The 56,311-nt window shown below is 62.4% G+C and carries 56 protein-coding genes (2 of these 56 only partly in view); 45 read left to right on the top strand and 11 right to left on the bottom strand.

Annotation, left to right across the window (positions count from 1 at the left end; all coding sequences use genetic code 11):
- A protein-coding gene (locus tag JHL16_RS30405) for an ImuA family protein (RefSeq protein ID WP_200188621.1) crosses the window boundary here: on the bottom strand, nt 1–70 show its beginning. Its footprint begins 653 nt before the window's first position; only the first 70 of its 723 coding nucleotides appear in the window; its start codon is at nt 68–70; the stop codon falls past the left edge of the window.
- A 167-nt stretch (nt 71–237) separates the two neighbouring features.
- Nucleotides 238–1,182, bottom strand: a complete 945-nt coding sequence (locus JHL16_RS30400) for a MurR/RpiR family transcriptional regulator (RefSeq protein WP_200188620.1) — start codon at nt 1,180–1,182, stop codon at nt 238–240.
- Between the two features lie 238 nt (nt 1,183–1,420).
- Here JHL16_RS30400 and JHL16_RS30395 point away from each other — a divergent pair, with 238 nt between their 5' ends.
- From JHL16_RS30395 to JHL16_RS30360, 8 genes are all read left to right on the top strand, one after another.
- Nucleotides 1,421–2,233, top strand: coding sequence for an ABC transporter ATP-binding protein (locus JHL16_RS30395; protein WP_246771213.1), 813 nt, complete (start codon nt 1,421–1,423; stop codon nt 2,231–2,233).
- A 36-nt stretch (nt 2,234–2,269) separates the two neighbouring features.
- Complete coding sequence (locus JHL16_RS30390; RefSeq protein ID WP_200188619.1) at nt 2,270–3,127, top strand: ABC transporter permease; 858 nt, start codon at nt 2,270–2,272, stop codon at nt 3,125–3,127.
- Between the two features lie 98 nt (nt 3,128–3,225).
- The gene (locus JHL16_RS30385) at nt 3,226–4,347 is read left to right on the top strand and encodes an ABC transporter substrate-binding protein (RefSeq protein WP_200188618.1); all 1,122 of its coding nucleotides are present in this window, start codon (nt 3,226–3,228) and stop codon (nt 4,345–4,347) included.
- Nucleotides 4,348–4,419: 72 nt separating this feature from the next.
- On the top strand, nt 4,420–4,755 hold the full coding sequence (locus JHL16_RS30380; protein WP_200188617.1) for a hypothetical protein: 336 nt from the start codon (nt 4,420–4,422) through the stop codon (nt 4,753–4,755).
- A gap of 34 nt (nt 4,756–4,789) precedes the next feature.
- Nucleotides 4,790–5,977: a hypothetical protein gene (locus JHL16_RS30375; RefSeq protein WP_200188616.1), complete on the top strand. Its 1,188-nt coding sequence runs from the start codon at nt 4,790–4,792 to the stop codon at nt 5,975–5,977.
- Entirely contained in the window at nt 5,974–6,759 is a 786-nt protein-coding gene (locus JHL16_RS30370; protein WP_200188615.1) for an SDR family oxidoreductase, read from the top strand. Before JHL16_RS30375 ends, JHL16_RS30370 begins: the two co-directional genes overlap by 4 nt.
- A 68-nt stretch (nt 6,760–6,827) precedes the next feature.
- Complete coding sequence (locus JHL16_RS30365; RefSeq protein WP_200188614.1) at nt 6,828–7,835, top strand: Gfo/Idh/MocA family protein; 1,008 nt, start codon at nt 6,828–6,830, stop codon at nt 7,833–7,835.
- 2 nt (nt 7,836–7,837) lie between these two features.
- Nucleotides 7,838–8,881, top strand: a complete 1,044-nt coding sequence (locus JHL16_RS30360; RefSeq protein WP_200188613.1) for a Gfo/Idh/MocA family protein — start codon at nt 7,838–7,840, stop codon at nt 8,879–8,881.
- 5 nt (nt 8,882–8,886) lie between these two features.
- On the opposite strand, the gene mocR is transcribed toward JHL16_RS30360, so the two are convergent.
- Nucleotides 8,887–10,365, bottom strand: coding sequence for a rhizopine catabolism transcriptional regulator MocR (mocR, locus tag JHL16_RS30355; RefSeq protein ID WP_200188612.1), 1,479 nt, complete (start codon nt 10,363–10,365; stop codon nt 8,887–8,889).
- 72 nt (nt 10,366–10,437) lie between these two features.
- Here mocR and JHL16_RS30350 point away from each other — a divergent pair, with 72 nt between their 5' ends.
- From JHL16_RS30350 to JHL16_RS30330, 5 genes are all read left to right on the top strand, one after another.
- A complete protein-coding gene (locus JHL16_RS30350; protein WP_200188611.1) occupies nt 10,438–11,802 on the top strand; it encodes an aminotransferase family protein in 1,365 nt (454 codons plus the stop codon).
- Nucleotides 11,802–13,292 (top strand): amidase, encoded by a 1,491-nt coding sequence (locus JHL16_RS30345; RefSeq protein WP_200188610.1) that lies wholly within the window; start codon nt 11,802–11,804, stop codon nt 13,290–13,292. Before JHL16_RS30350 ends, JHL16_RS30345 begins: the two co-directional genes overlap by 1 nt.
- 48 nt (nt 13,293–13,340) lie before the next feature.
- Complete coding sequence (locus tag JHL16_RS30340) at nt 13,341–14,555, top strand: ABC transporter substrate-binding protein (RefSeq protein ID WP_200188609.1); 1,215 nt, start codon at nt 13,341–13,343, stop codon at nt 14,553–14,555.
- 68 nt (nt 14,556–14,623) lie between these two features.
- Nucleotides 14,624–15,493, top strand: a complete 870-nt coding sequence (locus JHL16_RS30335; protein ID WP_200188608.1) for a carbohydrate ABC transporter permease — start codon at nt 14,624–14,626, stop codon at nt 15,491–15,493.
- A 2-nt stretch (nt 15,494–15,495) separates the two neighbouring features.
- The gene (locus JHL16_RS30330) at nt 15,496–16,338 is read left to right on the top strand and encodes a carbohydrate ABC transporter permease (protein WP_200188607.1); all 843 of its coding nucleotides are present in this window, start codon (nt 15,496–15,498) and stop codon (nt 16,336–16,338) included.
- Nucleotides 16,339–16,344: 6 nt separating this feature from the next.
- Here JHL16_RS30330 and corA read toward each other — a convergent pair whose 3' ends face one another.
- Nucleotides 16,345–17,355 (bottom strand): magnesium/cobalt transporter CorA, encoded by a 1,011-nt coding sequence (gene corA, locus JHL16_RS30325; protein WP_200188606.1) that lies wholly within the window; start codon nt 17,353–17,355, stop codon nt 16,345–16,347.
- 37 nt (nt 17,356–17,392) lie between these two features.
- Nucleotides 17,393–18,328 (bottom strand): GntR family transcriptional regulator, encoded by a 936-nt coding sequence (locus tag JHL16_RS30320; protein WP_200188605.1) that lies wholly within the window; start codon nt 18,326–18,328, stop codon nt 17,393–17,395.
- 100 nt (nt 18,329–18,428) lie between these two features.
- Here JHL16_RS30320 and JHL16_RS30315 point away from each other — a divergent pair, with 100 nt between their 5' ends.
- The 7 genes from JHL16_RS30315 to JHL16_RS30285 all read left to right on the top strand — a co-directional run bounded on the left by JHL16_RS30315 (nt 18,429) and on the right by JHL16_RS30285 (nt 26,689).
- Nucleotides 18,429–19,544 carry an ABC transporter ATP-binding protein gene (locus JHL16_RS30315; protein WP_200188604.1) on the top strand — a complete coding sequence of 372 codons (1,116 nt, stop codon included), beginning with the start codon at nt 18,429–18,431 and terminating at the stop codon, nt 19,542–19,544.
- Nucleotides 19,544–20,467 carry an ABC transporter permease gene (locus JHL16_RS30310; RefSeq protein WP_200188603.1) on the top strand — a complete coding sequence of 308 codons (924 nt, stop codon included), beginning with the start codon at nt 19,544–19,546 and terminating at the stop codon, nt 20,465–20,467. Before JHL16_RS30315 ends, JHL16_RS30310 begins: the two co-directional genes overlap by 1 nt.
- A complete protein-coding gene (locus JHL16_RS30305; protein WP_200188602.1) occupies nt 20,460–21,296 on the top strand; it encodes an ABC transporter permease in 837 nt (278 codons plus the stop codon). The genes JHL16_RS30310 and JHL16_RS30305 overlap by 8 nt, the downstream gene beginning before the upstream one ends.
- A 19-nt stretch (nt 21,297–21,315) precedes the next feature.
- A complete protein-coding gene (locus JHL16_RS30300; protein ID WP_200188601.1) occupies nt 21,316–22,353 on the top strand; it encodes an ABC transporter substrate-binding protein in 1,038 nt (345 codons plus the stop codon).
- Nucleotides 22,354–22,590: 237 nt separating this feature from the next.
- Nucleotides 22,591–23,949 carry an aminotransferase gene (locus tag JHL16_RS30295; RefSeq protein WP_200188600.1) on the top strand — a complete coding sequence of 453 codons (1,359 nt, stop codon included), beginning with the start codon at nt 22,591–22,593 and terminating at the stop codon, nt 23,947–23,949.
- Nucleotides 23,950–24,165: 216 nt separating this feature from the next.
- Nucleotides 24,166–24,495, top strand: a complete 330-nt coding sequence (locus JHL16_RS30290; RefSeq protein WP_200188599.1) for a N,N-dimethylformamidase alpha subunit family protein — start codon at nt 24,166–24,168, stop codon at nt 24,493–24,495.
- 4 nt (nt 24,496–24,499) lie between these two features.
- Nucleotides 24,500–26,689 carry a N,N-dimethylformamidase beta subunit family domain-containing protein gene (locus JHL16_RS30285; protein ID WP_200188598.1) on the top strand — a complete coding sequence of 730 codons (2,190 nt, stop codon included), beginning with the start codon at nt 24,500–24,502 and terminating at the stop codon, nt 26,687–26,689.
- On the opposite strand, the gene JHL16_RS30280 is transcribed toward JHL16_RS30285, so the two are convergent.
- Nucleotides 26,686–27,459, bottom strand: a complete 774-nt coding sequence (locus JHL16_RS30280) for an IclR family transcriptional regulator (protein WP_200188597.1) — start codon at nt 27,457–27,459, stop codon at nt 26,686–26,688. The genes JHL16_RS30285 and JHL16_RS30280 overlap by 4 nt on opposite strands.
- A 125-nt stretch (nt 27,460–27,584) precedes the next feature.
- Between JHL16_RS30280 and prpB the strand changes: the two genes are divergently transcribed.
- From prpB to JHL16_RS30195, 17 genes are all read left to right on the top strand, one after another.
- Nucleotides 27,585–28,493 carry a methylisocitrate lyase gene (gene prpB, locus JHL16_RS30275; protein ID WP_348647300.1) on the top strand — a complete coding sequence of 303 codons (909 nt, stop codon included), beginning with the start codon at nt 27,585–27,587 and terminating at the stop codon, nt 28,491–28,493.
- A gap of 29 nt (nt 28,494–28,522) precedes the next feature.
- Complete coding sequence (locus JHL16_RS30270; protein ID WP_200188595.1) at nt 28,523–29,497, top strand: Bug family tripartite tricarboxylate transporter substrate binding protein; 975 nt, start codon at nt 28,523–28,525, stop codon at nt 29,495–29,497.
- 72 nt (nt 29,498–29,569) lie between these two features.
- Nucleotides 29,570–29,968 (top strand): 5-carboxymethyl-2-hydroxymuconate Delta-isomerase, encoded by a 399-nt coding sequence (locus JHL16_RS30265; RefSeq protein WP_200188594.1) that lies wholly within the window; start codon nt 29,570–29,572, stop codon nt 29,966–29,968.
- Between the two features lie 33 nt (nt 29,969–30,001).
- Complete coding sequence (locus JHL16_RS30260; protein ID WP_200188593.1) at nt 30,002–30,442, top strand: tripartite tricarboxylate transporter TctB family protein; 441 nt, start codon at nt 30,002–30,004, stop codon at nt 30,440–30,442.
- The gene (locus JHL16_RS30255) at nt 30,442–31,941 is read left to right on the top strand and encodes a tripartite tricarboxylate transporter permease (RefSeq protein WP_200188592.1); all 1,500 of its coding nucleotides are present in this window, start codon (nt 30,442–30,444) and stop codon (nt 31,939–31,941) included. The genes JHL16_RS30260 and JHL16_RS30255 overlap by 1 nt, the downstream gene beginning before the upstream one ends.
- A gap of 29 nt (nt 31,942–31,970) precedes the next feature.
- The gene (locus JHL16_RS30250; RefSeq protein ID WP_200188591.1) at nt 31,971–32,828 is read left to right on the top strand and encodes a fumarylacetoacetate hydrolase family protein; all 858 of its coding nucleotides are present in this window, start codon (nt 31,971–31,973) and stop codon (nt 32,826–32,828) included.
- Nucleotides 32,829–32,840: 12 nt separating this feature from the next.
- Nucleotides 32,841–33,644, top strand: coding sequence for a 2-oxo-hept-4-ene-1,7-dioate hydratase (gene hpaH, locus JHL16_RS30245; RefSeq protein WP_200188590.1), 804 nt, complete (start codon nt 32,841–32,843; stop codon nt 33,642–33,644).
- A gap of 8 nt (nt 33,645–33,652) precedes the next feature.
- On the top strand, nt 33,653–34,417 hold the full coding sequence (hpaI, locus tag JHL16_RS30240) for a 4-hydroxy-2-oxoheptanedioate aldolase (RefSeq protein WP_200188589.1): 765 nt from the start codon (nt 33,653–33,655) through the stop codon (nt 34,415–34,417).
- A 49-nt stretch (nt 34,418–34,466) separates the two neighbouring features.
- The gene (locus JHL16_RS30235; protein ID WP_348647299.1) at nt 34,467–35,075 is read left to right on the top strand and encodes a LysE family translocator; all 609 of its coding nucleotides are present in this window, start codon (nt 34,467–34,469) and stop codon (nt 35,073–35,075) included.
- A 119-nt stretch (nt 35,076–35,194) separates the two neighbouring features.
- Nucleotides 35,195–35,674: a hypothetical protein gene (locus JHL16_RS30230; RefSeq protein ID WP_200188588.1), complete on the top strand. Its 480-nt coding sequence runs from the start codon at nt 35,195–35,197 to the stop codon at nt 35,672–35,674.
- A 215-nt stretch (nt 35,675–35,889) separates the two neighbouring features.
- Complete coding sequence (locus JHL16_RS30225; protein ID WP_200188587.1) at nt 35,890–37,260, top strand: extracellular solute-binding protein; 1,371 nt, start codon at nt 35,890–35,892, stop codon at nt 37,258–37,260.
- 77 nt (nt 37,261–37,337) lie between these two features.
- Nucleotides 37,338–38,207, top strand: coding sequence for a carbohydrate ABC transporter permease (locus tag JHL16_RS30220; RefSeq protein ID WP_200188586.1), 870 nt, complete (start codon nt 37,338–37,340; stop codon nt 38,205–38,207).
- On the top strand, nt 38,204–39,034 hold the full coding sequence (locus JHL16_RS30215; protein ID WP_200188585.1) for a carbohydrate ABC transporter permease: 831 nt from the start codon (nt 38,204–38,206) through the stop codon (nt 39,032–39,034). Before JHL16_RS30220 ends, JHL16_RS30215 begins: the two co-directional genes overlap by 4 nt.
- A gap of 11 nt (nt 39,035–39,045) precedes the next feature.
- Nucleotides 39,046–39,813: an SDR family NAD(P)-dependent oxidoreductase gene (locus tag JHL16_RS30210; protein WP_200188584.1), complete on the top strand. Its 768-nt coding sequence runs from the start codon at nt 39,046–39,048 to the stop codon at nt 39,811–39,813.
- 5 nt (nt 39,814–39,818) lie between these two features.
- On the top strand, nt 39,819–40,121 hold the full coding sequence (locus JHL16_RS30205; protein WP_200188583.1) for a N,N-dimethylformamidase alpha subunit family protein: 303 nt from the start codon (nt 39,819–39,821) through the stop codon (nt 40,119–40,121).
- The gene (locus tag JHL16_RS30200; protein ID WP_200188582.1) at nt 40,122–42,293 is read left to right on the top strand and encodes a N,N-dimethylformamidase beta subunit family domain-containing protein; all 2,172 of its coding nucleotides are present in this window, start codon (nt 40,122–40,124) and stop codon (nt 42,291–42,293) included.
- Between the two features lie 12 nt (nt 42,294–42,305).
- Nucleotides 42,306–43,373 carry an ABC transporter ATP-binding protein gene (locus JHL16_RS30195; RefSeq protein ID WP_200188581.1) on the top strand — a complete coding sequence of 356 codons (1,068 nt, stop codon included), beginning with the start codon at nt 42,306–42,308 and terminating at the stop codon, nt 43,371–43,373.
- Here the strand turns inward: JHL16_RS30195 and JHL16_RS30190 are convergent.
- Complete coding sequence (locus JHL16_RS30190) at nt 43,361–44,992, bottom strand: 5-guanidino-2-oxopentanoate decarboxylase (RefSeq protein WP_200188580.1); 1,632 nt, start codon at nt 44,990–44,992, stop codon at nt 43,361–43,363. The two genes, JHL16_RS30195 and JHL16_RS30190, sit on opposite strands and share 13 nt — an antisense overlap.
- Before the next feature lie 91 nt (nt 44,993–45,083).
- Between JHL16_RS30190 and JHL16_RS30185 the strand changes: the two genes are divergently transcribed.
- Nucleotides 45,084–46,463, top strand: coding sequence for an FAD-binding oxidoreductase (locus JHL16_RS30185; RefSeq protein WP_200188579.1), 1,380 nt, complete (start codon nt 45,084–45,086; stop codon nt 46,461–46,463).
- Here JHL16_RS30185 and JHL16_RS30180 read toward each other — a convergent pair whose 3' ends face one another.
- The 3 genes from JHL16_RS30180 to JHL16_RS30170 all read right to left on the bottom strand — a co-directional run bounded on the left by JHL16_RS30180 (nt 46,464) and on the right by JHL16_RS30170 (nt 48,832).
- Entirely contained in the window at nt 46,464–46,973 is a 510-nt protein-coding gene (locus JHL16_RS30180) for a DinB family protein (RefSeq protein WP_200188578.1), read from the bottom strand.
- A 33-nt stretch (nt 46,974–47,006) separates the two neighbouring features.
- Nucleotides 47,007–47,963 (bottom strand): agmatinase, encoded by a 957-nt coding sequence (gene speB, locus JHL16_RS30175; protein ID WP_200188577.1) that lies wholly within the window; start codon nt 47,961–47,963, stop codon nt 47,007–47,009.
- Between the two features lie 89 nt (nt 47,964–48,052).
- A complete protein-coding gene (locus tag JHL16_RS30170) occupies nt 48,053–48,832 on the bottom strand; it encodes an IclR family transcriptional regulator (protein WP_200188576.1) in 780 nt (259 codons plus the stop codon).
- A gap of 204 nt (nt 48,833–49,036) precedes the next feature.
- Between JHL16_RS30170 and JHL16_RS30165 the strand changes: the two genes are divergently transcribed.
- The 7 genes from JHL16_RS30165 (at nt 49,037) to JHL16_RS30135 (ending at nt 56,303) form a co-directional block, all read left to right on the top strand.
- The gene (locus JHL16_RS30165; RefSeq protein WP_200188575.1) at nt 49,037–50,101 is read left to right on the top strand and encodes an ABC transporter substrate-binding protein; all 1,065 of its coding nucleotides are present in this window, start codon (nt 49,037–49,039) and stop codon (nt 50,099–50,101) included.
- A 64-nt stretch (nt 50,102–50,165) separates the two neighbouring features.
- Nucleotides 50,166–51,257 carry an ABC transporter ATP-binding protein gene (locus JHL16_RS30160; RefSeq protein WP_200188574.1) on the top strand — a complete coding sequence of 364 codons (1,092 nt, stop codon included), beginning with the start codon at nt 50,166–50,168 and terminating at the stop codon, nt 51,255–51,257.
- Nucleotides 51,258–52,520, top strand: coding sequence for an ABC transporter permease (locus JHL16_RS30155; RefSeq protein WP_246771212.1), 1,263 nt, complete (start codon nt 51,258–51,260; stop codon nt 52,518–52,520).
- A gap of 6 nt (nt 52,521–52,526) precedes the next feature.
- Nucleotides 52,527–53,387 (top strand): ABC transporter permease, encoded by an 861-nt coding sequence (locus JHL16_RS30150; RefSeq protein ID WP_200188573.1) that lies wholly within the window; start codon nt 52,527–52,529, stop codon nt 53,385–53,387.
- A gap of 2 nt (nt 53,388–53,389) precedes the next feature.
- A complete protein-coding gene (locus JHL16_RS30145; protein WP_200188572.1) occupies nt 53,390–54,601 on the top strand; it encodes a M20 family metallopeptidase in 1,212 nt (403 codons plus the stop codon).
- A gap of 13 nt (nt 54,602–54,614) precedes the next feature.
- Entirely contained in the window at nt 54,615–55,922 is a 1,308-nt protein-coding gene (locus JHL16_RS30140) for an aminotransferase class III-fold pyridoxal phosphate-dependent enzyme (protein ID WP_200188571.1), read from the top strand.
- Nucleotides 55,923–55,937: 15 nt separating this feature from the next.
- Nucleotides 55,938–56,303 (top strand): nuclear transport factor 2 family protein, encoded by a 366-nt coding sequence (locus JHL16_RS30135; protein ID WP_246771211.1) that lies wholly within the window; start codon nt 55,938–55,940, stop codon nt 56,301–56,303.
- Here JHL16_RS30135 and JHL16_RS30130 read toward each other — a convergent pair.
- Nucleotides 56,300–56,311 carry the end of an Lrp/AsnC family transcriptional regulator gene (locus tag JHL16_RS30130; RefSeq protein ID WP_200188569.1) on the bottom strand. 468 nt of this gene lie beyond the right edge of the window, so the window shows 12 of its 480 coding nt (coding positions 469–480); the start codon falls outside the window, past its right edge — the gene reads right to left on this strand; its stop codon occupies nt 56,300–56,302. The genes JHL16_RS30135 and JHL16_RS30130 overlap by 4 nt on opposite strands.

Below are 56,311 nucleotides of genomic sequence, written 5' to 3'. Positions count from 1 at the left end.
GCGGAAGCCCGAAGGAGAAGAACCGGCTCTTGCCTGTGCGGGGAAGAGGCGGGGCCAGAAACCGGCGCAATTCCTCCAGGCTGGCAGGCTTTGCAGGCCGCCGGCGGGCAGGGGAAGGGGGCGCCGAGATAGGGATCATCAGGAAAGACTAGAACAAAAAAAGAACATAAACAATACAGAAGGAGGCTGACGTTGGGGTCAGTTTATCTCTCTGGAATCGTTCACTTTTGTTCTTGGCTATTCCTGCGGACCACGGGCCTGCATCAAGGGCGTGGGATCTGTCGCCGGTGTCGGGATGGCGATGCCGATCCGGGCGAGGGTATAGCGCACCCGGCGGAGTGCTTCCCGCGCCTTGGCGCCGAGCTTCACCGCGACTCCGGCGGCGAGCGTGTCGATCACCGCCAGATGCGCGTAACGCGACGGCGTCGGCACCAGCACATTGTCGCCCTCGGCGATGGTGATGGCGATGACGATATCGGCGACTTGGGCGAGCGGCGTTCCCGGCCGGGTCAGCACGATGGTGCGGGCGCCGAACGATCGCGCGATCTCGATCGCCTCGATCACCGGCTTCGAGCGGCCGCTATTGGAAATCGCGAAAGCGGTGTCGCCGGGCTTCAAGGTCGCCGCCGACATGCGCTGCTGATGGCCGTCGCTATAGGCGGAGACCGGAATCCCGAGCCGGAACAGACGCAGTTTCGCATCCTCGATCATGGCGGCCGATCCGCCGCCTTGCCCATAGAGATCGATCCGCCGGCTTTCGGCCAGGGCATCGATCGCCAGGCCGATCGTCTTGGTGTCGAGCTGGTCGAGACATTCGCGCACCGCGCCTGCCGCCCGCATCATGATCGTCTGGGCGAGCTGGCCGATATCGTCATCGAAAGCGCGGTCCGATTTGAGATAGGCCGAGGCGACGGTGAGCGTGGTGGCGAGCCTTATCTTGAATTCGGCGAAGGAACCGCAGCCGACCGATCGGCAGAAGCGGGTGACGGTCGGCTGGCTGACCTTCGCTTTCTTGGCGAGATCGGCGATGGTCAGGCGGGTGGCCGCCTCATAATCGCGCCCCACAATGACCGCGACGCGCCGCTCGGAGGGCGACAATTCGCTTTCGATACGCTCGATGCGCGAGACGATATCGATCGCCGGAGGCTGTTCCGATGCCTTTTCGCCGCGCCGCTGCACCATGATCCCGTCCTGTGGTTGCGGGCCCCCGTCTCGTAATTAAATTACAGGCTTTTGACGGTTGGGCAAGTGCGAGATGCTTGTGCGCCGCAACTTTCTTCATTTGCCGCCATTTGAATGTCGAATGTTTTCGACATGGCTATTGCGAACTCTGAAATTTTGTAACATGATTTGAGAAAATAACGATAAGCGGCGAGTCAATCCTCGCCGCAGGCCAGGAAACATGATGGATGCGACGCCCATGCGCAATGTAGCCGGCGCTTCGGACAAGAAGGCGCCCAAGATGGTCATTGCGGGCGCCACCAAATATTATCAGACTCGCACCGGCTCGGTGCATGCGCTCGACAATGTGTCGCTCGATGTGCGGGACGGCGAGTTCCTCTGCATATTGGGGCCGTCGGGCTGCGGAAAATCGACCTTGCTCTGGTCGATGGGCGGACTGCACGGTCTGACCGATGGTGAGATCAGGCTCGGCGCGGAAAAGATCATCAAGCCGCATCCTGAGATCGCGATGATCTTCCAGGATGCCAATCTTCTCCCCTGGCGCAATCTCGCCGCCAATATCGCGCTGCCATTCGAGCTCAAGCGCAAGCCGGTCGATCAGCAGCGCATCGACATGCTGCTGAAGCGCGTCAATCTCTGGGGCTTCGAATCGAAATTCCCGCGCGAATTGTCAGGCGGCATGCAGCAGCGCGCCTCGATCGTGCGCAGCCTGTCGGTCAACCCGTCGCTGCTCCTGATGGACGAGCCTTTCGGTGCGCTCGATGCCTTTACCCGCGATGAGATGAACCTGCTCATCCAGGAAATCTGGATGGAGACCGGCAAGACCATCGTCTTCATCACGCATTCCATCTCCGAGGCGATCTTCCTCGCCGACCGCGTCGTCGTGATGTCGGCGCGTCCGGGGCGCATCGCCTCTGTCTTCGACATCGACATACCGCGTCCGCGCCCGGTCGACATCCAGACGCGGCCTGATTTCATCGAACGTGTTTTGCATATCAAGGCGAGCATCGATCACGGCCGCAGCCCCAGCGACGGGCTGGCGATTACTTAAGCCGCGGGCAGGATCGGGACATCGCTCAAGGGAGGAATGGAAGTGGATAAGGCGCTGGGCGACAAAATTCCGGAATTCAACCGGAAGAAGGCCGGCGGAGGCGGCGACGGTGTCGGCCTGTCCGGCACGTCACTGGGGCTCGGCGATCACCGCACCAAGCTCGAGACGCTCGCCATTATTCTGGTCGCGGTGGTGATCATCGGCGGCGCCGAATTGCTGCTCAAATGGTTCAATGTGCCGCAATATGTGCTCCCGACCCCGAGCCTGATCATCATGGCGCTGTTCACCGAATGGGGCTTCATCTGGCCGCATCTTCTCGTCACGCTGAAGGAATTGTTGCTGGGCTTCGCCATCGGCGCCTCGATCGGCTTCGTTCTCGCCGCCGTCATCACCCAGTTTCCCTTCGTCGAAAAGATCGTCACCCCCTATATCCTGCTGCTCGTCACCACGCCGATGCTGGCGCTGGTGCCGCTCCTCATCCTCAAGCTCGGCTTCGGCAGTGAGCCGCGCATCATCGCGGTGGCGCTGGCCTCGGGCCCGATGGTGATGATCAATTCGGCGACCGGTTTCCGGCGCGTCGATCTCGCCAAGATCGCGCTCGCTCGCTCCTTCGGCGCCTCGACCTTCCAGATCTTCACCAAGATCCGCATCCCGATGGCGATGCCGATGATCATCGTCGGCCTGATGGTCGGCTCGATCTTCGGGCTTCTGACCACGGTCGGCGCCGAGATGGTGGGCGGCGCCGAGGGCCTCGGCAACCGGCTCACCTATTATTCAGCCTTGATCCGCATGCCGCAATTCTTCGCCATCATTCTCATCCTCGCCATTATCGGCATCTCGATCTATGTGCTCTTTTATTGGATCGGCAAGAAATGGGCGAGTTGGGAGACATGACGCATCAGCCCGAAAAGTGCGAAGCGGTTTTCGGACAAGCTGATGCGCAGAATAAAGTGCGTGACTGAACAACTGCACATAAGAGGAGGAAACCAGACATGACTCAGATGATGATTGGACGGCGCCGCCTGTTGAGCTTGACCGCCGCGGGCGTATCGGTCGCGGCCTTGGGCGGCCTCGGCTCCCGCAAGGCCTATGCGGCCGACACGGTGCGCTGGGTATCGCCGCGTGGCACCGTCGAGGTGCTTGACGACTATCCCTATTGGGTCGGCAAGAAGTTCGGCTATTTCGGCGACATCGAGACGACGCTCGAACCTGGCCCGTCCGATGCGACGGCCTGCGTCAAGCTCGTCGACCAGAACCAGGCCGATATGGGTTATCCCTCGCCGGGTGTCTTCTCGCTGGGCCTTGCCCAGGGCATCCCGCTCGTTTCAGTCTTCCAGATGGGCGGCGCCGATGTGTTCGACTTCGCCTTCCGCAAGGGCGAGAAGCCGGCCGACATCAAGGGTCTCGAAGGCAAGACAATCGTGCTGGGCTCGGCCGGTTGGCAGTCGATCTGCGATCCGATGCTGAAGGCGGCGGGCGTCGACATCACCAAGGTGAAATATGTCGATGGCGGCTGGCCCGCCTGGGGCACCGTGCTCTCGCAGGGCAATGGCGATGCCGCTCTGTCGTGGGAAGGCTGGCGCGCCCAGTGGAAGGGCCAGGGCCTCGATTTCGATTATTTCCTCGGCCGTGATTTCTCCAAGCTGCCCGCCAACAGCTTCGTCATCCGCAAGGCGGATTTCGAGGACGCGGCGAAGAAGGATGTCTATGCCCGTTATCTGAAGGGCTGGGCCGCCGGTCTCGAATTCGGCCGCATCAATCCGCGCGCCGCGACGCAGATCGTGATGGAGCAGTTCCCGGGTCTGTCCTCGCAGATGAACCCGGCGGTGGCGACCGAATCCATGATGCAGCTTGCCAATGTCTTTGGCGGCCGCTGGGAAGAGCGCAAGAAATGGGGCTACCACATTCCGGAAAGCTGGCAGCTCTTCTTCGACACCGCCAAGGGGATCGGCCAGATCTCGGGCGACTTCAAGGTCGACGAAGTGGTGAAGAACGATCTTGTCGATGCCGCCAACGGCTTCGACGCCGCCAAGGTCAAGGCCGATGCCGATGGCTTCGCCCTCTCCGACGACTACAAGAAAGTGAATGTCGAAGAGATCTCGAAGGCCATCTGACCTGAATCGATAAAGCGGCGGCGGCTAAAATAGGCCGCCGCCAACCTCATCTGTCCATCCGGAGAGAGGCCCATGTTCGTCTTCGACCATGTCGGCATCACCACCACTTTGCCCCAGCCCGACGAGAATTGGGTGGAGCAGAGCCGCGTGTGGGTGACCAATCCGCGCAATCACCCCGAGCAGATCGAGTTTTTGCGTTACGCCGAAGGCACGACCGTGCCCGATGCCGTCCGCAACAATCCGCATATCGCCTTCCGCGTCGACGACCTCGCACCGCATATAGAAGGGCAGGAGATTCTGATCCCGCCTTTCATCGTCGGTGATTTCCTGGAAGTCGTCTTCATCCGCAAGCACAACACCGTCTTCGAATATATGCATTATCTGAAGGAAGGCTGGTTCGGGAACTGAACCGGCCGTCTCTCTCATCCGGACAATCCGCCCCATGAGCTATCGCGCCATCTACACCTATGCCTGGGATCTGGCCGAAGCGGGCGTCGGCCGGGCCATGGATCAATTCCTGAGGCTCGGCCTCGATACGGTAACCTATGCCGGAAGCTATCACGCCGGAAAGTTTCTGAGACCACATGGGCGGACGGGCAAGGTCTACTTCCCGCAAGACGGCACGGTCTATTTCCATGCCGATCATGCGCGTTACGGCGCGATCAAGCCGGTCGCGAACTACCTGCTCAAGGAATGCGACATCCTGCGCGAGCTGACGGATGACAAACGTCTGGCGGTCAATGTGTGGCTGGTCCTGCTGCACAACACGCTGCTCGGCAGCGCACATCCCGATTCCGCCGTCACCAACGCTTTCGGTGACAAATACATCTATAACTTATGCCCCTCGGCGCCGGCGGCGCGCGCCTATGCGGTGGGCCTCTGCAAGGATGTGACCGAAAGCTACGATGTCTCAGGCATCTCGCTGGAGACGCCGGGCTTTCTCCCTTACGCGCATGGCTATCACCATGAATTCGCGCTCAACACGCCCAATCGCTGGCTCGACGGGATGCTGGGCCTGTGTTTCTGCGACCATTGCGTGAAAGGGGCAAGCAAGGCCGGCATCGACGCGGCGCGCCTGAAGGCGGAAGTCGCGCGCGATGTGAGCGATTATCTTGGAAGCGATGTCGATTATCCCGCCGACATGGCGGAAGCCTTCTGGCATGCCGACATGCTGGACGACAACGGTCTCGGCGCCTTCCTGCGCTGGCGGATGAGCGTCGTCACGTCGCTCATCGCCGAAATCCGCGCAGGCGTGCGCCAGGATATCAATGTCGCCGTCATTCCCTCGGTGGCGCGTCCAACCAGCGGCGCCTGGTATGAAGGCAGTGACCTGAAAGGCCAGGCCGAGGCGGCCGGCATCATCGAGGCCTGCTTCTATGAGCCAGGCGCTCAGCGGGTGAAGGCCGATCTCTTCGACATCAAGCGACGGTTACGCGGCAAAGGTAAACTGCGCGGCATCCTGCGGCCGGCCTATCCCGATTTCACCGGCGAAGCCGAATTCCTCACCGCGATCGAAGCGCTGGCTTCCGGCGGCGTCAACGAATTTGCTTTCTACAATTGGGGCCATTTGCGTGAGGCCAATGTCGGCCGGATCGCCAAGGCCATGAAAATTCTGGATGGGTATGCATGAGCTTCAAGGGAAAAGTTGTCGCTGTCACCGGTGCCGCGGGTGGCATCGGCCAAGCGGTCTGCCGGTACTTCGCCGGCGAGGGCGCGGTGATCGCCGCGATCGACAAGAAGGACACCGTCAGCTCCTTCGCCGATGAACTGAAGCGGGACGGCGTGAAGACGGCATACGCCGTGGCCGACATCGGCGACGCCGAGGCGGTGGCCAAGGCCTTCGCCCATCTCGCCGCCGCACTTGGCCCGGTCGACATTCTCATCAACAATGCCGGTTATTCCGATCATCCGACCTTGGCGCGGACCGATCCCAAAGGCTGGCAGGCCGATATGAACGGCAATCTCAACGGCGCCTATAATTGCGCCCATGCCGTGCTGCCCGGCATGCAGGAGAAGCGCCAGGGCTCGATCATCGCGGTGGGTTCGGTCAATGGCTTGTCGGCGCTGGGCGATCCCGCTTACAGCGCGGCGAAAGCCGGCATGATCTCGCTCACCCGGTCGCTGGCGCTCGAATATGGCCGTTATGGCATCCGCTCCAATATCGTGCTGCCGGCGACGGTGCGTACACCCTTATGGGACGCGCGCGCGAAAAAGGACCCGAAAGTCCTGGCGACACTCACCCGCTGGTATCCGCTGGGGCGGATCGTCGAGCCCCTCGATGTGGCGAAGGCCATCGGCTTCCTCGCCTCCGACGCGGCGGCGGCCATCACCGGTGTGGCGCTGCCGGTCGATTGCGGCCTGACATCCGGCAATATCGTCATGACGCGTGAATTGACGCTTGAGGATTTTTGAGAGCGCTTCCCGCCAAAGTTTCTCGACTTTGACGATAAGGAAGCGCTCAAAACTAAAAAGGGAAACACATGGACAGATTGCGCATCGGTGTCATCGGTCTGGGCTGGTTCGGCGAAATCCATTGCGACACCATTGTCGGTGTTCCCAATCTGGAGCTCGCCGCTCTGTGTACCCGCAAGCCCGACCGTCTGGCGGAACTCGCTAAGAAATATGGGGTCAAGAAAACCTATCGCGATTATCGCGATATGCTGGCCGATCCTGAGATCGACGCCGTGTCGATCGTGACCATGTGGGACCAGCATACCGAGCCCGCCATCGCCGCGCTCGAAGCGGGAAAGCATGTCTTCCTTGAAAAGCCGATGGCCTCGACGGTCGCCGACTGCAATAAAATCATCGCGGCGTCGAAGCGGTCGAAAGGCATTCTGCTCGTCGGCCATATCTGCCGCTTCAATCCGCGCTATCGCATGGCGAAGCAGGCGATCGCGGCGGGTAAGATCGGCAAGATCGTCGCCATGAGCTCTAGGCGCAACATCCCCGCCGCCTGGACGCCCGAAATTCTCAACAAGATCGGACCGATCGTCGGCGATGCCATCCACGATACCGACCTCATGCTGTGGTTCACTGGCGATCGGATCGTCAGCGCCTATGCCCAGACGGTCGATGTGCGCGGGCTCAAATTCCCGGATATCGGCCAGACGATGTATCGCTTCGCCGGCGGCGCCTCAGCGACCCTCGAAACGGTCTGGTGCATGCCGGAAAAGACGCCTTTCGACATCGATGAGCGCCTGTCGATCATCGGCACCGAAGGCATCATCCATGTCCAGGACACCTTCCCCAATCTCGGCATCGTGTCCAAGGACAAGCTGCACAGCCCCGACACGACCTACTGGCCGGAATTCGACGGCGTGCGCGGCGGGGCGCTGCGCGATGAATTTGCTTATTTCGCCACTTGCGCCTTGAATGGAAAGACGCCGAGCATGGGGCGGCCGGAAGACGCGGCCGCGGCTCTGGAAGCGACGCTCGCGGCGGAAGAATCGGCGCGCACCGGTAATGTGATCAGGATCGGAGGAAACTAGACATGGCAAATAAACGGGTTTTGGTGGTCGGCCTCGGCAATATGGGCATGAGCCACGCGCTCGCCTATACGCGTATTCCGGGCTTCGAGGTGGTCGGCGTGTGCGAAAGGCGCATTGCCCAGCGCAAGCTTCCCGAGGCGCTGAAGGACGCAAAGAAATTTGCGGATTTCGACACGGCGCTGAAAGAGCTCAAGCCCGATGTCGTGTCGATCAACACGCTGCCCGACACGCATGCCGACTTCGCCATCAAGTCGATGGAAGCGGGCGCCCATGTCTTCGTCGAGAAGCCGCTCGCCGATTCGGTCGCCAATGCCGAGAAGGTGGTGGAGACGGCGAAGCGCACCAAGCGCAAGCTGGTGATCGGCTATATTCTCCGCCATCACCCGTCCTGGATCAAATTCATCGAGATCGCCAAGAAGCTCGGCACGCCTCTGGTCTTCCGCATGAATCTCAACCAGCAGTCCAATGGCGAGACTTGGGAATGGCACAAGCGCCTGATGGACAGCTTCCCGCCGATCGTCGATTGCGGCGTGCATTATGTCGATGTCATGTGCCAGATGACCAAGGCCAAGCCCACCAAGGTGCATGCGATCGGAACGAGACTTACTGATGAAGTGGTCAAGCAGAATTACGGCATGCTGCAGGTCTCCTTCGATGACGGCTCGGTCGGTTGGTATGAGGCCGGCTGGGGTCCGATGATGAGCGAGACGGCCTTTTTCGTGAAGGACGTGATCGGCCCCAAGGGCTCGGTATCGATCGTGATGGCCGAGACCGCGGGTGCTGTGAAGTCCGACGACATCAACGCCCACACCAAGACCAATCAGATCCTCTTGCATCATGCCGACATGTCGAAGCCCGACGAGCGCATCGACATGACGGATGAGCCCGATCATGACGGCCTGTGCGAGCGCGAGCAGCGTTATCTTCTGAAGGCGATCGAGGAGAACATCGACCTCACCGATCATATGAATGACGGCGTGAAGAGTCTCAAGATCGTCGTCGCCGCCGACCGGTCGATTCATGAGGGCCAGGTCGTCACCCTGTAACTGTCTTAACCGGCCTTGCGCAGCACCGCCTTAAGCCGCGCTAGGCCTCTCGGTACGGCTGCCGTCTCGACCGCCGCATAGCCGAGAATGATGCCCTGAAGCCCGGGGCCGTGATGATAGTGCTCGGACAGCGGCGTCACGCCGAACGAAGCTTCGCTCGCCAGATCGGCGATGTGCTTGTCCTTGAGACCCTTGCGCAGCTTCCACACCGTCTGCAGGCCGGATCTGCCGTCGATCGGCGTCAGCCATTCGCCGAGTTGCTCTTCGACACGGGCGACGAAGCTGGCGCGCCGCGTTCCATAGATACGTTTCATGCGGCGCAGATGTTTGGCGAAATGTCCTTGCTCGATGAAGTCCGATAACGCCGCCTGCAGAAACAAGGGCGCGCTTTTGCCGGAGAGGAACAAGGCCTTGTTCATCCGCTCATCGAGCGCGCGCGGCAGCACCATGAAGCCGATGCGCAGCGACGGAAATAGTGTCTTGGCGAAGGTGCCGACATAGATGGTGCGGCCATTGCCGTCGGCGCCCTGCATCGCCGGCACCGGCTTGTTGGCGAAGCGATATTCGCTGTCGAAATCATCCTCGATGATCCAGGCATTGGCGGCCTCGGCAAGCTCGATGACCTTGAGGCGCTGCTCCATGCGCATGGTGAGGCCGAGCGGGAACTGGCACGAAGGTGTGAGATAGATGAGCCGCGGCCGGGCCTTCGCGATATCCGGCAATTGCCAGCCGGTCTCATCGACGGGAAGCGGCAGCAGCCTTGCGCCGGCGGCGAGAAAGGCGCCTTGGGCGCCCGTATAACCCGGCTCCTCGAGCAATACCGTATCGCCCGGATCGAGGAAGAGACGGGCAAGGAGATCGAGCGCGCCTTGCGCGCCGGTGGTGACGATGACCTGCTCAGGTGTGCAGCGCACGCCGCGTGCCGCTTCGAGATAATTGGCGATGGCCGCGCGCAGCGGCGCATAGCCGGTGAAGCTGTGATAGCCGAAGATATCGTCGGCGCTGGGCCGCAGCCTTTGCGTCAGAAGCCGGCGCCAGGTGGCGAAGGGAAAATACTTCACATCCGGCAGGCCCGGCTGGAAGAGGATCTGGCTCGCCGGGCTGGAGCGATGGGTCTGCTCGAGCAGCACATGGCCGCGCGCCGACAGGCTGTCGGCCATGCTCGGCAGGCGCGTGGCGGACTTCGACGATTTGTCGAGCGGCAGATCCGCGACCCTGGCGCGGGCGCCATGCCGGGTCTCGATATAACCTTCGGCTTCGAGCTGCTCATAGACGGCGATGACGGTGTTGCGGGCGATGCCCAGATCGCCGGCGAGCGCCCGGGTTGCGGGCAGGTTCGTGCCGGGGCGCAGGGTTCGCTTCAGGATGAGCGCGCGCATCTGCCGGTAGAGCTGCTGATATTGCGGAGCGCCGGCCTTCCGGTCGAGCAGGATCAAATCGAGAAGGACGGAAGCTCCCGCCAAAGTGGTTCTAACTTTTTTCATCGCTCTGGTTCTTCTTATGAGACCACATTGACCATAGGCTCTTTCCCGACGAGGTGGAAGGAGCGCAACGCTATGGAACCGAAGACGAAAGACGCGGCCAACTCACGCGATCTGGCGAGTCTGGCCTATCAGCACACCTTGTTTTCGATGGTGCCGCAGAGCGAAGTCCAGAGCGACGGTCCCTGCATCTATGTCGAGGGCAAAGGCGTCCATGTCACCGATCATGAGGGCCGCCAATTGCTCGACATGATGAGCTCCACGTCGCGGGCCAATTCGCTGGGCTACGGCAACGAGGAGATCGCCCGCGCGATGTATGAGCAGGCCCTGCGCATGCATTACTCAGGCACGACCCGTTTCCTGAGCGAGCCGACCGTCACGCTTGCCGCGAAGATTGCCGAGCTGGCGCCGGGCCGTCTGTCGAAAGTCTGCTTCGTCAGCGGCGGGTCGGAGGCGACCGAGACCGCGCTCAAGCTCGCCCGGCAATATCAGCAGAACACCGGCAAGCCGCGTGCCTTCAAGGTCATCTCGCGCTGGAACGCCTATCACGGCTCGACGCTCGGCGCGCTTTCGGTCACCGACTGGCTGAATGTGCGCGATATTCCGGATCCGCGCGCGGTGGGCCACAGCTTCGTCGCCAATCCGATGCGCTATCGCAACCCCTATGGGATGAGCGAAGAAGATTATGCCGATCACTGCGCCAGCCATCTCGAGCGCCAGATCCAGTTCGAAGGGCCTGACCTGGTGGCTGCCTTTATCGCCGAGCCGATCATGCAGGCGAATGGTGTGCAGATCCCGACCAAGAGCTATCTGCAGAAAGTGCGCGAGATCTGCACCCGTTATGGCGTGCTTCTCGTCATCGATGAGGTGATCACCGGCTTTGGGCGCACCGGAAACTGGTTCGCCAGCGAGCATTTCGGCATCGAGCCGGACATCATGACCATGGCCAAGGCGATGAGCGCCGGTTATGCGCCCCTAGGCGCCGTCATGACGCGCGACGAGATCGCCGATGCACTGCCGGTCTTCCGCCATGTCCATACCTTCTCCGGCCACGCGGTGGCCTGTGCCGCCGCCAATGCGGTGATCGCCATCAAGGAGCGTGAAGGCCTCATTCCGCGGGCGGCCAAGATTGGTGCCGAATTCGGCGCCAATCTCGCCGAAGCCGTCGCCCATCTCCCGATCGTCGGCGATGTGCGGGGCTTAGGGCTATGGCATGCCGTCGATTTCACCCGCGACAAGCAGACCAGGGCGGTCTTCACCGACGATACGGTGAAAGCGGTGGTTCGCCGCATGCGCGACCTGGGCGTGGTGGTCAGCGCCATCGGCTCGGCTCTGGAGATCGCCCCGCCGCTCATCGTCGGCAAGGAGCATCTCGACCGCACGGTGGCCGTCTGCGCGCAGGCCATCACCGAAGTCGCGAAGGAGCGAGGGCTCGCCTGATGGTCCTCTATAATGAATATGCGCGCCTCGGCGCCGCGCAAATGGCGCTGCTCGTCAGGCGGCGCGAGATCTCGCCGGTCGAGCTCGTCGAGACGGCGATCCAGGTGATCGAGGCGCGCAATCCGAGTCTCAATGCCATCGTGATTTCGGGTTTCGACGACGCGCGCAAACGGGCGCGGGAAGCCGAAGCGGCGGTGGCGAGAGGCGAGGCCCTCGGCCATCTCCATGGCGTCCCGGTCGCCATGAAGGACTGCTTCGACTTCAAACCTGGCTGGGTAAACACCTTTGGCGGTGTGCCGGCACTCAGGGACTATGTCGCAAGCAATTACTGCAATTTCGCCGAACGCATGGAGCGCGCCGGCGCCGTCATCGTCGGCAAGACCAACAGCCCGGCGCTCGGCTTTCGCGGCACCTGCGACAATTATCTGTTCGGGCCGACGCGCAACCCGTTCAATACCACCAAGAATTCCGGCGGCTCATCGGGTGGCAGCGGCGCCGCGGTCGCCGACGGTTTGGTGCCTTTGGCCGAAGGCACGGATGGTGGCGGCTCGATCCGTATCCCCGCGTCCTGGTGCGGCGTCTATGGCTACAAGGCGTCCTTCGGGCGCGTGCCCAATGTCACGCGGCCCAACGCCTTCGCGACGACCTCGCCTTACATCTATGAGGGACCGATCACCCGCACCGTCGAGGATGCGGCATTGGGCATGGAAGTGCTCGGCGGCTATGACGCCCGCGATCCTAACAGTCTCGACGGCTCAGTCGATTATCTGGGCGCGCTTCGGCGCGGCATCCGCGGTCGCAAGATCGCCTACAGTCCCGACTACGGTATCTTTCCGATCGATCCGCGCGTGCGCAAAGTGGTGGACGCGGCGGTGAAAGCGTTTGCCGAGCTCGGCGCCCATGTCGAAGAGGTGAAGCTCGCCATTCCCTATGCGCAGAAGGAGTTGAGCGATCTGTGGTGCCGCTTCTCGGCCCACAATGCGCTCCAGGCCATCGCCTACTTCAAGACTTTGGGCGTCGATCTCGAAGGCAAAGACAGTGCCGGCCTGCCGCCTGAGCTGCATCATTGGCTCGATATAGCGAGGCGTCAGTCGGCGCAGGACTGGCTCAATGACCACCACATGCGCACCGGCGTCTATGAGGCGATCGAAGCGGTGATGGCGCATTATGACTTCCTCGTCACCCCGACACTTGCCGCCTTGCCGGTCGACAACGCCACCGACGGCAACACGGTCGGCCCTCGCGAGATCAATGGCGAGGCGATCGATCCGCTGATCGGCTGGTGCTGCACCTATATCCAGAACTACACCGGCCATCCGGCGGCAACCGTGCCGGCCGGCCTCGCCGAAGGCAATCTGCCGGTCGGCATGCAGATCGCCGGGCGCCGCTTCGCCGATGAGGATGTGTTCGCGGCGAGTGCTGCCTTCGAACGCGCGCGACCCTGGACCCGAACCTACGACATCTGCGCCGGAAGATCGCTGGCGACGTAAACGAAAGGCCGCATCCAAGCGGCCTCGTTATAACTCAAGGAGGAAAGTATGTTGAGAAAGTACCTGTCGTCTATTCTATTGGCCACCGCCCTTTGTACTGGAACGGCCTATGCCGGCGACGTCCGTTTCGTCGTCCCGCCCTATTCGAGCGAGACCGAGCCTTTCTTTAAGGAAGTCGAGAGGGATTTCGAGGCCGCTAATCCCGGCATCAATCTCGTTCTCGAATTCACGTCATGGGAGACGCTGAACCAGAAGCTCACCACCGATATTGCCGCCGGCTCGCCGCCCGATCTGGCTTTGATCGGCACGCGGTCGCTCACCGACTACGCCGCGCAAGGCGTCGCCGAGCCGCTCGATGCGCATATGACGCCGGCCTTCAAGGACGTGTTCATCGAGTCCTTCTTTTCGCCGTCGATGATCGACGGCAAGCTCATGGGTCTGCCTTTCGCCGCTTCGGCCCGGGCGATGATCGTCAACACGGAGCTGTTCGAGAAGGCCGGCGCCAAGCCGCCCACGACCTGGGACGAGTTCATGGGTGCGGCCCGTCAGATCTCCAAGCTGCCCGGAACTTATGGTTTCGGTCTGCAAGGGCAGGGCGTGGAGGTCGACGCCTATTACTTCTATGCGCTGCTTTCCTTCGGCGGTCGCATCCTGAAGGAAGACGGCATGAGCGCGCTTAATTCGCCGGAAGCCATCGCTGCCGCGCAATCTTACAAGCAGCTGATCGATGACGGCGCCACCCAGCCGACGCCGACGAGCTACGGCGAGGCCGAGACCTTTGCTTTGTTCAAGCAGGGCAAGGTCGGCATGGTCTTTACCTTCCCGATGCTGATCCCGCAGATCAAGAAGGAAGCGCCCAACCTCAAATATGAGGTGCTGCCCATTCCGGTGAAGACGACATCGGCGACCTATGGCATCACCGACACGCTGATGATGTTTTCCGGCGCCAAGTCGAAGGACGAAGCCTGGAAGGTGATCGAGTTCCTCTATCAGGACAAATACCGTGCCGCCTTCGACGAGCGTGAGGGTCTGTTGCCGGTGACCAAGGCGGTGGCGGCGTCCGACTATTACCAGAAGGATCCCGACATGAGGGCCTTCACCGCCCTTCTGCCGGTCGCGCATTTCGCCCCGCTGATCCCGAATTTCGATCAGATCGCCGATATCACGGTGCGTGCGCTGCAGCGGGTCTATCTGGGCGAGGAGACGTCCGAAGTCGCGCTCAATCGCGCCGCCACGGAGATCGACGTGCTGCGGAAGAAATGAGCACGGCTCTCTCACACCCACCCCTTCTCCCGCTTGCGGGAGAAGGGAAGGTCAGGGGCATCTTCCGGATGTTCCGCATGAGTCGCGCCTTCTGGCTGATCCTGCCCGGCCTCCTGTTGACCGCTCTGGTCATCGGCTTACCCATTCTGATCCTCATCTGGACCGCTTTCCATGAAGTGAGCCGCTTCGGCGTCCTGCTCTCTTTCAATGGCTTTGCCAACTTCGCCGATGTTTTCGCCGATCCACTGTTCTATGCGGCACTCCTCCGTACCATCGTCTGGACCGCCGCGGTGGTTCTCGGAACGCTGCTTCTGTCGCTCCCGGTGGCGCTCATCCTCAATGAGGATTTTGCCGGCCGTGGCTTCGCCCGGCTTCTGATCCTGTTGCCCTGGTCAGTCTCGCTCACCATGACGGCGGTGGTCTGGCGCTGGGCGCTCAACGGGCAATCGGGGCTTTTCAACCATTTGCTGCTGCAGCTGGGCATCATCGATACGCCGATCGAATGGCTCGGCACCGCGCCCTTGGCCTTCATGGTGCAGATCGCCATCGCGATACTAGTGTCTATCCCCTTTACCGTCACCTTGCTGCTCGGCGGCCTGTCGTCGATCGCCGGTGATGTCTATGAGGCGGGTGCCGTCGACGGGGCGACCGGCTGGAAGAGCTTCCGCCATATTACCTTGCCGCTGCTCAAGCCCTTCGTGAACATCGCGATCGTGCTGAATGTGATCTATATCTTCAACTCCTTCCCGATCATCTGGGTCCTGACCCAGGGCGGGCCGGCCGACGGCACCGACATATTGGTGACCTATCTCTATAAGCTCGCCTTCAAATTCGGGCAGCTCGGCAAGGCTTCCGTCGTCTCGCTGATGATGTTTGCCGTACTCCTCGTCTTCACCGTCGTCTATGCGGCGCTGCAGATGCGCCGCGAGGAGACCTGATCATGGGTCTGTTCACGCGCTCGCGCCCGATCCGCAGCCTTCTGTGCTGGTTGCTGCTGGCGCCGCTGATCGCACTCAATCTGTTTCCCTTCGCGGTGATGCTGTCGACCGCCTTGCGCCCGCGCGATGAGATTTTCATCAACCCGCAACGCTGGCTGCCCTCCAGGCTGGCGGTCGAAAATTTCAGCGACATGTGGACGAGCGTCGACTATGGCACCGCGGTGCTGAACAGCCTTTATGTCGCCGTGGCCTCGGTGGCTTTGGTTCTGCTTGTCGGCATTCCGTCGGCCTATGCCTTGTCGCGCTACGATTTCCGCTGGAAGCGCAAATACCAGCTATTCCTGCTCATCACCCAGATGGTCTCGCCCATCGTCCTGGCACTCGGCCTGTTCCGGCTGTTCGTCTGGCTCGGCTGGATCGACTCCCTCGATCCGGTGGCGATCGTCGTCGCCGCCTTCAATCTCGCCTTCTCGGTGATGATGCTGTTCAACTATTTCTCGACCATTCCGCGCGATATCGAGGAAGCGGCCTGGATCGACGGCGCCAGCGCCACGGCCTCGCTCATCCGCATCTTCCTGCCGCTGGCACTGCCAGCCTTGAGTGTCACGGCGATGTTCACCTTCGTCGAGGTGTGGAACGAGTTCGTGATCACTTTGACCTTGGTCAGAAGCTCGGAGCATTTCACCTTGCCGCTCGAGGTGCATGCTCTGGCCTCCAATCTCTATGAGCTCAAATGGCACCACATCATGGCGGCCGTGCTGGTCGCCACACTGCCGGTCACCGCGCTGTTCATGTGGCTGCAGCGTTACCTGGTCGGCGGCATGGCGGCCGGCGCGGTCAAGTAGTTCCGCCTAGAGCCATTTGTTTTTGCGGAAGCGGTAAAAGAGGAAGCCGCACAGCGCCACGATGACGCCGATCACGGCGAAATAGCCATATCGCCATTTGAGCTCGGGCATATGGTCGAAATTCATGCCGTAGATGCCGGCGATCGCCGTCGGCACCGCGAGGATCGCGGCCCAGGCGGCGAGCTTGCGGGTGATGGTGCTTTGCTGCGCCTGGCCCATCATCAGACTTGCTTCGAAGGCGAACGCCAGCACCTCGCGCAGCGAATCGACGCTTTCGCGGATGCGCTGCACATGGTCGGTGACATCACGGAAATGTGGCCGCATCTCGGGATCGATCGGCAGCAATTCGACATGTTCGAGCCGGCGGCAGATATCGACCAGTGGGACGACGGCGTTGCGCAGCTTCAGCAGATCACGCCGCAGCGCATAGAGCCGGCGCACCTGCTCGGTGCTGATCGACTCATGCAGAACTTTGTCTTCCAGCCCCTCGATTTCGTGACGCACCGTCTCCAGCACCGGCATGTAATTGTCGACGATGAAATCGAGGATCTTGTAGAGAATGTAGTCCTCGCCATGCGACAGCATCTTCGGGCAGGACTCGCAATGGGCGCGCACCGTCGAATAGGTCGCTGATGCGCCGTGGCGGACCGACACGATATAGCCACGCCCGACAAAGAGATGCGTCTCGCCGAAGGCGATCTTGCCCTCGACCATCTGCGCCGTGCGCGCCACGATGAAGAGCGCGTCGCCATATTCCTCGATCTTGGGATGCTGATGCGCCTTCTCGGCATCCTCGATGGCGAGGGGATGCAGATTGAGCTGCTCGCTCACCCGGGCGAGGAGGTCGCCGCTCGGCTCGAACAGGCCGATCCACACGACGTGGCCGGGCTTCTTGCGCCATTTGCCGGCATCGTCGATCTCGATGTCGCTGACACGTTTGCCCTTGGCATAGACGCCGGCGGCGACGACGCCAGGTTCGAGCTTGGGCGGGGCTTTGGGCGGCACTTGGTCTGGCATGATCAAGGTCTAGCGAACCTGGCCGCCCCGTGCAACTTTACCTCAGTCTTTCGATGCCGCTGGCGGCCTGGCGCACCGCCTCGAGGTCGCGCGTAAAATGCTCCTCAGTCTCGGCTCGCGACACCATCAGATGCTGGCGCATCAAGGCCGAGGCCCAGGCCTGGTCGCCGGCGAGCAGGGCGTCGAGGATGGCGACATGTTCCAGCATCGAGGCGCGGATGCGCTCGATACGGGAATAGCTGAAGAATTCGGCGAGCCGGCGCAGCCGGTTCTGCCGCCTTATGATGTCGACGATGAGATCGTTGCGGCTGCCACGCGCCACGACCTCGTGGAATGTCGCGTCGAACTCGAAGATCTCGCGCCAGGACGAGTCTTCCGAGAGGGCGGCGAGAGCGGTTTGATGATCGGTCTTCAGTCTTTCGAGCGCCGGGCGGTCGATGACATAGAGGCGGTCGATGAGCAGCGCCGGCTCGATGATGCCGCGCAGGTGATAGCTCTTCAGCATCTGGTCGCTGTTGAATTCCAGCATCATCCAGCCTTTGCCGGGCAAGGGTTCGGCGAGGCCTTCGCGCATCAGCCGGCGCAGCACCTGCAGGACTTCGCCGCGCCCGGCCTTGTAATGGCGCATCAGCGCGCTTTCGGTGGCGGGAGCGGGGACTTCGTTCAGGATGATGTCGCGCAGCAAGCGGCCATAAAGGCCGGCCGCTTCTTCGCCAGGGTTCATGCTGTCGGCGGCGGCGGGCGGCATCTGCAGCACCGTATAGCCGCCGAGCTCATGCGGATGGAGAACGCCTTCACTCACCAGATGCTGAAGCGCGGCGCGGATCGGGGTGCGCGACACGCCGAGCTCGCGCGACAGCACCGCCTCGCGGACCCGGATCTTATCGCCTTGATCCTGGTTGCGGACCCATTCACTGATCCGGCTGACGAGTTCGGTCTGGAGCTCGCTTTTAAGTCTTTTGGCACTGTCCATTTATGTACTTTACATAGTTCAAAAGACATTATAGCATATCTGTATCGCAAGGAAATGCCGTTAGAAGCATTTAAATGCAAACAGGGAGTTACGCCGCGGGATGAGGCAGGTCTCCGAGCAAGAAGTGCTGCGCGTCGATGGCGCGCGCAAGTCCTTTCGCACGCCGGAAAGCGGCGTGGTGACGCCGCTCGACGGCATCACATTGTCGATCCGCAACAACGAGTTTCTGACCCTGCTCGGGCCGTCGGGCTGCGGCAAGACGACCTTGCTCAAGACCATCGCCGGCTTCGAGGAGCTGGACGAAGGCGAGATCTTTCTCGAAGGCCGCGCCATGAGCGCCGTGCCGGCACATCGCCGGCCGTTCAACACCGTGTTCCAGAATTATGCGCTGTTCCCGCATATGACGGTCGCCGGCAATGTCGGCTATGGCCTGCAGGTGGCGGGCGTGAAGCGGGCCGAGGAGACGGCGCGGGTCACCGACGTGCTGCGCCTCGTCGGTTTGAGCGGGCTCGAGCGGCGAAAGCCCGCGCAGCTGTCAGGCGGCCAGCAGCAGCGTGTCGCGCTGGCGCGTGCGCTCATCAACCGGCCGCGGGTGCTGCTTCTCGATGAATCCTTGTCGGCGCTCGATCGCAAACTGCGCCAGTCGATGCAGATCGAGCTCAAGAATCTGCAGAACACCGTCGGCATCACCTTCATCTTCGTCACCCATGACCAGGAAGAAGCGCTTACCATGTCCGACCGTATCGCGGTCATGGACAAGGGCCGCATCCTGCAGCTCGGCACGCCGGCGGAAATCTATGACACGCCGAAAAACCGTTTCGTCGCTGGCTTCATCGGCACCAGCAACATCTTCAGCGGTACGCTGGCAAAGGACGGCGGCACCTCGCGTGTCGACATCGAAGGCGGTCCGGCCATTGCCGTGACGGCGGATGGTTTCGCCTCCGGCGACAAGGTCGATGTCATGCTGCGGCCGGAGCATTTCGCGCTTGCCTCCGGCAGGACCGGCGCCGGCGGCAGTCTCGATGCGGTGATCGAGAATATCGTCTTCGTCGGCACCGATCTGCATCTCCATGGCCGCCTCGCCAATGGCCTGCCGGTGGTGGCGCTCGAACGCCATGCCCGCGGCGCCGGCGCTCTGTCGCTGGCGCCGGGCCAGACCGTCACGCTGCATTATCAGGCGACCGCCCCGCATCTCATGAAGAGCCAGGCGGCTTGATGGCGGAGCGCAGCACCATAAGCAGCCAGCGGCGGAAGGCGCTTTTCGTCCTTCTCACCCCCATCACCCTTCTGCTCGGCGCCTTCTTCCTGATCCCGCTCGGCATCATGGTGGTCTACAGCTTCCTCGAGCCCGGCCTCTATGGCGGCGTCGTCTGGTCCTTCTATCCCTATAATTACGGCCGCATCTTCGGCTGGCCCTTGGGCGGTGGCGAGGAATTCGAGCCGCTTTACATCCAGATCATCCTCAACTCGCTTTATTATGCCGCCCTCACCGTCATCGTCACGCTGGTCGTCTGCTATCCGGTGGCCTTCTGGGTGAGCCGCATGGGGCCGCTGGCCAAGAACATCGTGCTGTTCGCCATCACGCTGCCCTTCTTCGCCAATCTCCTGGTGCGCATCTATGCCTGGCTGCTCCTGCTGCGGCCGACCGGCGCCGTCAACACGGCGCTGCTGTCACTCGGTATCATCGATCAGCCGCTCAACATGATCTTCACCGAATTCGCGGTGATCGTCGGCCTCGTCTATGTGCTGACGCCTTTCATGTTCCTGCCCATCTATGCGAGCGTCGAACGGCTCGACTGGTCGCTGGTACAGGCCTCGCAGGATCTGGGCGCCACGCCCTTCCAGACCTTCCGGCGGGTGATTCTGCCTCTGACCGCACCGGGCATCGCCGGCGGCTGCGTTATCGTGTTCATCCCGGCGCTTGGCAATTTCATCGTGCCATCCTTCCTCGGTGGCTCCAAGGTGCAGATGACCGGCAATGTCATCGAGCGCCAGTTCCTCCAGGCGCGCAACTGGCCCTTCGGCTCGACACTGGCGATGATCGTGATGGCGAGCGTCCTGCTTCTGGTGCTGGCCTACACATTGTGGATGCGCCGCGCCGCCAACAATGAACGCCTCGCGGGGGCCGGCCATGTCTAAGCGCCGCTTCTCATCAGGCTGGACGGCGCTCCACATCTATGGCGCCGCCTTCCTCATCTTTCTCTACGCGCCTTTGGCCCTCATCACTGTCTATTCCTTCAATTCCAACGCCCTCAACATGGCGGTGTGGACCGGCTTCACCTTCGACTGGTACCGCACCTTGTTCGGCATGCAGCCGGCGGGCGCGGCCTTCGATGCCGCCTTCACGGAGAATCCGGACCGCATCTTCGGCGTCCTGCGCAACAGCCTGATCGTCGCGCTGTCGGCGAGCGCCATTTCCACCGTCATCGGAACCGCGACCGCGCTTGCCACCGCGCGCTACGACTTCGTGGGCAAGCGCATCTATCAGGCTCTGCTGTTCATGCCGATGATCATGCCCGACATCGTGCTCGGCATCGCGCTGTTGATCTTCTTCGTCGGCGTCGGCTTCAAGCTGAGCCTCGCCACCATCATCATCGGCCACTGCACTTTCCTGTCGAGCTATGTCTATATCATCGTGGCGGCGCGCCTTGCCGGCATGGACAATACGCTCGAGGTCGCTTCGGCCGATCTGGGCGCGGGGCCGGTGACGACCTTCAGGCGCGTGACCCTGCCCTTGATCATGCCGGGCGTGATCGGCGGTTTCCTGCTCGCCTTCATCATCTCGCTCGATGACGTCGTCATCACCTATTTCATCGCCGGCGTCGACACCCAGACCTTGCCGCTCTTCATCCTCGCCATGGTCCGGCGCGGGATAAGACCGCAGATCAATGCCTTGGCCGTGCTGCTGATCATGTTCTCCTTCGTGGTGGCGAGCGCCGGCCTCTATTTCAGATCGCGTAGAAACTAGAAAGAAAGAGGAGGAAGTGATGAAGTGGCTGAAGAACATCGCATTGACGGGTGCCGCTCTGATGGCGCTGGCCGCCGGTCCGGCGCAGGCCGCCGGCGAGCTCCATCTCTATAATTGGGGCGACTACATAAACCCTGAGATCATCGACAAGTTCTCCAAGGAATATGATGTGAAGGTGTCGCTCGACACCTATTCGACCAATGAGGAGATGCTGGCCAAGATTCAGGCCGGCGCCACCGGTTATGATCTCGTCTGGCCGTCGGTCCATATGGCCGATATCATGGTCCAGCTTGGCCTCGTCGAGGAAAGCAAGATCAACCAGTCCAAGGGCTTCGAGAATATCGATCCCGGCGCGCTGCGCGCCAAGCAGGACCCCAAGGCCGATTTCTGCCTGCCCTATGCCTGGGGTCCGGTCGGCATTTTCTACAACAAGACGGTTGCCGGACAGGACTTCAAGTCGTGGAAGGATCTGTTCGACTATGCCGCGAAGAACCCGGGCCGTGTGACGCTGCTCGACGATCTGCGCGAGACGCTCGGCATCGGCCTGATCATGAACGGCAAGTCGGTGAACACCCGCGATCCTGCCGACATCAAGCTTGCCGAGGAATTCATCCTCAAGCAGAAGCCCAATATCGCGGCCTTCCGTTATGACGTGATCCCGCTGATCGAAGGCGGCGACATGGCGGCGTCACATTATTATGTCGGCGGCGTTCTCTATGTGAACAAGCGGCCGAAGGATCTGGGCTTCGTGATCCCTGAGGAAGGGGCGACGATGTATCAGGAAAATGTGTGCATGCTGAAGACGGCGCCCAACAAGGACAACGCCAAATTGTTCATGGAATTCCTGCTGCGTCCTGAGATCGCGGCGCAAAATTCCACCATGCTGACCAATGGCGTGGTCAACAAGGCGGCGCTCGAACTGCTGCCGCCCGAGCTCAAGAACAATCCCGCGATCAACCCGCCGCCCGAGGTGCGCGCGAAACTGCAGATATTCGAGGATCTTGGCGCCGACCTGAAGGTCTATGACCGGGCCTGGTCGCGCATCAAGGCGAACTAGATGTCGAAGGTGTGAGGGCGGGAGAGAAAGCTCTCCATATCCCTCACGCTGAGGTGCGAGCGCAGCGAGCCTCGAAGCGTCCATCAGGATAGAGCGAGTCTACTGCGCCAACCCTTCGAGGCCCGGCTTCGCCGGGCACCTCAGGGTGAAGGTGAAAGAAAGATCGCCCCCGGTCCGCCGGGGCGAACGGGAAACTATTGTCCAGTGCCAAGAGGCCATTGAGCCGGGAGCAAGCAAATGAGCAGACGCAATTATCCAAGTGCCTTCATGCATCCTTTCTCGCATATACCGACGCTCGAGGAGGAGGGGCCGGTCATCGTCGACAGGGGCGAGGGCGTCTATATCTATGACGACCGCGGCCGCAAATATCTGGAAGGCAATTCGGGCCTGTGGAATGTCGTGCTCGGCTTCGACAACAAGAAGCTGATCGAGACGGCGCAACGCGCTTATGCCAAGCTTCCCGCCTATCACGCCTTCTTCGGCCGCGTCGGCCAGGCGGCCCTTGATCTCTCCGAGCGTGTCGTCAAGCTGGCGCCGATGGAAGCGAACCGCGTCTTTTATGCAAACTCCGGGTCCGAGGCGAATGACACGGTGGTGAAGCTCCTGTGGTTTCTGGCGGAGCAGGAAGGCAAGCCTCATCGCCGTCTGCTGCTCAGCCGCAAGAACGCCTATCACGGCATGACGGTGATCACCGCGAGCCTCACGGGCAAGGACTATGTGAAGTCGGCTTCGGGGCTGCCGGTGAAGGAGGTGCGTCATCTCACTTGTCCGCATCATTGGCGCGAAGCTTTGCCGAAGGAGAGCGAAACGGATTTCTCGCAGCGTCTGGCGCTCGAGCTCGAGCAGACGATCCGCAATACCGGCCCGGATTACATCGCCGGTTTCTTCGCCGAGCCGGTGATGGGCGCCGGCGGCGTCATTCCGCCGCCCGAAGGCTACTTCCAGGCCATCCAGCCGGTCTTGAAGAAATACGGCATTCCGCTCATCGCCGATGAGGTGATCTGCGGCTTTGGCCGCACCGGCGAATTCTGGGGCTCGCAGACATACGGCATGAAGCCCGATATCGTGGTGGCGTCGAAGGTCATCACCGCCGGCTTCTTCCCGATGGGCGCCATCATCCTGTCGCCCGAAATGACCGAACGCATCGACAAGGCCTCGGCCAAATATGAGGAGCTGCCGACGGGCTTCACCACGGGCGCGCATCCGGTCGGCTGCGCCATCGCCATGGCGGCACTCGATGAGATCGAAGGCGGCGCCTTCGCCAATGTGAAGGCCCGGTCGCCGGAATTCCAGAAGCAGTTGCGCGCCATGGCCGACCACCCGATGGTGGGCGAGGCGCGTGGCGTCGGTTTGATGGGCGCGCTTGAAATGGTGGCCGACAAGAAAACCAAGGCACCTTTCGCCGGCAATCTCGACGTCAGCGAGCGCGTGTCGCGCCAAGCCTTGAAGAACGGCCTGATCTGCCGCCCACTCGGCGCGTCGATCGTGCTGGCGCCGCCTTTCATCATTACCGACGCGCAGATATCGGAATTGTTCGGTATCCTGCGCAAGACGCTGGATGAGGTGTATCGCGATATCGCCAAGAAGGCGGCGTGAGCCGTCCCTTACGTGCCTTTTCCTCCCCCTAGCGGGGAAGGTGGCTCCCACGGCCCAAAAGCCGTGGGAGCCGGATGGGGTCGGGTGCTCCAACAGAATTGAAGAAAAAGATTCTGAGGGACCACCCGACCCCCACCCCGGTCCTTCGGACCGACCCTCCCCGCAAGGAGGAGGGAGAATAATGTATGAGCCTGGCCGTAAGACTAAGGACTAAGCATGGCGCGTTATCAGATCACGGCGGACGATGTGCCCTTTGCGCGGGAATTCATGGCCGATCCTTTCGGCTATCGCAGTCCCGGCCTACAGCGGGTGCTCAATGTCATGCGCGGCCTCGGTCCCCAAGGCAAATATGTCATCCTGTGCACGGAGCCTTACCGGCGCTGGCAACTCGCCCGGCTGCCGGCGCGACGCGGTGAGGCCATCGAAGCGGTCGAGGGCGTCAACTATGATGATCTCGGCACTGCCGAGCGTGATGTGTTCCTTCGGCGCTGGCGTGATCTCGGTGGACCTGAATTGCCCCTGGAACTTCTGACGATGCGGCGCTGATCCCATGCTTTCCCTCATTGCCTATACGAATACACTGAGTGCCGCGCCCGGCGAGACGATCGCCGTGAAAGTCGGCTCCTATGGCGCGCGGACCTACCGCGCCGATCTGCGCCGCATTATCCAGGGCGACCGCCATCCCGATGCGCCGGGCTATAAAGACGAAGCGATCGCGCTCGATCTCGGCGGTGAGCGGGTGGCCCGCCACCAGGCGATCCGTGCCGGCTCCTATGTTCAGATCGCCGATCGCGGCAATGTGCTCGCCGAACTTTCAAGCTTCACCCTGGCGGTCCCGGTCTTGCCGACCCTCATCGGCGACACGGAACGGACGATCTTCCATCTCACCGGTATTGGCCTCGAACTGCTGATCGATGCGGAAGGCCGAGCCTGCGCAAAGCTCGGCGATGCGCGGCTGACGCTTGCAGCACCGCTGGCTGTCAAGCAATGGATTCTCCTGATCCTGTCTTTCGACAAAGGCGAGCTGTGTCTCTCAGCGCTCACCCGGGAAAGCGAGGTAATCGCTGCGGGAAAGACTTCCGCCGCGCTGAGTCGGAATGCTCCCGTCGCCGTGATGATCGCGGCCCGTGCGCCGGGAGAGAATCATTTCGACGGCAAGATCGATTCACCCGTTCTGTTCAGCCGTGCGCTCGAGCCCTTGGAAGCCGTGGCGCGCCTGGCGCTGCCGCAGAATTTAAGCCGCTTGCCGGATCTCGTCGTCTTCTGGGATTTCTCCCGCAGCATCGACGGCACCGAGGTGATCGACGCTTCGCCGCATCAGCTTCATGGCAGGACAGCGCAATGCCCGGCGCGCGCCATGACCGGCTGGCGTTGGGCCGGGCAATGCCAGGACTGGCGGCAGATCCCGGAGCTTTATTCGGCGATCCATTTCCATGCCGACGACATGACGGATGCAGAGTGGCAAACCGATTTCGAAGTGACGTTGCCGAAGAGCCTCAAGAGCGGCCTCTATGCCATCCGCCTCGTGCCTGATGGCGATGAAGCGCAGGCCTATCATTGCGTCTTCGCTGTGCGGCCACCGCGCGCGACAGCCTCAGGCAATACGGTCTGCTTCCTGCTGCCGACGGTAAGCTATCTCGCTTACGCCAATCACCGGCTCGGCCTCGATGTGCCGGGAACAGAAGTAGGCATGGGCCGCCTCGTCGAGATCGACCGGCATCATGCCTTTCTGCAGGAGCATCCCGAACTCGGTTTCTCCTTCTATGAAGTCCATGGCGACGGCAGCGGCGTTTTCCATTCCTCGCGCAACCGGCCGGTCGTCGATCTTCAGCCGGGCATCAAAGGCTTTCTCGGCGGCCTCGGCTCCAATGTCTGGCAGCTCACCGCCGACACCCACATCACCGGCTGGCTCGAGCATCAGGGTGTCGCTTATGATGTGATCACCGATGAGGATCTGCATCGCGATGGCTTGGCGCTTCTGCGTCAGTACAACGTGGTGCTGACCGGCACCCATCCCGAATATCATTCGCTTCAGATGCTCGACGCGCTGCAGGGCTTCGTCGATCGCGGCGGCCGGCTCATGTATCTGGGCGGCAATGGCTTCTATTGGCGCATCTCCTTCAGCGACGCGCATCCGGGCGTCATCGAATGCCGCCGCTCGGAAGCGGGCATCAGGCCTTGGGAACCGGGGCAGGGTCAGTTCCATCATGCCTTCACCGGCGAATATGGCGGCCTGTGGCGGCGTAACGGCCGGCCCTCGACCGAGCTTGCCGGCCTCATTATGAGCTCGCAGGGTTTCGATCTCTCCGAGCCTTACGAGTTGGGCGAGGCCGCGTCCGATTCACGCGCCGATTTCATTTTCGACGGGATCGATCGCACACTGGGCCGGAAATTCGGCGCCTTCGGCCTGTCGGGCGGTGGTGCCGCCGGCATGGAGATCGACCGCGCTGATTTCGCGCTCGGCACGCCCCGCAATGCGCTCATTCTCGGCAGCTCGAAAAAACACACCGACATCTATCTGATGACGCCCGAGGATATGCTCGATCCCACGCCCGATATGTCGGGCACCCAGAACGACACGATTCGCGCGGATCTCGTCTATTTCGAGAAGGAAGGTGGCGGTGCCGTCTTCTCTGTCGGGTCGATCGCCTGGGCCGGTGCCATGGCCTGGAACAAATATGAGAACGAGGTCGCGCGGATGACCTGGAATGTGCTCCGGCGCTTCGACAAAAGGAACTAAGCCGCGAACATCGAATAGCTGAAGTCAATCGCCGATTCCAATTTCTGGATCACCGGCCGCATCAGATCGAGGACGGTCTCGATATGCTGTGGGCTCATGCGCGGCGAGATCGAGCTGACGCTGATCGACGCGAAAGGCTTACGTGATTTGTCACGGATCGCCATGGAAAGCGTCGTGACGCCGAGATCGGCGATGTTGCGCACCACATGGCCGCGCGCGCGTGCATCCCGTACCTGCTCGAGCACCTGCTCGACGGTTTTGCCGTGATGCGGGTATTTCTCGGCATTAGCGTCGACGATGCGCACCACCTGTTCCTTTGGCATCGCCGACAGCACGGCGAGGCCGCCGGCGCCGACACCGATGGGCCGGCGCAGGCCGACATCCGTCACCAGTGCCTTGACCGGAAAGGCGCCTGACATCCGGCTCACGCAGATCATGTCGTCGCCGCTGATCTTGGAAAAGAAGACCGTGTCGCCGGTCTGCTCGGCGAGATCCTCGGTCGTCTTCTTATAGAGCGACTGCAGATCGAAGCGCGGCGCCGCCGTCAGGCCGAGATCGTAGATCAGGGGGCCCAGGAAATAACGCCGGTCATTCGACTGCTGGAAGGTGAGGCCGGATTCGCCGAAAGCCCGCAGCATGCGGTGCACGGTCGGGACGGTAAGGCCGGTCGCGGCGGAAAGCTCGGTGAGGCTACTGCCGGTGCGGTTGCGTTCCGCCACGGCCTTCAGCACCGCCACCGCCCGATAGATGCTTTGAGCGCCTTGCTCCATCTCAGACTTCCATAATATGGATTAAAGATTCTCTACGCAGCTGGTTGACCGTCAAATTCTTTTCATATACGCAGAAACTCAAGCGTATCGCAGAATAATACTTCCACAATATGGAGTCAATAGTCGTGCTCACCAATGTTCCCTCGCGCGTATCCGCCGGTGCCCGTTTCCGCCAAGCCCTGGCTGAGGAAGCGCCGCTTCAGATCATGGGCACGATCAACGCCTATACGGCGCTGATGGCCAAGAGCGTTGGCTACCGGGCGCTTTATCTCGCGGGCGCCGGTGTCGCGAACGCCTCCTTTGGCCTGCCCGATCTCGGCATCACCACCATCAATGACGTCCTGACCGATCTGCGCCGTGTGTCGGACTCGGCCGATCTGCCGGTTCTCGTCGATGTCGATACCGGCTTCGGTGGCGCCTATTCCATTGCGCGGCTGGTGCGCGGCCTCATCAAGGACGGCGCCGGCGCCATGCACATGGAAGACCAGGTGGCGCTCAAGCGCTGCGGTCATCGCCCCGGCAAGGAGATCGTCAGCCAGAGTGAGATGCTCGACCGCATCAAGGCGGCCGTCGATGCGCGCTACGACGAAGACTTCGTGATCGTCGCGCGCACCGATGCGCTTGCCCTCGAAGGCCTCAATGGCGCGATCGACCGTGCTTCGGCCTATATGGAGGCGGGCGCCGACATGATCTTCGCCGAGGCCTTCACCGAGCTCGGTCAATATACGAAGCTCGCCACGGCGCTCAACCGCCCGCATGCGGTGCTGGCCAATATCACCGAATTCTCCAAGACGCCCAATTTCACCACCGAGGAATTGCGCGATGCGGGCGTCTCCGCCGCACTTTATCCGCTGTCGGCGGCCCGCGCGATGAATGCCGCGGCGCTCAAGGTCTATCAGACCATCCGTGGCCAGGGCACGCAGAAAGACATCCTCGGCACGATGCAGACGCGTGAGGAACTCTACGGCTATCTCAACTACCACGCTTACGAAAAGAAGATCGACGAATTGTTCGCCGCCAAGAAAGGCGCCTGATCGGCGCTGATAAAATGGGAGAGAGACATATGAAGCAGATGATCCAGAAAACATTGGGCATCGCCGCGCTATTGGCCGGCATCGCGATGGGCGCGTCGACGGCGCTGGCCGATTACCCCGAGCAGCCGATCCGCCTGATCGTGCCGTTCTCGGCCGGCGGCGGCACCGACATCACCGCGCGCATCGTCGCCGAGGACATGTCAAAGACCTTGGGCCAGCCCGTGCTCGTCGATAATCGTCCGGGCGCCCAGGGCATCGTCGGCACCAAGGAGGCGGCGGGCGCCAAGCCTGACGGCTACACCATGGTCTTCGTGCTGCAGGCCACGCTGGCGCTCAATCCGAGCCTCTATTCGGCGACCAATTACGATCCGATCAAGGATTTCGAGCCGATTGGCCAGATCTCGGAATCGCCCTATGTTGTCGTGGTTCATCCCAATCTCGGCGTGAAGACCTTGGCCGAGCTCATCACCAAGGCCAAGGCGGCCCCGGGCAGCATCAATTTCGCCAGTGGTGCGGCGGCTTCCTTCCTGGCTTCCCGTCTGATGCAGCAGGCGGTCGGCATCGAGCTGACCCACATTCCTTATAATGGCTCAGGACCGGCGATCACCGATCTGCTCTCCGGCCGCGTGAGCCTGATGCTCAGCAGCCCGGTTTCCGTGCTGCCCCATATCAAAGCCGGCAAGCTGATTCCGCTCGCCGTCACCGGCGCGAAGCGCTCGCCGTCGCTGCCCGATCTGCCGACGGTCGCCGAGCTCGGCTATCCGAATTTCGAAGTCTCCGGCTGGTATGGCTTCGCCGCGCCTGCCGGTACGCCCAAGGAATTCATCGACAAGCTCAATCAGGCACTCGTCCAGGCGCTGGCCAAGCCGGAAGTCCAGGCGGGCCTCGAAAAGTCGGGCGTCGAGGGCAAGGCGAGCTCGCCCGAAGAATTGAAGGCACTGATCGCCAGCGAGCTCACGCGCTGGACCACGATGATCAAGGAAGCCGGCATTCAGCCTGAATGATTACACGGCAGAGGGCGCGCTCCGGCGGCGGAGCGCGCCCGCCCATCGACCAACTTTTCTCTGGAGTAGAAATTGCCTCATATCTGGATCGAGACTTCCGCCAATATCGCCGCTCAGCCGGAAGTGCGGGCACTCAAGGACTGCGTCTATCAGGCGGCCCTCGCCACCGGCCTTTTCCCGCTCGGCGGCATTCGCCTGCGCTTTCAGGTGATCGACGACTACATCATCGGCGATGGCCATCCCGACAACAGCTTCGTGCATGTCGTGCTCAGGATCGGCGTCGGCCGCGATGCCGAGACCAAGCGGAAATCGGCGGAAGCGGTCTTTCAGAAATTATGCGGCCTCCTGGCGCCGCTGCAGCAGCGCCGCCCGCTCGCTGTAGCCTTTGAGCTCCAGGAGATGCATCCTGAGCTGAATTTCAAGTTCAACAATCTGCACGAACATATAAAGCGCCGGCAAGAGTCGAACTGACCGCATCCGGCTGGATTCTTCGGGAGGAATGAAATGAAGGCGACAAGGGACCTGATCGCGGGCCTGGTGTTTTCCGGCATCGGACTCGCGGCATTGATCATCGCCCGCAACTATCCCTTCGGCTCGACCCTCAATATGGGGGCGGGATACTTCCCGGTGATCGTGTCGACGCTCATTCTGATATTCGGCATCGTTCTCGTCATCCAGGAAATCATCAGGGGCAATGGCCCGGCATTTGGCGACATCGCCTGGCGGCCGCTCCTCATCATTACCGGCGCCGTCATCGGCTTCGCGCTGCTGATCGATACGGCCGGCCTGATTCCTGCCGTCGCCTTTCTGGTCGTGGCCGGCTGGTTCGCCGATCCGGCGCGGAAGTGGCGGCATTTGCCGGTGCAGATCGCCATCGGCATTGCCGTGCCCATTCTCATCTTCCGCCTCGGCCTCAACATGCCGATCAATCTCTGGGCCTTCTGATGATCGACGGACTCCTGCTTGGATTTCAGGTCGCCTTCTCGTTCGACAATCTGCTGTATTGTCTGATCGGCGTGACGCTCGGCACCTTCATCGGCATGCTGCCGGGGGTCGGACCGCTGGTCACCATCGCGATGTTGCTGCCGATGACCTATGGGCTGCCGCCGGAAGGCTCGCTGATCATGCTGGCCGGCATCTATTACGGCGCCTCTTATGGCGGGTCCTCGACCGCCATCCTGGTCAACCTGCCGGGCGAATCCTCTTCCGTCGTCACCTGCCTCGACGGCTATCAGATGGCGAAGAAGGGCCGCGCCGGAGCCGCTCTGGCGATCGCGGCCATCGGCTCTTTCGTGGCCGGCTGCATCGGCACGCTGGCGATCGCCTTGTTCGCTCCCTGGCTCGGCAGAGCCGCGCTGGATTTCGGCGCGGCGGAATATACCGCCTTGATCGTCATGGCCTTGGTGGCGACGTCCGTGCTCGTCCAGGGCGCCTTCATCAAAGGTCTCTTGATGGCGCTGCTGGGTATCCTGATCGGCCTCATCGGCATGGACACCAATTCCGGTGCGCTGCGTTACACTTTCGGCCTTACCCCGCTCATGGACGGCGTCAAGTTCGTCGTCGTGGCGGTCGGCATGTTCGCCTTCACCGAGATCATCATGCAGCTCAGGTCCCATACCGCGCAGCCGGTCGAGGCGACCAAGGTCGACAGCCTGATGCCGACGCGCGAAGAGCTTAAGGCTTCGGCCTTGCCGATCCTGCGCGGCACCGGCATCGGCATGTTCTTCGGCATCCTGCCCGGCATCGGGCCGACGATGAGCTCCTTCGCCTCTTACATGCTGGAGAAGCGGGTGGCGCGTGATCCTTCCCGTTTCGGCCACGGCGCCATCGAGGGCGTCGCGGGCCCCGAAGCCGCCAACAACGCCGCGGCACAGACCTCCTTCATCCCGACCTTGACGCTCGGCGTGCCGGGTAGCGCCACCATGGCGTTGATGCTCGGCGCCTTGATGATCCAGGGCATTACGCCCGGACCCAATGTCATCACTGAACGCCCGACCTTGTTTTGGGGGCTCGTCGCCAGCATGTGGATCGGCAATGTGCTGCTGGTGATCCTCAATCTGCCGCTCATCCGCCTGTGGACGGCGCTGCTCAAGGTTCCTTATTCCTGGCTGTTCTCGCTGATCCTCATCCTGTCGTGCTTCGGCATCTATTCGCTGGCCAACAGCTACTCGGACGTTCTGCTGGGCGCCTTCTTCGGCATGCTGGGTTATCTCTTCCTCAAGCTCGACTGCTCGCCGGCGCCTTTCATCCTGGGACTCGTCCTCGGGCCGATGCTCGAGGAGAATGTGCGTCGCGCCCTTCTCATCTCGCATGGCGATCCCGCTACTTTCATCGCCAGCCCGATCAGCATCGGCTTCCTCAGTGCGACGATCCTGCTCGTCCTCTGGATTCTTCTCCCCGCGGTGCGGCGCCGCAAGGAGAAGATCGAGCTGGAAACGAACTGACGCCCGCGTTTTTCTAGAAGGACCAGCCTATGCGACTTTTGAGTTTTCGTGCCGACGGCAAGGACCGGTTCGGCGCCGTGATCGATACGGGTGTCGTCGATCTGTCGGCGCGCCTGAAGCAGCAGAGCCTGCGCCAGCTCATTGCCGAGATGCCGCGCGCCGATATCCAGGCGGAGATCGCCAGAGTGAGCGCCGATTTCTCCCTCTCCGACATCGACTATCTCGTCCCGGTTCCCGATGCCGACAAGATCATCTGCGTCGGCGTTAATTATGCCGACCGCAATGCCGAATATAAAGACGGCTCCGAGCTTCCCAAATTCCCGAGCCTGTTCCTGCGCAGCCGCGGCTCCTTTGTCGGCCATGGCCAGGCTTTGTTGCTGCCGCCCGAGTCGCCGCAATTCGACTATGAGGGCGAGATCGTCCTGGTGATCGGCAAAGGTGGGCGCCGCATCCCGGCGGAATCGGCGCTGGATCATATTTTCGGTCTCACCATCTGTAATGAAGGCAGCGTGCGCGACTGGATGCGCCACGCCAAGTTCAATGTCACGCAGGGCAAGAACTTCCACGCCTCGGGCAGCATCGGCCCGTGGATCGAGGTTCTCGACGATCGCGCCACGCTCGCGGCGCTCGATATCCGGACCTGGGTCAATGACGAGTTGCGCCAGGAGGAGAGCATCGCCCGCATGATGTTCCCCTTCACCTACCTGATCAATTATATCTCGACCTTCATGGAGCTGGTGCCGGGCGACATGATCGTGACCGGCACGCCGACCGGATCCGGCGCGCGCTTCGACCCACCGCGTTATCTGGTCGATGGCGATGTGGTACGCGTCGCGGTGGCGGGCGTCGGAACGCTCGAAAACCGCGTCCAGGCGGAGAGACGATAGAGGAACATCTTCATGATGACGTCCGAACAGATCACGGCGGCTGCCGCGGCGCTCGACCAGGCCGAGCGCGACCGCCGCCAGATCGGCCTCTTGAGCCTAGCCCATCCGGGCATCGATCTCGACGACGCCTATAGAATCCAGGCGGCCTGGATGGATCGCAAGCAGGCGCAGGGCCATCGTCCTATCGGCTGGAAGATCGGCCTGACCTCGCGCGCGATGCAGCAGGCCCTCAATATCGATACGCCCGATTCCGGCGTTATCCTCGAGTCCATGGCTTTCGACGACGGCGCTATCATCTCCCCCGACCGCTTCATCCAGCCACGGGTCGAGGCCGAGATCGCTTTCATCATGAAGTCATCCTTGCGCGGGCCGGGTGTGACACTCTTCGATGTGCTCGACGCGACGAACTACATTTCACCGGCGCTCGAGATCCTCGACACACGCATCCTGCGCAGCGACCCCCAGACCGGCAAGATGCGGACCGTCTTCGACACCATTGCCGACAATGCCGCCAATGCCGGCATCGTGCTGGGCGGACGGCCGATGCGGCCGGTCGAAACCGATCTGCGCTGGCTCGGCGCCATCGTCTCGCGCAATGGCGCGGTCGAGGAGACGGGCCTCGCCGCCGGTGTCCTCAATCATCCGGCCCGCGGCATCGCCTGGCTGGCCAATCGCCTGTCGGCCTATGGCGGTGAGATCGCGGCCGGGCAGGTGGTGCTCTCGGGCTCCTTCATTCGCCCGGTGGAATGTCCGCACGGCTCCACCATTGTTGCCGATTTCGGCGCCCTGGGCAGCGTCAGCTGCCATTTCGCGTGAGGATGTCGATGCCGGCCCCGCAGAACCAGTTCAAGCAGCGCCTTCACGCGGGCGAGCGCCAGATCGGCCTGTGGCTTGGCCTCGCCGATCCTTATGCGGCGGAGCTCATCGCCGGCGCCGGCTTCGACTGGCTGGTGATCGACGGCGAGCATGCGCCCAATGACCTGCGCTCGACCTTGGCGCAATTGCAGGCACTGTCGACGCACACCGTCAGCGCCGTCTGCCGGCCGCCGGTGGGTGAGAGCTGGATGATCAAGCAACTCCTCGATATCGGCTGCCAGACAATCCTTGTCCCCATGGTCGAGACCGCCGAACAGGCAAAGGATCTCGTGCGCGCGGTGAAATACCCGCCGCACGGCATAAGGGGCGTCGGCGCCGGCCTTGCGAGGGCGTCGCGCTTCAACGCCATTCCGGACTACCTGGTGACCGCCGACGAGCAGACCTGCCTGCTGGTGCAGCTCGAGACTCTCGCCGGCCTCGATCAGCTCGAGGCGATCGCGGCGGTGGACGGCGTCGACGGCATCTTCATCGGCCCGGCCGATCTCGCCGCCGATATGGGGTATCTGGGACGGCCGGGTCATGCGGAAGTCCAGGCGAGGGTCGAGGACGCCATCACCCGCATCGTCGCCACCGGCAAGGCCGCCGGTATCCTCACCTCGGATCAGCAGCTGGCGCGCCGTTATCTGGAACTCGGCGCCCGCTTTGTGGCGGTCGGCTCCGATATCGGACTGATCGGCACGGCCGCGCGCCAGCTCGCCGCCGCCTATCGCTGACGCACGATCGTTCAAGACCGCCTCGATCGTCCGGGACTAGCCTGGGCCGGTGCTGCAGGAATTTTCCCTTTCCGGCCTTGTCACCCTGCTGGTCTCTGCCGCGGTTCTGATGGCCAGTCCGGGGCCGACCACCGTGAGCATCACCGCCACGGCGGCCGCCTTCGGCTTGCGCCATTCGCTCGGCTATTGGGCCGGTATCAATCTCGGCACTATCCTGGTGCTTCTGGCGGTCGCCCTGGGCGCCACCGCTCTTCTTCATGAACTGCCGCGGCTTTCCTTCACCGTCAGCCTCGCCGCCACGCTCTACATGCTGTACCGCGCCTGGCGCATCGCCACGGCGCCGCCTTTGTCCGCGGCTGCGGCTGCGGGCAGGGCGTCCGGGTGGTTGGCGGGGCTCAGCCTGGCGGTTGCCAATCCCAAGGCCTATCTCGCCATTGGCGCCGTCTATGCCCAGTCGACCCTTCTGGCCGGACGGCCGCTGCCGGATGCATTGCTCAAATGCGTAGTTCTCGCTGTCGCGATCATCGCCATCCATACGCTCTGGGCGCTCGCCGGATCGTCCCTCACCAGCATCCTCAGCCATCCCCTGGCGGCGCGGATACTGAATATCGGCCTTGCCTGTCTCTTAATTCTGATCGTCCTGATCGGGTTCCTTTAGGTCATGCATCTGTTGGCGTGGCGCTACCCCCCAAATGGGGGGTGCTGACTGGCGCTCGATTCACGCACCTTGATGGCAGAGGGCTTGGGGGGCGGCCGGAAGGCCGACAGGAGATTGCAATGGCGACACAAGTGCAGTTCGAGAGGGACTATGCGGCGTTCGGCAGTGAGGCGCGGCCGTTCGAGATGGAAGACGCGGTGGGTTTCGTCATCGCGGAATTTTCGCTTCATGATGGCTGCCCGTTCTATCCGATCGGCGCCGTTCTCGGGGCCAAGATATCGACCGTCTGGCTGGGCGAAGGGGTGTCGCCCGAAGGCGATGAAAGCCGTCACGCCATCATCTTCAAGATGCGCGAGGACTATCCCTTCTTCGAGATCGTCATGCGCGGCAAGGACGGGGCACGCTGGGGCGGCAGCCTCTATGGGCAGGTGCTGGAAGTCACCGACGAAGTGATTGCCGGCCACCGCGTGCTCATCGTCACGGCCGATGACACGAAGGTGCGGTATGAATTCAATGCGCGCCTGGGACAGTATGTCAGCTGCATCTGCTGCGATGATGTGATGCCGACGATGCGGATCGCCAGATCCCAGCTCCACTGACGGTTGATCCAAGTCTTCTCTGCGATCTCTCGACCGCTGCGGTCTCCCCTGATTGATGATATATCAGGCCGCCCGCAGCGGCCCCGCCAGCACGCGCTCCCGCGCATTACCGGATGGCGACCCTGCGTCCCACGCGGGTTGATTTGGCGCTTGCCTTAAGTCATCATGATAACATACATAGTACTCATACACTGAATAATAACGAGGAAATGCCCATGGAGAAACTGCGATTGGTCCTCGCCGGACTTTGCGCGCTGGTGCTGCTGGCGTTCAGCCAGGCGCTCGCCGCCGAACCGCCTGAAAAAGCCAAGATCGACTGGCAGCAATTCAAAGGCCAATCGATCGAGCTCTTCCTTGTGAAGCATCCGTGGACCGAGGCGATCGAGCCCTTCCTGCCGGAATTCGAGAAGCTCTCTGGTATCAAGCTCAACCTCACCACCGTCGCCGAGGACGCTTATTGGGACAAATCCCAGCTCGGCCTCGCCTCCACCAAGCCGCCTTTCGACGTCTTCTTCCTGTCGATGGGCCTCAATGGCTACACCGCCTATCAGAACAAGTGGCTGGCCAAGCTCAACGACGCGTTCGATAATCCCAAGCTGACCGACAAGGCCTGGTACCAGTATGAGGACTTCTCGCCCGCCGCGGCCTCGGCCTTCCATCTGCCGGACCCGTCGAGCCCCGACATGTATGGCGTGCCGATGTCGACCGAAGTCTACATGTTCTTCTACCGCAAGGACCTCTTCCAGGAGAACAATATCGACGTCGCCAGCCTCACCACGATGGACCAGTGGCTGGAGGCTCTGCGCAAGCTCAAGCTGCCGGAAGGCACCTATCCGGCCTCGTTGCGCGGCGGCGGGCTCGGCATCCTGGACGAGCTCAATGCCGTGGTCGCCAACAGCTGGGGCAATGCGCCATACCCTAAGGACCGCTTCGTCTATTTCGACGACAAATGGGCGCCGCGCTTCACTGATCCCAAGGTGAAGGATGGCTTCGCTGACTGGGCCGAACTGATGAAGATGTCGGCGCCAGGCGTCACCTCCTTCGACTGGTACGAAGCCACTACGCAATTCGCGCAAGGCAAGGCCGCCACTTTCGGACCCGATGCGAGCCTCTTCGCCTCGATCTTCCTCGATCCCAAGCAGTCGACGGTCGCCGACAAGGTTGGTTTCAAGGCTCTGCCGGCGGGTTCCGCCGATGGCGCCCGCACTGCCATGTGGTCCTGGGGCCTGAGCATTCCGGAACGCTCCGAGAAAAAGGATGCCGCCTGGCTGTTCGTCCAATGGGCGACGAGCCCCTATATCGCCGCACGCGTCGGCGAGAAGACCATGGCCTCGGCGCGCCAGTCGACCTGGGCCGATCCTGACTATCAGAAGAAGCTGCCCGAGGGCTTCGGCGCCGCGGTGGGCGACTCCCTGAAAGTGGCCCAGCCCTCGATCATGTATCTCGCCTCTGCCGACCAGGTGGTGCAGGGCATGCTCGACGCGCTGCATGCGATCTATCAGGGCACGCCGGTGGATGACGCGATGCAGGAGCTGCAGGATAAGGCGACCGAGGTCGTCACCCAGGCCGGGCTCTACAAGCCGTGAACAAGCTGGGCGCGGCGGATCAGTGGTCCGCCCGCCCTTCCCCTCTTTTTTAGAAGCCTTTCTTTTTCCAGGCAGGCATGAAGCGCCGCATCCCCATTCTTTTCCTGCTGCCCGCGGCCGCCGTCCTCTTTCTGATCGCCGCCTATCCCGTGGGCTTCGGCCTGTGGGCGGGCCTTCATCAATGGAACTGGGCGCTGGGCCAAGCCGAGAGCTGGAGCTTCATCGGCCTCGACAACTACGCCCAGGTCTTCGCCAACAAGGCCTTCTGGAATTCGATCAAGGTCACCATCACTTTCACGGCGATTGCCGTGACACTGCAGCTCATTCTCGGCCTCGGCATCGCCATCCTGCTGCACAATAATATGCGGGCATCGTGGTTCTTCCGCTCGGCTGTGGTCTTTCCGCTGATGGTGTCGGATATCGTTGCGGCCGTCATCTTCTCGACCATCCTCGATCCCAATCTGGGGATACTCAACTATGCCTTGAGCGTGGTCGGGCTGCCGGGTCCGAACTGGATCGGCAATCCGAACCTCGTCATCATTACTTTGTCGCTCGTCGACACCTGGTGGCAGACCGGCAATATCATTCTCATCCTGCTCGCCGGCATGACCAGCATTCCGCAGGACCGCATCGACATGGCCTCGATCGACGGCGCCAGCGGCTGGCGCATGTTCTTCCACATCACCTTGCCGGCTTTGAAACCCTTCATCCTGGTGGCGCTCGTCTTCCGCACCATCGACGCACTTCGCGTCTTTGCGCTCGCCTGGGCCATCACCAAAGGCGGCCCCTTGCGCGCCACCGAAGTGTCGCAGCTCTATATTTTCAAGCAGGGCATCGGCGGCGCCTACAATATGGGTTATGCCTCGGCTGCTGCCACGGTCTTCGCGATCTTCGTCGGTCTCGTTGCCGGCATCTATCTGCTCGCCATGCGGAGGGCGCCGGCATGAGGATCAAGCGGCGCACCTTAGGCCAGATCGCCTCCTTCACGACCCTGGCGCTGATTTCCGCCGTATTCCTGGCGCCCGTCATCTGGATCGCGCTGACCGCGCTCAAGACGCAGCGCGAGGCGCTGGCGCTGCCGCCGGTCTGGTCCTTCACACCGCAATGGCACAATTTCATCGAGGCCTGGCAGTCCAATGACTTCGCCAAGTCTTTCCTCATCACGACATCGGTGTCGATCTTCTCGGTGGCGCTGACGCTGGCGCTTTCGATTCCCTTAGGATACGTCCTGGCGCGTTATCGCCGCGGCTGGCTCTCAGCCTTCGAGGTCGCCATCATGGTGGTGCGCATGCTGCCGGAAATCCTGTTCATGCTGCCGCTTTATGTGATCTACCAGAAGACGGCGTTGTTCGACACGCAGATCGGTATCATCCTCGCCTTCCAGATCTTCAACATTCCATATTGCGCCTGGCTCACCCGGCAATTCATCTCGGAAGTGCCGCCCGAGCTCGACGAGGCGGCGCTGCTCGATGGCGCCTCGCTCTGGCAGGTCCTGTGGTTCGTCATCGTGCCCACCATCAGGCCGGGTATCGTCGCGGCGGCGGTGTTGTCCTTCATTGCGGTCTGGACCAACCTTCTGCTGCCGCTGGCGCTCACCTACAGTGAAACGCCGATGGTCGCGACCACCATCGCCAATTTCAAAGGCTACGGCTCCTTCAACTGGCCGGTCATGGCGGCCGCCGCGATCATTTCGCTGTTGCCGCAATTCATCTTTTTCCTCTTCGCGCAGAAATACATCGTCAAGGGCCTGACCCTCGGGGCGGTCAAAGGTTGATGGGAGACAGCATGCTTGATTTGTTGAAAATGGATGGTCGCATCGCCGTGGTGACGGGCGCGGGCCAGGGCATGGGCAAGGAGATCGCCAAGGCGCTGGCCTCGCTCGGTGCCACGGTGGTCGTCGCCGAGCTGTCGCCGAAGACGGGCGAGGCGACGGCGCGTGATATTATCGCTGCCGGCGGCAAGGCCGAGTTCCGCCAGATGGATGTACGCGATACGAAATCGGTGATTGCCGCCGCCGACTATATCAAGGAACGCCATGGCCGCCTCGACATCGCGGTCAACAATGCCGGCATCGTCAAGAATGCCGCGACGCTTGAAACTTCGGATGCCGACTGGCTCGAGGTGATCGAGGTCAATCTCAATGGCGTGTTCCGCTGCTGCCGCGAGTTCGGCCGGCTGATGGTGGCGCAGAACAAGGGCGTCATCGTCAATATGTCGTCGAACAGCGCCGTCATCGTCGACCGCCCGCAGGTACAGCCCGCTTACAACGCCTCGAAGGCCGGCGTATCGCAGCTGACCAAGTCGCTCGCCGTCGAATGGGCGCCGCATAATATCCGCGTCAACGCGATCGCGCCCGGCTATATCGACACCGCGCTCACCGATGCCGGCAAGGGCCAGGCCGAATGGATCAAGTTCTGGATGAGCATGACGCCGATGAACCGCTTCGGTAAGCCGGAAGAAGTAGCGCCCTTGGCCGCCTTCCTCGCTTCCGATGCCGCGAGCTACATCACCGGCGCCGTCTATCTCATCGATGGCGGCTATACGGTCTGGTAGGCTCGATGTTCAAGGTGGATCCGAGCCGCATCGATCTCGCCCGCGAATTCAGGGCGAAGCCCTTTGGCCGTCACAGCGACGAGTTGCAGCGCATCCTCAATTTTTTCCGCTCCGACCCGGTAGCCCATAATTTCTGCGTCGTCTGCACCAAACCGCATCAGGAATGGGCGCTGGCCCGTTTCAGGGCGACAAGTCGCGAGCCGGTCGATCTCTTGGGCCCCGTCTATGGCTCGCTCGAAGACGCCGAATGGGACATCTTCAAATTGCGCTGGCGCCGCCATACCGGCCAGGCTTTGGAGATCGACTAGATGATCGAAATCCTCGGCTATACCGACCGCCTGGCGGTACGTCCCGGCGAGACCATCGAATTCAAGGTCAGCCGCGAGACGGGCGACGGCTTTTATCGTGCCGACATCGTGCGGCTGCGCTGCGGCGACGACCGGCCGGACGGACCCGGCTTCCAGGAAGAGCTTGTCGTCGACGCCGTGGTGAATGGCGATTATCAGGGCCGCAAGCAGGAGATCGATTGCGGCTCCTATGTCAGTATCCCGCCGGCCGCCGCTTTCAATGCACTTGCAGGCTTCGAGCTCAGCTGCCTCATCTGGCCGACCTTGCCGGGCGTCGGCGAGCAGACGGTGATGGGAAGATGGTCGGGTGATAGCGAGACGGGAATGGGCTACGCCTTGACCATCAACAGTGATGGCAAGCCTTGTTTGCGGCTCGGTGCCGACGGAAAAGTCTGGCGGTTGGCTTTTCCGACTCCGGTCACCGCGCGGCGCTGGTACCGGGTGACCGCGCGTGTAGAGTCGAAGACATCCGAAGCCCGGCTTCTCTGTGTGCCGCTCGAGGAACGCTGGGGTGATCGTCCAGCCGTTGCGTGCGACGCCACAGCGCCCTTCGTCGCTGTGACAGAGGACACCCCTTTCACCATCGCGGCGCATGTCGTCCGCGACGCAAGACGAGGCTGGCGCGGCGCCGGTCACTTTAACGGCAAGATCGAAGCGCCGGAGCTGCGCGACGATGAGGGTCGTGTCGTCGCGCGGTGGGATTTCGCCCAGGACATTTCCGGCATCGCCATTCGCGATACCGGCCCACACAGGCTCGACGGCGTTTGCATCAATCTGCCGACCCGCGCGATGACCGGCCATAACTGGACGGCCGAAGTGATGAATTGGCGCCAGAGGCCGCAAGAATATGCGGCGATCCATTTTCATGAGGACGATCTTTATGATTGTGCCTGGGATACAGATTTCACCTGGACCATTCCACAGACTCTGAAGAGCGGCATCTATGCGGCCCGCCTGCGCGCTGGAGCGGGTGAGGACTATGTGCCCTTCTTCGTGCTGCCGCCTAAAGGCGTGGCGCGGGCGCCCGTCGCATTCCTGGCGTCGAGCGCCACTTATCTTGCTTATGCCAACAGCCATGACCATTATGAAGACCCGGTCGCCGAACGCTGCCACGGTCTGGCGGTTCTGAGCCCGGCCGATCTCTTCCTGATGCAGCGGCGCGATTTCGGCCTGTCGACCTATGATCATCACCGCGACGGCAGCGGCTCCTGCTGGAGTTCGCGCTTGCGCCCGATCCTCAATATCAGGCCCAAGCGCGCGCTGTGGTCGCTCAATGCGGACCTCCATATCACCGACTGGCTGGAGGCGATCGGCCAGGCCTATGACGTCATCGACGATGAGACCTTGCACAAGGAAGGCCTGGCGCTCCTCGAAAATTATTCCTGCGTCATCACCGGCACCCATCCCGAATATTTCTCGACCGCCATGCTGAAAGGCGTCGCGTCCTATCTCGATGCGGGCGGACGGCTGATGTATCTGGGCGGCAATGGTTTCTATTGGCGCGTCGCCTTTCACGAGGAATTGCCGGGCGCCATGGAGATGCGCCGCGGCGAGGCGGGCACCCGTATGTGGACGTCGGAACCCGGTGAGACGGGGCTCGCCACCACCGGCGAGCCGAGCGGCATGTGGCGCCATTCGGGCTATGCGCCGCAGCGCCTTGTCGGTGTCGGTTTCATCTCCGAAGGCTTCGACAGCGGCTCCTTCTATCGCCGCCTGCCGGCGAGCCATGATCCCCGTGCGCAGTTCATCTTCGCGGGCGTCGCGGAGGAGATCGTCGGTGATTTCGGCGTCTTCGGCGGCGCTGCGGCGCTCGAGCTCGATATAGTGAATCCGAAGGTCGGCACGCCGGCGCATGCGCTGCGTCTGGCGAGCTCCGAAGGCCACAGCAATGTCTATGTCGTGGCGCAGGGCGAGGTCGGCGCCAATCATCCCGGCATGGACGGCATCGAATCGCCTCTGGTGCGTGCCGACATGGTCTTCTTCGAGACGCTGAACGGCGGCGCCGTCTTTTCGACCGGCTCGATCGGTTGGGCCGGAAGCCTGGCGCATGACGGCTACGACAATAATATTTCGCGCATCACCCGCAATGTGCTCGAGCGTTTCATCGCGCCCGCGCCATTCGCGATGCCTTGAAGGGAAACTCCCATGGCCAGTGTCGACATCTCAGCCATCGCCAAGAATTACGGGCCGGTGCGTGTGCTCAAGGGCGTCGACATCGCCATTGCCGATGGCGAGTTCATCGTGCTGGTCGGGCCGTCGGGCTGCGGCAAGTCGACCTTGCTGCGCATGATCGCCGGGCTCGAGGAAGTGAGCGAGGGCACCATCTCCATCGATGGCGCGGTGGTGAATGAGGTCGAGCCCAAGGACCGCGACATCGCCATGGTGTTCCAGTCCTATGCGCTTTATCCGCAGATGAAGGTCAAGGACAACATGTCCTTCAGCCTGCGCATGCGCGGTGTGGACAAGCCGCGGATCAAGCAGGAAGTCGACGCCGCCGCCGGCATATTGGCGCTCGACAGCCTGCTCGAGCGATTTCCGCGCCAGCTTTCGGGCGGCCAGCGCCAGCGCGTCGCCATGGGCCGCGCCATCGTGCGCAAGCCGAAAGTGTTCCTGTTCGACGAGCCGCTCTCCAATCTCGACGCCAAACTGCGTGTCGTGATGCGCAGCGAGATCCGCGCGCTGCATCAACGGCTCGGGACTACCTCGGTCTATGTCACGCACGACCAGCTCGAAGCGATGACCATGGCCGACCGTGTCGTGGTCATGCATGACGGGCGTATCGAGCAGATCGGCCGGCCGCTCGAGCTCTACGACCGGCCGGTGAATCTCTTCGTCGCCGGCTTCATCGGCTCGCCGACGATGAACTTCATCAAGGGGACTGCGAAGAGTGATCATGTCGATGCCGAGGGCGTGAGATTGCCGCTTCCACCGAGCCTCGCGACAGAAATGGGTCGTCCGGTCGTCTTCGGGATCCGCCCCGAGCATCTCGCCGTCGTGGCAGAAGGCCAGGGCATTCCAGCCAAGGTCGAGGTGGCCGAGCCCACCGGCGCGGTCACCTACATCTATGCCCATATCGGCACGACGCCGGTTTGCGCTGCTTATATGGGTCGCGATCTGCCGCGTCCCGGCCAGATGATCGGGCTTTCACCTGAGCCCGATCGCATCCATCTGTTCGACGCCGGCAGTGAGGCGCGCGTCGATCAGGCGAGATAGGCGGCGTCCTCGCGCACTTCGATGAGGGTCGGCTTCTTCTTGGTGAAGGCGCTGGCGATGGCGGCTTGCAGATCGGCGGGGCTTGCGGGCCGCTCGGCATCGCAGCCGAAGGATTTCGCGAGCGCGAGGAAATCCGGGTTACGCGGCTTCACGCTGATGAGCGGCAGGCCGCGCGCTTGCATGAAATCCTTGATCTCGCCGAGCCCGTCATTGTTCCACAGCACGATGGCGAGCGGCAGCTCGAGCTCGACGGCGGTCGCGAGTTCCTGCACGGTGAACAGCAATCCGCCGTCACCCGCAAGCACGACGCCGGGACGCTCCGGCGTCGCAAGCTTGGCGCCGATCGCCGCCGGCAGCGCATACCCCATCGTGCCGTAGCCCATCGGGAAGAACCACGTGCGGGGTTGTTGCGTCTGATAGTGGACGCAGCCCGTATAGGCGATCTGCGTCATGTCGCCGACGACGAAGCCGTCAGCGGGGAGCGCCGCCCGCACCGCGTCGAGCACCTTGATATGTTTGGCTTCGAGTGGCGTGACGGCCTCGCGCATGCGCCGGCGCAGCGCCGCAATGTCACGGCGTGCCGGCGCCTTTCCGGCGGGCAGCAGAGCGAGAAGGGCGCGCAAACTGAGGGCGCTGTCGGCGAGAATGCCGAGATCGAGCGGCTGATCGCCGCTGAGGATCGAGGGATCGATGTCGATACGAACAAACTTGCCTTTCACCGTCAGCTTGCCATGGACCAGGGCGTCGCTACCGCCCGTCTTTTCGGAATCGGCCGTCACATAGAGATCGGGCTCCGACAATTCGCTGCCCAGCACGACGACGAGATCGGCCGCGGCGATGAGCTGGCGCGTCTCCGGCCGCTGCAAGGTCGTGCTGAGCGACAGTGGATGGTCGTCGGCGATGACGCCCTTGGCGGCGATCGAGGTGACGACGGGCATCGCGAGACGTTCGGCGAGCTCGATAATCTCAAGGGAAGCATGAACGGCGCCACCCCCGGCGATGAGAACCGGCTGCTGCGCCGTCTTGATCAGTTGCGCCAGCTCGGCAATCTGTTCGGGGGCAGGGCCTGGCGGCGACAGCCGCGGCGGCTTCACCGCGCGGGCAGTAGCGGGCTGCGGCAGGAGGTCGAGCGGAAAGGCGATGTGATTGGGACGCGGCCGCGTCGACATGAAGAGCGCGAAAGCCCGTTCGAGCAGGACCGGCACCTGATCGGGTGAAAAGGCCGTGGCGCTGAGCGCGGTGATCGGCGCGGTCGCGGCGCGCTGGTCGGTCATCTCATGCAGCATGCCGCGGCCCATGCCGAAATCGCCCATCGCATTCACGCTCGACAGCGCCAGAACGGGGATCGAATCGCTATAGGCTTGGCCGAGCGGGGTGGCGACATTGGTGACACCCGGCCCGCTGATGACAAGGCACACGCCGGGACGACCGGAGGACCGCGCATAGCCGTCGGCCATGAAGCCGGCACCTTGCTCATGGCGCACGCCGACATGCCGGATGCCCGATTGGTCCATGGCGCGGAAGAATTCCAGCGTATGCACACCCGGCAGGCCGAAGACGGTATCGACGCCCAGATCCTTGAGAAGAAAGGGCAGGCTTTCGCCAACAGTGCGGCTCATGTAACATTCCATTATTCGAAAGTAATTTCCGATTTATAGAATTTCATGCTTGCGCTAGTCTTGTCAAGCCGTGCTGGAAAATGAGGACTAAATGCGAGCGAGCGAAGCGAACCTGAAAGCCTGCCTGGCCGAGCTCAAAAGCTTTCTGGGCGAGCGCTGCTCGACCGGGCAGAGCATGCGTGAGCTACATGCGCGCGACGAGGGCTGGCATCCGCCGGGCTTGCCGGATGCGGTGTGTTACCCGCGCGAGGCGGCAGAGGTCGCTCGGATCGTCGAGATTTGCCGGCGTCACACTGTGCCGATCATCGCCTTCGGCACCGGCTCCGGCATGGAAGGCCAGATCAATGCATTGGCTGGTGGTGTCTCGGTCGATCTGGCGCAGCTCGACCGCATCATCGAGATCAATGCGGCCGATATGGACTGCTGGGTCGAGGCCGGTGTCCGGCGCATGACGCTCAATACTCATTTGCGCGATACGGGCCTTTTCTTCCCAGTCGATCCGGGCGCCGATGCGAGTCTTGGCGGCATGGCCGCGACGCGCGCCTCGGGCCCCAATGCGGTGCGCTACGGCACGATGCGCGAGAATGTCCTGGCGCTCGAAGCGGTCCTCGGCACCGGCGAAATCATCCGCACCGGTGGGCGGGCGCGCAAATCCTCCGCCGGTTATGATCTGACGCGCCTGCTTATCGGCTCGGAAGGCACGCTCGGCATCATCACCAAATTGTGCCTGCGCCTGCAGCCTGTTCCGGAGGCGCTGCGCACCGCACGGATCCAGGCCGATGACGTGCAAAGCCTTCTCGATTATTCGATCGCCCTGATGCAGGCGGGACTGGGCATCGCCAAGCTCGAACTCATGGACGAGGTGGCGGTATGTGCGGTCAACCTCCATGCGAAGCTTGGGCTCGCCGAGCAGCCGACTTTGCTGGTTGAGTTCTCTGGATCTGCCGCTGCGATAGATGCGGATATCGCTTTTGCCCTAAGCTTGGCCGAGGACTTCAACTTGCCGAAGCCGGTCTGGGCGGCGACACCGGAAGATCGCAGCCGCCTGTGGAAGGCGCGCCATGAGGTGGCGCATGCCGAGCCGCTGCTGCGACCCGGCGCCCGCATTTTCGTGACCGATGTCTGCGTGCCGGTGTCGCGCATCGCCGACTGCATCCGCGCGACGCGCGCCGATCTCGCCTCGGTGGATCTCATCGCCTCGATCGTCGGTCACATTGGCGATGGCAATTTTCATGTGAGCCTCTTGATCAACCCTGATGATGAAAACGAGGTCAAGCTCGCCGAGGCGGCGCATGATCGGCTGGTCGAGCGCGCGCTCGCCATGGACGGCACCTGCACCGGCGAGCATGGCATCGGGCAGGGCAAGAAGGCTCATCTGCGCCGCGAGATGGGCGCGAGCGTGGATATCATGCAAGCGATCAAGACCCAGTTCGATCCGGCCCTGATCCTCAATCCGGGAAAGATCTTCTGATTATACGTTATGCCGGCGCGACGGATCAGCCTGGTGCAGATAGACGGCGAAAGTATCCCAGGGCGGCATGATCGAAAGCTGCGCCAGGATGCGCCCGACTTCGCCGCGGTGATAGCCGCCATGGGTGGCGACATGCATCAGCATTTCCTGCCGCGACATGGCGCCCTGATCGCCGTCGGTGAAGCGGAAGGCGACACGTTGTGAGAGCTCTTCCGGCACCACGCGGTCCAGATAATCGAGAAACCACTTGTCCGACGCCGCGAGATTGGTGCGCAGCTCGGACAGCGTCGGCGTCTCCTCAGTGTTGCTCGACGCATAGCCATGCTGCGCGCCGGTGAGATGGGCCGCGAAGATGCGGCCCACCACATAAGCGTGATTGATTAGCCGGATGGCGCTGTGAAGCTCCGGCGCCTGCCGGACGGCGTCGAGGCCGTCCAGCTTGCCGAGCAGGTCGTCATTGGCCCAGGCCTGATAGCGGAACAGGGGGCGAAGCAAGTCCAGGCTGGTCATGGTCGGCACTCCCTTTCGTTTGGTGGATGGCGTTCAGCTGCGTTTCGCGCGGCTGTCGGCGATCACGCACAACATCTCGAAAAGCAGATTGGCGGCATTGAGCGCGGTCTGTCCGGTCGGATCGAAGACCGGCGCCACTTCACAGATGTCGGCGCCGACGAGATGTTTGCCCTGCAGGCTGCGGATCATCACCTGCGCGTCGCGCACCGAATAACCACCGACCTCCGGCACACCGGTGCCCATCGCATAGACGGCATCGAGCCCGTCGATGTCGAAGGTGATATAGGTGCGCCCGGTGCCGGTGACGCGGTCGATCTCGCGCAGCACTTCATCACGGCCGATCTTCTCATATTCGTCCATGGTGATCAGGCGGAAGCCAGCATCGGCGCCCCATTGGATGTCGTTCTCGCTGAAGCGGCTGCCGCGCAGGCCGATCTGGATCACCCGCTTGGGATCAACCAGCCCTTCCTCGACGGCGCGCCGGAAGGTGGTGGCGTGATTGATCTTGGTGCCCATCAGCTCGTCGAGCGTGTCGGCATGTGAATCGAAATGCACGACGCCGACCGGATTGTCCTTGGCGATGACGCGCAGGATCGGCAGCGGCACGGTGTGATCGCCGCCGATGGCGATCGGCAGCGCGCCGGCCTTGTGGATGTCGTGGAAGAACGCCTCGATGAGGCCGATGCTGGCGGTGGGATCAAGCGCATTGACGGTGGCATCGCCGACATCGGCGACATTGCACAGGCGGAAGGGCGCGATGCCACTGGTCGGATGGATCTGGCGGATGATGCGCGAGGCCTCGCGCACCGCGGCCGGGCCGTGGCGGGCGCCGGAGCGGAAATTCACGCCCATGTCGAAGGGAACGCCGGCAATGGCGATATCGATCTCCGAGCTGATCGGCAGACGCGGCGTGCGCAGGAAGGTGGCGATATCGGCGAAACGTGGGGTTTTGGCGGAGTCGAAGGGCTGGAAGCGGGGGTCGTTCTTCACTGGGTTTTCCAATATTCCGATTATTGAAAGTAAATTCCGGAATATAAAATGTCGAAATCCGAACCTTCTGTCAATGCACGACGGAAAGTTCAGGTGATCGGTTCGCTGCCGAGATTGGCCAATTGCGGTCCGAGACGGTCGGCGATGTCGCCCAGCATCGCCACGCTTTCGCGGATTGACAGCGTGTCGAGGAACGCGTCGCGCAAGCCCAGAAGACCGAGGCTGAAGACGACGCCGGCATCACCGGAGCGCACCGGCACCGCGACGGCGAGCGTCGCTTCATCGAGCTCGTCGTCGGAGAGCGCGTAACCCTTGACCCGCGCTTCTTCGATGGCGCGCCGCACATCTGCCGGCTTGGTCTGCGTGCCGGGGCGATATTTCCGCATCGGCTGCGCGATGGCGCGGCTGATGACGTCGTCCGGCTGATGCGCGAAGAGGACGCGCCCGACCGCCGAAGCGTTGATCGGGAAATTCTGGCCGGGATGAACCGAGGTGCGTGCCGCATCACGCGGCATGAAGGTGCAGCACAGATCGACACGTTCATCGCCGAAGCGGGCGAGATAGGCGGTCAGATCGAAGCGGTCGGCAAGCGCCTGCAGTTCAGGGGCGCAGATGCCGCGCAGCCTTTCGGTGCCCAGGCTCATCTGGAACATGCGCTGCATCCGGGTGCCCAGGCGATAGCGGGCGCGCCGTCCTTCCGTCGCCACGAAACCGACATCGACGAGATTGCGCAGCAGCCTGAGCGCCGACGGCATCGGCAGCCCGACACGTTCGGCGACTTCGCTCAACGACAGGCCGTCCGGCGCCGCGGCGATAATTTCGAGAATACGTGCCGCTCTTTGCAGAGGCGTGGAGGCCTGGCCTGTCATCGTCTTGAGAATCCTTGAGCTTCGAGCATGTGCCATAAAAAACCGCGCGTCAAAAGAGTGGCCCTTCCCCCCATCGGGAGCGCCTGAAACAGCCTCCGCAAGAAAAGGCCGTTGACAGACCTGCCTTGTCTAGACCAAAATATCAAAAAACGGAAGATAATTCCGAAAAACGAAATTTGTAAGTCCAACGGCAGGAGGAAGGACATGAAGACGATTTTCCGCATATTGCTGGGTTCGATCGGGTTTGCCGCATGTGCGGCGGCGGCGCAGGCCGAAGGCACGGTGACGGTCGTGTCTTGGGGCGGCCTCTATACCCAGGTGCAGACCACCTCATTCTACGAGCCTTTCGGCAAGGCGACCGGCATCACCGTCAAATCGGAGGACTGGAACGGCAATCTCGGTCAGATCCGCGCTCAGGTCGACGCCAAGAACGTGACCTGGGATGTGGTGATCGGCGATTCCGCCTTCGCCAAGAAGGGCTGTGAGGAGGGCTTCCTCGAAAAGATCGATGCCTCGGTCACACAAGGCATGGAGAACGACTTCCTGCCCGGCAGCATCACCGACTGCGGCGTCGCCAGCGTCGTCTGGGGTTATGTCATCGGTTATGACGAGCGCAAGGTGCAAGGCAAGCCGACCTCGGTCGCCGACTTCTTCGACCTGCAGAAATTTCCGGGCAAGCGGGCGCTGCCCAAGCGCCCTGAATCGACTCTCGAATTCGCTTTGATGGCCGACGGCGTTCCCGCCAAGGATGTCTACACGGTGCTGGCGACTCCGGAGGGCGTCGACCGCGCCTTCAAGAAGCTCGACACGATCAAGGGCGATGTCGTGTGGTGGGAAGCCGGCGCCCAGCCGCCGCAGCTCCTCAATGACGGCGAGGTCACCATGGCGGTCTCCTTCGCCGCCCGTCTCGTCGGGCCGATCCTCGACGACAAGAAGCCCTTCGGCATTCTCTATGACGGCATGCTCTACGACCTCGACACCTGGATGATCCCGTTGGGCTCGCCGCACAAGAAGGAAGCCCAGGAGTTCATCCGCTTCGCCAGCGCGCCCGAACGCCTCGCCGAGCTCGCCACGCGCGCCGGTTATGCGCCGGCACGGCCTTCCGCCATCGCGCTGGTCGGTAAACATCCGACCGCCAATGTCGACATGAAGCAATATATGATGACCAATCCGGAGAACCTGACCAACGCGCAGCGCATCGATGCGCAATTCTGGTCGGACAATCTCGACGACCTCAAGGAACGCTTCAACGCCTGGCTCGCGCAATAACCGGGGCACTGCCGTGGCGGCCTCTGCCGCCACGGTTTTTCTTTGATCGGATTTTCAACTGCACATGACCTCGCTCGTTTCCCTCCGCGGCATCCAGAAGACCTATGACGGCAAGCAGCTCGTCGTGAAGAATCTCGACCTCGAGGTGAGCGAGGGCGAGTTCCTCACTTTGCTGGGGCCGTCGGGCTCGGGAAAAACCACGGTCCTGATGATGCTGGCCGGCTTCGAGACGCCGACAACCGGCGAGATCGTCATTGCCGGGCAGCATATGACGCGTCTGCCGCCGCAGAAACGCGGCATCGGCATGGTGTTCCAGAACTATGCGCTCTTTCCCAATATGAGCGTGGCGGAGAATCTCGCTTTCCCGCTGGAGGTGCGCAAGCTTCCCGCAGCCGAGCTCCGTGACCGGGTCGAGAAATCGCTCGCCATGGTGCGGTTGACGCCTTTTGCCGATCGTAGACCCAGCCAATTGTCGGGCGGCCAGCAGCAGCGCGTGGCGCTCGCACGGGCGCTGATTTTCGAACCGCGCCTCGTGCTGATGGACGAGCCGCTTGGGGCGCTCGACAAGAATCTGCGCGAGCAGATGCAATATGAGATCAAGCAGATCCATGCCCGGCTTGGCGTGACTGTCGTTTATGTAACCCATGATCAGTCCGAGGCCCTGACCATGTCGGACCGGGTCGCCGTCTTCAATGACGGCATCATCCAGCAGATCTGTCCGCCCAAGGAGCTGTATGAGCGCCCCGGCAATTCTTTCGTCGCGGGCTTCATCGGCGAGAACAACCGGCTGCAGGGAGTCGTGCGCAAGATCATCGACGACGACTGCCTGGTCGAGATCGCGCCGGGCGTCACGGTCAGGGCCCGCAAGGTCGGCGTCCATGCCACCGCCGAGCCGACGACCTTGTCGATCCGCCCCGAGCGCGTGAAGATCTCGCCCCAGGCGGGGGAGGTCGACACGGTCATCGCCGGCGAAGTCGAGAGCGTCCTCTATCATGGCGACCATATACGCGCGCATTTGCGTGGGCTGGGGCCGACGCCTTTCGTCGTCAAGCTTCCCAACACCAATGGCGCCGCGGCGACACTCGTCGCCGGGGCGTCCGTGTCGATCGGCTGGGCATCGCGGGACTGCCTGGCGCTCGATCTGATGGAGGCCTGAATGTCGGCGCCCCTCTCCGCCGCGCAGATGGCCGGGGCGAGCCCGGTCGCCATGCCGGCCGATATCGAAAGAGCGGCGCGGCGGGTCGAGCGCCGCCAGACCTTTAGCGCGGCGATGCTGGTGCTGCCGCTGATCGTCCTGATCGCTTTCGCCTTTCTCATTCCGGTCGGTCTTCTTCTGTTCAAGAGCATCGACAATCCCGTTGTCGCCGAGGGCCTGCCGGAGACCTTGATCGCGCTCCAATCCTGGTCGCCGGCCGATGGCCTGCCTTCCGATGCGGCCTATCTGGGACTGAAGAGGGATATCGAGAAGGCCAAGGCCAACGGCTCGCTGGGCGTCATCGGCGCCCGCCTCAATCAGGACACGCCCGGCGCCCGCAGTCTTCTGCAGGCGACAGGCCGCAAGCTCGATGCCGTGACGGACGCTGATCCACGCCAGGCTTTCATCACCATCGACAAGCGTTGGGGTGAGCCTGAGATCTTCGGCGCCATCCGCAATGCCGGCGATCGTTATACGTTCAACTACTATCTGAATGCGCTCGATCTTACCCGCAATACGGCGGGCGACATCATCGCCAAGCCGGAAGGACAGCGCCTTCACATCAATCTGTTCATCCGCACCGTCTGGGTGAGCGCGCTGACCGCGTTCGTCTGTTTCCTGCTGGCCTATCCGATTGCCTATCTGCTCGCGCATCTGCCGGCGCGCCGTGCCAATCTTCTGATGATCGTCGTGCTCCTGCCGTTCTGGACATCGATCCTGGTGCGCATCACCAGCTGGATCGCGCTTCTGCAGAAGCAGGGCGTGGTCAATGACGCGCTGGCGAGTCTGGGCGTGATCGGCGAAGCGGGCAGGCTGGCGCTCATCTACAATATGACCGGCACGATCATCGTCGGCACTCATATTCTCCTGCCCTTCTTCGTGCTGCCGCTCTACAGCGTGATGAAGACGGTCAATCCCAATCTGGTGCGCGCCGCGACATCTTTGGGGGCGAGCCCGTTCACCGCCTTCAGGCGTGTCTATTTCCCACTCACCGTGCCCGGCATCTTTGCCGGATCGAGCCTCGTCTTTATCCTGTGCACCGGCTATTTCATCACCCCGGCGCTGGTCGGCGGCCAGAACGGCCAGCTCATCAGCAACATCATCGCCTATCATATGCAGCAGTCGTTGAACTGGGGCCTCGCCGCGGCGCTCAGCACCTTGCTGCTGGTGATGATCGGCATCGTCTATTTCCTCTATACGCGCCTCGTGCGCGACCAGCGGTGAGCCCTCATGTTCCTCCCCGTGAGCCCCACCGCTGGCCCGCTTGAAAGACTATGGCATGTCGTCTTTTCCGGCCTCTGCCTTGCCATCTTTGCCTTCCTCATCCTGCCGCTCGTCATCGTGGTGCCGCTGTCCTTCAATGCGGAAGCCTATTTCACCTTCACCCGTGAAATGCTGTCGCTGTCGCCCGAGGCTTTCTCACTGCGCTGGTACCGCGAGCTCTTCACCAATCCGCAATGGGCGGCCGCCTTCCGCAACAGCCTGTTCGTCGCTGTCGGCGCAACCCTCATCGCCACGACCTTGGGCACTGTGGCGGCGCTGGGGCTCGCCAAGCTGAAGCCGGCGCTCCGGGCCTCGGTGATGATCCTGCTGCTCTCGCCGATGATCATCCCGATCGTCATCGTCGCCGCTGCGCTCTACTTCTTCTTCACCGCCATCGGTCTCGCCCAGACCCTGACCGGCCTCATCCTCGCCCATGCGATGCTGGGGGCGCCCTTCGTGGTGACGACCGTGCTCGCCACTCTGTCCGGCTTCGACTGGAACCTGGTGCGCGCCGCCGCAAGCCTGGGCGCCGGGCCGGTCCATACATTCCGGAAGGTGACGCTGCCGGCGATCGCGCCGGGCGTCATATCGGGCGGGCTTTTCGCCTTCATCACCTCGCTCGACGAGGTGGTGGTTGTCATGTTCCTGGCGAGCGTCGACCAGCGCACCGTGCCGCGCCAGATGTGGAGCGGCATCCGCGAGCAATTGAGCCCGACCATTCTCGCCGCGGCGACACTGCTCATCGTCGCTTCCTTCCTGCTGCTGCTCTTCGCCGAGATGATCCGCCGGCGCAACGAAGCGGCGCGTGCCTCCACTTACAAGGACTAGACATGAATATCGCAGTGAAACCCGACCTCGAAGCCAGGGTCGATCAGGCGCTCGACAGGGACGGCATGATCGCCGCCTGCCAGGAGGTCATTCGCGTGCCGAGCCTTTCCTATGAGGAGCAGGCGGTCGGCTTGGTCTATGCGGCACATCTGCGCAAGCTCGGTTTCGACGAGGTCGAGATCGACGGCAATGGCAATGTCGTCGGCCGCCTGCGCGGCGCCGGCAATGGGCCATCCTTGATGATCAATGGCCATATCGATCACGTGCCGGCGGGCGAGATGGCGGATCCGCATTCTGGCGCCATCGTCGATGCGGCGCGCTGGGGCGAAACGGGCCAGGCGATCTATGGCCGCGGCACCTGCGACATGAAATGCAATGTCATGGCGAGCGCCTATGCGGTCGCAGCCATCCGGCAGGCCGGAATCAATCTCAATGGCGACATCGTCTTCGTCGCCGATGTCGCCGAGGAAGTTGATTCACCGACCGGCGTCGTCTCCGTCATCGAGCGTGGCATACGTGCCGATTACGGCCTCAACACGGAATCATCACGCGGCCATGTCCATATCGGCCATCGCGGCAAGATCGATGTCGAGCTCGAGGTGCATGGCCGCACCTCGCATGCCTCCGAGCCCGGTAACGGTCTCAATGCCGCTTTCCAGGCGGTGCCTTTGCTGAAAGCGCTCGAGGCCTATGCCGGCCGCCTTGGCACCGACGAGCTTCTGGGCCCCGCCACCGTGACCGTCATTTCAGTGCGCACCACGCCCGACAACGGCACCGCCGTCGTGCCGGACCGCTGCATCGTGCGCGTGGACCGCCGTTATGTGCGGGGCGAAACGGCGGAAAGCTGCGAAGCCGAGCTGCGCGCGTTGATCGACCAATTGGCGCAAAGCGTTCCCGGCTTCCGTTACGACTTCCGACTGATGACTCACTATCCGCTGATGTATGTGGCACCCGATAATCCGGTCGTCGCGGCGGCACTCGCGGCGCGGCAGAGCGCTACGGGAAAGGACAACGCTCCGGCCGCCTGGCGTTTCGGCGTCAATGGCACCTTCATGTGCCGGGCCGGCATTCCGACTGTGGGCCTGGGCCCGGGCAATGAGAAATGGGCGCATACGCCCGACGAGCACATCCTCATCGAAGATCTGACCGAGACCTGCCGGATCTGGACGCGCTTCATCCTGCGCGTCTGCGGCGTCGCCTCGGCACCAACCTGAAAGGACACGTAGAATGAGCAGACTTCTTCAGACCGGCCTCAATGCCGGCAAGGAACCCTTGGTCAAGGTCGTAGGCGGCGAAGGCGTGCGCTTCATCCTCGATGACGGCCGCAAGGTCATCGATGGCAGCACCACCGGCGGGCCTTTGGGCCATGCCCATCCCGACATGGTCGAGGCCATCCACAAGGCGGCCGAGAATCCGGTCATCAATGAAGGCTGGTTCTGGGCTGAGCGTGAGAAGGCGGCCGAGGACCTGATCGACATCGCCTTCGCAGACGAGAAGAGCTGGGTTGGTGCGGTGCGTTTCTTCCTGAGCGGCAGCGAGGCGAATGATCTCGCCCTTACGCTGTCGCAGGCGATGACCGGCCGCACGCCGCTTGCGACCCGCGAGCGCGCCTATCACGGCATGGCAGGCCTGGCACGCCAGATGACGGTGCAGCCGCATTGGCATGGCGGCCTCGCCATTCAGGGCGGCGGCTCGCGGCCGGTGCCCAATCCGGTGCCGGTGCGTGTCATTCCCGCACCCCTCAACGCGAAATACGGCGTCATCGACGACAAAAGACCTCTGGCCGAGCGCCTCGCGGGTGTCGAGACGACGCTCTCCGACACGGCGGCGACCCTCATCGATTATACCCAGGGCGGCATTTATTATGACGCGGCCTATCAGGATCTCGTCGCCGACGCCGCGCGCAAGGCGGGCTCGCTGTGGATCGCCGATGAAGTGGTGACCGGACTTGGCCGCAGCGGCCGCTGGTTCGGCTTTCAGGGCGGCAAGACCCGGCCCGACATGGTGACGCTCGGCAAATGCCTTGCCGGCGGCTCGTCGCCCGCCGGCGCCGTCGTGCTGTCGAAGGATCTCGTCGCCGAGCTCAAGGACAAGAGCTGGCAGACCTACAGCACCTTCCGGGCGCATCCGATGGCGGTCTCCTGCATCCGCGCTTATTTGCGGGTGGTTCAGCGCGACAAGCTGCTCGCCCGTTCGCGCGACATCGCCGAGCGGCTCGAAAAGGGCCTGATGGCGGTCGCCCAGAAACATCCGAGCGTCAGCCGCATGGATGGCTTCGGCCTGCATTGGACGGTCGAGCTGCATGGGCCGGACTGGCGCAACTGGTATGCCGACACGATCGAGCCGCCGGTCGCTTCGCGCGTCGCCGCGCGGGCCTTGGAGGCGGGCGCCGTGATCGGCACCAGCGGCGAGCAGACCTCGCTGTTCCTGTGCCCGCCGATGGTGAGCACCGATCGTGACATCGACGACCTGCTGGCGGCGCTCGATCACGGTCTCGAGCTTGCCGATGATGAATATGCCCGCGCGGCGGCTTGAGGAAAGGTGATGCATATGAGCAGTGATCTCCGCAAGGCGGTGCAGACCTATCTCGATGGGCTCTATCAGGGCGACACGGATCTGTTCCGCGAGGTGTTCCATCCCGAGGCGCGGCTCTTTTCGGCGACGGGTGGTCAGCTGACCGCCCTCAGCCTCGCGCAATATCTCGACATCGTGCTGGGCCGGCCATCGCCCGCCTCACGCGGCGATACACGCCGGGATGAGATCGTGAGCCTCGTCGAGGCGAGCCCGACCACGGCGCATGCGCGGCTCAGGAATGCCTATCATCCCAAGTTCTTCACCGACGATCTGACTTTCATCAGGATCGACGGCGCCTGGCGCATCATCGCCAAGGTCTGGCATTTCGATCTGGTCAGCTAGAGGGGCAC

It is taken from the genome of Taklimakanibacter albus (assembly GCF_016595235.1).
Taxonomy (GTDB): Bacteria; Pseudomonadota; Alphaproteobacteria; order Rhizobiales; family Aestuariivirgaceae; genus Taklimakanibacter; species Taklimakanibacter albus.
Note: the sequence above shows the minus strand (reverse complement) of the source record. Positions and strands in the feature narration are given on the sequence as shown.

Excerpts from the sequence above, each read along its gene's own strand:
- JHL16_RS30305 (WP_200188602.1), top strand. The coding sequence starts at position 20,460 with ATGTCTAAGCGCCGCTTCTCATCAGGCTGGACGGCGCTCCACATCTAT.
- JHL16_RS30360 (WP_200188613.1), top strand. The coding sequence starts at position 7,838 with ATGGCAAATAAACGGGTTTTGGTGGTCGGCCTCGGCAATATGGGCATG.
- hpaH (WP_200188590.1), top strand. The coding sequence starts at position 32,841 with ATGATGACGTCCGAACAGATCACGGCGGCTGCCGCGGCGCTCGACCAG.
- JHL16_RS30135 (WP_246771211.1), top strand. The coding sequence starts at position 55,938 with ATGAGCAGTGATCTCCGCAAGGCGGTGCAGACCTATCTCGATGGGCTC.
- JHL16_RS30320 (WP_200188605.1), bottom strand. The coding sequence starts at position 18,328 with ATGGACAGTGCCAAAAGACTTAAAAGCGAGCTCCAGACCGAACTCGTC.
- JHL16_RS30285 (WP_200188598.1), top strand. The coding sequence starts at position 24,500 with ATGCTTTCCCTCATTGCCTATACGAATACACTGAGTGCCGCGCCCGGC.
- JHL16_RS30380 (WP_200188617.1), top strand. The coding sequence starts at position 4,420 with ATGTTCGTCTTCGACCATGTCGGCATCACCACCACTTTGCCCCAGCCC.
- JHL16_RS30155 (WP_246771212.1), top strand. The coding sequence starts at position 51,258 with ATGTCGGCGCCCCTCTCCGCCGCGCAGATGGCCGGGGCGAGCCCGGTC.
- JHL16_RS30225 (WP_200188587.1), top strand. The coding sequence starts at position 35,890 with ATGGAGAAACTGCGATTGGTCCTCGCCGGACTTTGCGCGCTGGTGCTG.
- JHL16_RS30340 (WP_200188609.1), top strand. The coding sequence starts at position 13,341 with ATGTTGAGAAAGTACCTGTCGTCTATTCTATTGGCCACCGCCCTTTGT.
- JHL16_RS30280 (WP_200188597.1), bottom strand. The coding sequence starts at position 27,459 with ATGGAGCAAGGCGCTCAAAGCATCTATCGGGCGGTGGCGGTGCTGAAG.
- JHL16_RS30315 (WP_200188604.1), top strand. The coding sequence starts at position 18,429 with ATGAGGCAGGTCTCCGAGCAAGAAGTGCTGCGCGTCGATGGCGCGCGC.
- JHL16_RS30310 (WP_200188603.1), top strand. The coding sequence starts at position 19,544 with ATGGCGGAGCGCAGCACCATAAGCAGCCAGCGGCGGAAGGCGCTTTTC.
- JHL16_RS30330 (WP_200188607.1), top strand. The coding sequence starts at position 15,496 with ATGGGTCTGTTCACGCGCTCGCGCCCGATCCGCAGCCTTCTGTGCTGG.
- JHL16_RS30350 (WP_200188611.1), top strand. The coding sequence starts at position 10,438 with ATGGAACCGAAGACGAAAGACGCGGCCAACTCACGCGATCTGGCGAGT.
- JHL16_RS30215 (WP_200188585.1), top strand. The coding sequence starts at position 38,204 with ATGAGGATCAAGCGGCGCACCTTAGGCCAGATCGCCTCCTTCACGACC.
- JHL16_RS30145 (WP_200188572.1), top strand. The coding sequence starts at position 53,390 with ATGAATATCGCAGTGAAACCCGACCTCGAAGCCAGGGTCGATCAGGCG.
- mocR (WP_200188612.1), bottom strand. The coding sequence starts at position 10,365 with ATGAAAAAAGTTAGAACCACTTTGGCGGGAGCTTCCGTCCTTCTCGAT.
- JHL16_RS30180 (WP_200188578.1), bottom strand. The coding sequence starts at position 46,973 with ATGACCAGCCTGGACTTGCTTCGCCCCCTGTTCCGCTATCAGGCCTGG.
- JHL16_RS30255 (WP_200188592.1), top strand. The coding sequence starts at position 30,442 with ATGATCGACGGACTCCTGCTTGGATTTCAGGTCGCCTTCTCGTTCGAC.
- JHL16_RS30220 (WP_200188586.1), top strand. The coding sequence starts at position 37,338 with ATGAAGCGCCGCATCCCCATTCTTTTCCTGCTGCCCGCGGCCGCCGTC.
- corA (WP_200188606.1), bottom strand. The coding sequence starts at position 17,355 with ATGCCAGACCAAGTGCCGCCCAAAGCCCCGCCCAAGCTCGAACCTGGC.
- JHL16_RS30170 (WP_200188576.1), bottom strand. The coding sequence starts at position 48,832 with ATGACAGGCCAGGCCTCCACGCCTCTGCAAAGAGCGGCACGTATTCTC.
- JHL16_RS30370 (WP_200188615.1), top strand. The coding sequence starts at position 5,974 with ATGAGCTTCAAGGGAAAAGTTGTCGCTGTCACCGGTGCCGCGGGTGGC.
- JHL16_RS30385 (WP_200188618.1), top strand. The coding sequence starts at position 3,226 with ATGACTCAGATGATGATTGGACGGCGCCGCCTGTTGAGCTTGACCGCC.
- JHL16_RS30185 (WP_200188579.1), top strand. The coding sequence starts at position 45,084 with ATGCGAGCGAGCGAAGCGAACCTGAAAGCCTGCCTGGCCGAGCTCAAA.
- JHL16_RS30205 (WP_200188583.1), top strand. The coding sequence starts at position 39,819 with ATGTTCAAGGTGGATCCGAGCCGCATCGATCTCGCCCGCGAATTCAGG.
- JHL16_RS30295 (WP_200188600.1), top strand. The coding sequence starts at position 22,591 with ATGAGCAGACGCAATTATCCAAGTGCCTTCATGCATCCTTTCTCGCAT.
- JHL16_RS30160 (WP_200188574.1), top strand. The coding sequence starts at position 50,166 with ATGACCTCGCTCGTTTCCCTCCGCGGCATCCAGAAGACCTATGACGGC.
- JHL16_RS30190 (WP_200188580.1), bottom strand. The coding sequence starts at position 44,992 with ATGAGCCGCACTGTTGGCGAAAGCCTGCCCTTTCTTCTCAAGGATCTG.
- JHL16_RS30210 (WP_200188584.1), top strand. The coding sequence starts at position 39,046 with ATGCTTGATTTGTTGAAAATGGATGGTCGCATCGCCGTGGTGACGGGC.
- JHL16_RS30250 (WP_200188591.1), top strand. The coding sequence starts at position 31,971 with ATGCGACTTTTGAGTTTTCGTGCCGACGGCAAGGACCGGTTCGGCGCC.
- JHL16_RS30140 (WP_200188571.1), top strand. The coding sequence starts at position 54,615 with ATGAGCAGACTTCTTCAGACCGGCCTCAATGCCGGCAAGGAACCCTTG.
- JHL16_RS30395 (WP_246771213.1), top strand. The coding sequence starts at position 1,421 with ATGCGCAATGTAGCCGGCGCTTCGGACAAGAAGGCGCCCAAGATGGTC.
- JHL16_RS30300 (WP_200188601.1), top strand. The coding sequence starts at position 21,316 with ATGAAGTGGCTGAAGAACATCGCATTGACGGGTGCCGCTCTGATGGCG.
- hpaI (WP_200188589.1), top strand. The coding sequence starts at position 33,653 with ATGCCGGCCCCGCAGAACCAGTTCAAGCAGCGCCTTCACGCGGGCGAG.
- JHL16_RS30165 (WP_200188575.1), top strand. The coding sequence starts at position 49,037 with ATGAAGACGATTTTCCGCATATTGCTGGGTTCGATCGGGTTTGCCGCA.
- JHL16_RS30150 (WP_200188573.1), top strand. The coding sequence starts at position 52,527 with ATGTTCCTCCCCGTGAGCCCCACCGCTGGCCCGCTTGAAAGACTATGG.
- JHL16_RS30400 (WP_200188620.1), bottom strand. The coding sequence starts at position 1,182 with ATGGTGCAGCGGCGCGGCGAAAAGGCATCGGAACAGCCTCCGGCGATC.
- JHL16_RS30335 (WP_200188608.1), top strand. The coding sequence starts at position 14,624 with ATGTTCCGCATGAGTCGCGCCTTCTGGCTGATCCTGCCCGGCCTCCTG.
- JHL16_RS30195 (WP_200188581.1), top strand. The coding sequence starts at position 42,306 with ATGGCCAGTGTCGACATCTCAGCCATCGCCAAGAATTACGGGCCGGTG.
- JHL16_RS30345 (WP_200188610.1), top strand. The coding sequence starts at position 11,802 with ATGGTCCTCTATAATGAATATGCGCGCCTCGGCGCCGCGCAAATGGCG.
- JHL16_RS30270 (WP_200188595.1), top strand. The coding sequence starts at position 28,523 with ATGAAGCAGATGATCCAGAAAACATTGGGCATCGCCGCGCTATTGGCC.
- JHL16_RS30200 (WP_200188582.1), top strand. The coding sequence starts at position 40,122 with ATGATCGAAATCCTCGGCTATACCGACCGCCTGGCGGTACGTCCCGGC.
- JHL16_RS30365 (WP_200188614.1), top strand. The coding sequence starts at position 6,828 with ATGGACAGATTGCGCATCGGTGTCATCGGTCTGGGCTGGTTCGGCGAA.
- JHL16_RS30390 (WP_200188619.1), top strand. The coding sequence starts at position 2,270 with ATGGAAGTGGATAAGGCGCTGGGCGACAAAATTCCGGAATTCAACCGG.
- JHL16_RS30290 (WP_200188599.1), top strand. The coding sequence starts at position 24,166 with ATGGCGCGTTATCAGATCACGGCGGACGATGTGCCCTTTGCGCGGGAA.
- JHL16_RS30260 (WP_200188593.1), top strand. The coding sequence starts at position 30,002 with ATGAAGGCGACAAGGGACCTGATCGCGGGCCTGGTGTTTTCCGGCATC.
- JHL16_RS30375 (WP_200188616.1), top strand. The coding sequence starts at position 4,790 with ATGAGCTATCGCGCCATCTACACCTATGCCTGGGATCTGGCCGAAGCG.
- JHL16_RS30230 (WP_200188588.1), top strand. The coding sequence starts at position 35,195 with ATGGCGACACAAGTGCAGTTCGAGAGGGACTATGCGGCGTTCGGCAGT.